Origin of the sequence: Streptomyces sp. NPDC006193, from assembly GCF_040613915.1 — a bacterium.
Taxonomy (GTDB): domain Bacteria; phylum Actinomycetota; class Actinomycetes; order Streptomycetales; family Streptomycetaceae; genus Streptomyces.
The window spans coordinates 1-55,139 of sequence record NZ_JBEXTB010000034.1 but is presented as its reverse complement, the minus strand read 5'-3'; the positions used below and the strand labels follow the sequence as shown (position 1 = coordinate 55,139).

The 55,139-nt window shown below is 74.2% G+C and carries 55 protein-coding genes and 1 riboswitch (1 of these 56 running past the window's edge); of the genes, 28 read left to right on the top strand and 27 right to left on the bottom strand.

Translation table 11 applies throughout. The features are described from left to right. On the top strand, positions 1 to 90 hold the end of the coding sequence (locus ABZ261_RS25375; RefSeq protein ID WP_356862907.1) for a 1,4-dihydroxy-6-naphthoate synthase. It extends 789 nt beyond the left edge of the window; only the last 90 of its 879 coding nucleotides appear in the window; the start codon falls outside the window, past its left edge; it ends in the stop codon at positions 88 to 90. 90 nt (positions 91 to 180) lie between these two features. Here the strand turns inward: ABZ261_RS25375 and ABZ261_RS25370 are convergent, their stop codons facing one another. After that, complete coding sequence (locus ABZ261_RS25370) at positions 181 to 564, bottom strand: cold-shock protein (RefSeq protein WP_356862905.1); 384 nt, start codon at positions 562 to 564, stop codon at positions 181 to 183. Between the two features lie 164 nt (positions 565 to 728). Here ABZ261_RS25370 and ABZ261_RS25365 point away from each other — a divergent pair, with 164 nt between their 5' ends. Further along, positions 729 to 980 carry a hypothetical protein gene (locus tag ABZ261_RS25365; RefSeq protein WP_356862903.1) on the top strand — a complete coding sequence of 84 codons (252 nt, stop codon included), beginning with the start codon at positions 729 to 731 and terminating at the stop codon, positions 978 to 980. Here ABZ261_RS25365 and ABZ261_RS25360 read toward each other — a convergent pair. Beyond that, on the bottom strand, positions 956 to 1,588 hold the full coding sequence (locus tag ABZ261_RS25360; protein ID WP_356862901.1) for a haloacid dehalogenase-like hydrolase: 633 nt from the start codon (positions 1,586 to 1,588) through the stop codon (positions 956 to 958). The genes ABZ261_RS25365 and ABZ261_RS25360 overlap by 25 nt on opposite strands. Before the next feature lie 752 nt (positions 1,589 to 2,340). Next, the gene (locus tag ABZ261_RS25355; protein ID WP_356862899.1) at positions 2,341 to 3,381 is read right to left on the bottom strand and encodes a hypothetical protein; all 1,041 of its coding nucleotides are present in this window, start codon (positions 3,379 to 3,381) and stop codon (positions 2,341 to 2,343) included. Between the two features lie 141 nt (positions 3,382 to 3,522). On the opposite strand from ABZ261_RS25355, the gene ABZ261_RS25350 reads away from it, so the two are divergent. The 4 genes from ABZ261_RS25350 (at position 3,523) to ABZ261_RS25335 (ending at position 10,132) form a co-directional block, all read left to right on the top strand. After that, a complete protein-coding gene (locus ABZ261_RS25350) occupies positions 3,523 to 6,066 on the top strand; it encodes a helicase C-terminal domain-containing protein (RefSeq protein ID WP_356862897.1) in 2,544 nt (847 codons plus the stop codon). A 381-nt stretch (positions 6,067 to 6,447) separates the two neighbouring features. Continuing rightward, positions 6,448 to 7,200, top strand: a complete 753-nt coding sequence (locus ABZ261_RS25345; protein ID WP_356862895.1) for a CHAP domain-containing protein — start codon at positions 6,448 to 6,450, stop codon at positions 7,198 to 7,200. Between the two features lie 97 nt (positions 7,201 to 7,297). Then, positions 7,298 to 8,359: an XRE family transcriptional regulator gene (locus ABZ261_RS25340; protein WP_356862893.1), complete on the top strand. Its 1,062-nt coding sequence runs from the start codon at positions 7,298 to 7,300 to the stop codon at positions 8,357 to 8,359. A gap of 129 nt (positions 8,360 to 8,488) precedes the next feature. After that, complete coding sequence (locus tag ABZ261_RS25335; RefSeq protein WP_356862891.1) at positions 8,489 to 10,132, top strand: DNA repair helicase XPB; 1,644 nt, start codon at positions 8,489 to 8,491, stop codon at positions 10,130 to 10,132. Here the strand turns inward: ABZ261_RS25335 and ABZ261_RS25330 are convergent. Both ABZ261_RS25330 and ABZ261_RS25325 read right to left on the bottom strand, forming a co-directional pair. Then, positions 10,129 to 11,241 carry a glycosyltransferase 87 family protein gene (locus ABZ261_RS25330; protein ID WP_356862943.1) on the bottom strand — a complete coding sequence of 371 codons (1,113 nt, stop codon included), beginning with the start codon at positions 11,239 to 11,241 and terminating at the stop codon, positions 10,129 to 10,131. The two genes, ABZ261_RS25335 and ABZ261_RS25330, sit on opposite strands and share 4 nt — an antisense overlap. A 180-nt stretch (positions 11,242 to 11,421) precedes the next feature. Beyond that, positions 11,422 to 11,601 (bottom strand): hypothetical protein, encoded by a 180-nt coding sequence (locus ABZ261_RS25325; RefSeq protein WP_356862889.1) that lies wholly within the window; start codon positions 11,599 to 11,601, stop codon positions 11,422 to 11,424. 270 nt (positions 11,602 to 11,871) lie between these two features. On the opposite strand from ABZ261_RS25325, the gene ABZ261_RS25320 reads away from it, so the two are divergent. Together ABZ261_RS25320 and ABZ261_RS25315 are read left to right on the top strand one after the other, a co-directional pair. After that, positions 11,872 to 13,839, top strand: a complete 1,968-nt coding sequence (locus ABZ261_RS25320; protein WP_356862941.1) for a UvrD-helicase domain-containing protein — start codon at positions 11,872 to 11,874, stop codon at positions 13,837 to 13,839. Between the two features lie 41 nt (positions 13,840 to 13,880). Then, positions 13,881 to 14,780, top strand: a complete 900-nt coding sequence (locus ABZ261_RS25315; protein ID WP_356862887.1) for a hypothetical protein — start codon at positions 13,881 to 13,883, stop codon at positions 14,778 to 14,780. Here the strand turns inward: ABZ261_RS25315 and ABZ261_RS25310 are convergent. Further along, positions 14,777 to 15,496, bottom strand: coding sequence for a copper homeostasis protein CutC (locus ABZ261_RS25310; RefSeq protein ID WP_356862885.1), 720 nt, complete (start codon positions 15,494 to 15,496; stop codon positions 14,777 to 14,779). The two genes, ABZ261_RS25315 and ABZ261_RS25310, sit on opposite strands and share 4 nt — an antisense overlap. 80 nt (positions 15,497 to 15,576) lie before the next feature. After that, complete coding sequence (locus ABZ261_RS25305) at positions 15,577 to 16,245, bottom strand: maleylpyruvate isomerase family mycothiol-dependent enzyme (RefSeq protein ID WP_356862883.1); 669 nt, start codon at positions 16,243 to 16,245, stop codon at positions 15,577 to 15,579. A gap of 51 nt (positions 16,246 to 16,296) precedes the next feature. Here ABZ261_RS25305 and ABZ261_RS25300 point away from each other — a divergent pair, with 51 nt between their 5' ends. Both ABZ261_RS25300 and ABZ261_RS25295 read left to right on the top strand, forming a co-directional pair. Beyond that, positions 16,297 to 16,941 carry a hypothetical protein gene (locus tag ABZ261_RS25300; protein WP_356862881.1) on the top strand — a complete coding sequence of 215 codons (645 nt, stop codon included), beginning with the start codon at positions 16,297 to 16,299 and terminating at the stop codon, positions 16,939 to 16,941. Positions 16,942 to 16,966: 25 nt separating this feature from the next. Then, the gene (locus ABZ261_RS25295; protein ID WP_356862880.1) at positions 16,967 to 18,070 is read left to right on the top strand and encodes a GNAT family N-acetyltransferase; all 1,104 of its coding nucleotides are present in this window, start codon (positions 16,967 to 16,969) and stop codon (positions 18,068 to 18,070) included. Here the strand turns inward: ABZ261_RS25295 and ABZ261_RS25290 are convergent. Beyond that, positions 18,052 to 18,327: a DUF4031 domain-containing protein gene (locus tag ABZ261_RS25290; protein ID WP_356862878.1), complete on the bottom strand. Its 276-nt coding sequence runs from the start codon at positions 18,325 to 18,327 to the stop codon at positions 18,052 to 18,054. The genes ABZ261_RS25295 and ABZ261_RS25290 overlap by 19 nt on opposite strands. 7 nt (positions 18,328 to 18,334) lie before the next feature. Further along, positions 18,335 to 18,718, bottom strand: a complete 384-nt coding sequence (locus tag ABZ261_RS25285) for a hypothetical protein (RefSeq protein ID WP_356862876.1) — start codon at positions 18,716 to 18,718, stop codon at positions 18,335 to 18,337. A 56-nt stretch (positions 18,719 to 18,774) separates the two neighbouring features. Between ABZ261_RS25285 and ABZ261_RS25280 the strand changes: the two genes are divergently transcribed. The 4 genes from ABZ261_RS25280 (at position 18,775) to ABZ261_RS25265 (ending at position 22,858) form a co-directional block, all read left to right on the top strand. Continuing rightward, positions 18,775 to 19,680, top strand: a complete 906-nt coding sequence (locus ABZ261_RS25280) for a MurR/RpiR family transcriptional regulator (protein WP_356862874.1) — start codon at positions 18,775 to 18,777, stop codon at positions 19,678 to 19,680. A 132-nt stretch (positions 19,681 to 19,812) separates the two neighbouring features. Continuing rightward, entirely contained in the window at positions 19,813 to 20,736 is a 924-nt protein-coding gene (gene murQ / locus ABZ261_RS25275; protein ID WP_356862872.1) for an N-acetylmuramic acid 6-phosphate etherase, read from the top strand. 16 nt (positions 20,737 to 20,752) lie between these two features. After that, positions 20,753 to 22,171, top strand: coding sequence for a PTS transporter subunit EIIC (locus ABZ261_RS25270; RefSeq protein ID WP_356862870.1), 1,419 nt, complete (start codon positions 20,753 to 20,755; stop codon positions 22,169 to 22,171). 114 nt (positions 22,172 to 22,285) lie between these two features. Further along, entirely contained in the window at positions 22,286 to 22,858 is a 573-nt protein-coding gene (locus ABZ261_RS25265) for a hypothetical protein (protein WP_356862868.1), read from the top strand. A gap of 7 nt (positions 22,859 to 22,865) precedes the next feature. Here the strand turns inward: ABZ261_RS25265 and ABZ261_RS25260 are convergent, their stop codons facing one another. The 3 genes from ABZ261_RS25260 to ABZ261_RS25250 form a co-directional block, all read right to left on the bottom strand. Beyond that, positions 22,866 to 23,993: an NADH:flavin oxidoreductase gene (locus tag ABZ261_RS25260; protein ID WP_356862866.1), complete on the bottom strand. Its 1,128-nt coding sequence runs from the start codon at positions 23,991 to 23,993 to the stop codon at positions 22,866 to 22,868. A 153-nt stretch (positions 23,994 to 24,146) separates the two neighbouring features. After that, positions 24,147 to 24,380 carry a hypothetical protein gene (locus tag ABZ261_RS25255; RefSeq protein WP_356862864.1) on the bottom strand — a complete coding sequence of 78 codons (234 nt, stop codon included), beginning with the start codon at positions 24,378 to 24,380 and terminating at the stop codon, positions 24,147 to 24,149. Further along, a complete protein-coding gene (locus tag ABZ261_RS25250) occupies positions 24,377 to 24,607 on the bottom strand; it encodes a hypothetical protein (protein ID WP_356862862.1) in 231 nt (76 codons plus the stop codon). Before ABZ261_RS25250 ends, ABZ261_RS25255 begins: the two co-directional genes overlap by 4 nt. Positions 24,608 to 24,718: 111 nt before the next feature. On the opposite strand from ABZ261_RS25250, the gene ABZ261_RS25245 reads away from it, so the two are divergent. Further along, on the top strand, positions 24,719 to 25,558 hold the full coding sequence (locus ABZ261_RS25245) for a helix-turn-helix transcriptional regulator (protein WP_356862860.1): 840 nt from the start codon (positions 24,719 to 24,721) through the stop codon (positions 25,556 to 25,558). Then, on the top strand, positions 25,542 to 25,799 hold the full coding sequence (locus ABZ261_RS25240) for a DUF397 domain-containing protein (RefSeq protein ID WP_356862858.1): 258 nt from the start codon (positions 25,542 to 25,544) through the stop codon (positions 25,797 to 25,799). Before ABZ261_RS25245 ends, ABZ261_RS25240 begins: the two co-directional genes overlap by 17 nt. Before the next feature lie 101 nt (positions 25,800 to 25,900). Here the strand turns inward: ABZ261_RS25240 and groL are convergent, their stop codons facing one another. The 4 genes from groL to thrC form a co-directional block, all read right to left on the bottom strand. Further along, positions 25,901 to 27,523, bottom strand: a complete 1,623-nt coding sequence (gene groL / locus ABZ261_RS25235) for a chaperonin GroEL (RefSeq protein WP_014673417.1) — start codon at positions 27,521 to 27,523, stop codon at positions 25,901 to 25,903. 300 nt (positions 27,524 to 27,823) lie between these two features. Continuing rightward, positions 27,824 to 28,027, bottom strand: coding sequence for a cold-shock protein (locus ABZ261_RS25230; RefSeq protein ID WP_004986573.1), 204 nt, complete (start codon positions 28,025 to 28,027; stop codon positions 27,824 to 27,826). A 441-nt stretch (positions 28,028 to 28,468) separates the two neighbouring features. Further along, complete coding sequence (locus ABZ261_RS25225; RefSeq protein WP_356862856.1) at positions 28,469 to 28,744, bottom strand: MoaD/ThiS family protein; 276 nt, start codon at positions 28,742 to 28,744, stop codon at positions 28,469 to 28,471. After that, positions 28,741 to 30,024, bottom strand: a complete 1,284-nt coding sequence (gene thrC / locus ABZ261_RS25220; protein WP_356862854.1) for a threonine synthase — start codon at positions 30,022 to 30,024, stop codon at positions 28,741 to 28,743. Before thrC ends, ABZ261_RS25225 begins: the two co-directional genes overlap by 4 nt. Before the next feature lie 17 nt (positions 30,025 to 30,041). Then, a riboswitch (SAM riboswitch) is annotated at positions 30,042 to 30,185 on the bottom strand. A 155-nt stretch (positions 30,186 to 30,340) separates the two neighbouring features. Between thrC and ABZ261_RS25215 the strand changes: the two genes are divergently transcribed. Together ABZ261_RS25215 and ABZ261_RS25210 are read left to right on the top strand one after the other, a co-directional pair. Then, positions 30,341 to 31,285: a glucosyl-3-phosphoglycerate synthase gene (locus ABZ261_RS25215; RefSeq protein WP_356862852.1), complete on the top strand. Its 945-nt coding sequence runs from the start codon at positions 30,341 to 30,343 to the stop codon at positions 31,283 to 31,285. A 65-nt stretch (positions 31,286 to 31,350) separates the two neighbouring features. Next, entirely contained in the window at positions 31,351 to 32,805 is a 1,455-nt protein-coding gene (locus ABZ261_RS25210; RefSeq protein WP_356862850.1) for a trehalose-6-phosphate synthase, read from the top strand. On the opposite strand, the gene otsB is transcribed toward ABZ261_RS25210, so the two are convergent. The 3 genes from otsB to ABZ261_RS25195 form a co-directional block, all read right to left on the bottom strand. After that, positions 32,793 to 33,626 (bottom strand): trehalose-phosphatase, encoded by an 834-nt coding sequence (otsB, locus tag ABZ261_RS25205; protein ID WP_356862848.1) that lies wholly within the window; start codon positions 33,624 to 33,626, stop codon positions 32,793 to 32,795. The genes ABZ261_RS25210 and otsB overlap by 13 nt on opposite strands. Before the next feature lie 237 nt (positions 33,627 to 33,863). Continuing rightward, entirely contained in the window at positions 33,864 to 34,088 is a 225-nt protein-coding gene (locus ABZ261_RS25200) for a DUF3263 domain-containing protein (protein WP_356862847.1), read from the bottom strand. A gap of 47 nt (positions 34,089 to 34,135) precedes the next feature. After that, a complete protein-coding gene (locus tag ABZ261_RS25195) occupies positions 34,136 to 35,380 on the bottom strand; it encodes an extracellular solute-binding protein (protein WP_356862845.1) in 1,245 nt (414 codons plus the stop codon). Positions 35,381 to 35,521: 141 nt separating this feature from the next. Between ABZ261_RS25195 and ABZ261_RS25190 the strand changes: the two genes are divergently transcribed. From ABZ261_RS25190 to ABZ261_RS25180, 3 genes are all read left to right on the top strand, one after another. Beyond that, entirely contained in the window at positions 35,522 to 36,466 is a 945-nt protein-coding gene (locus tag ABZ261_RS25190) for an ROK family protein (RefSeq protein WP_356862939.1), read from the top strand. Positions 36,467 to 36,552: 86 nt separating this feature from the next. Further along, positions 36,553 to 37,680 carry an N-acetylglucosamine-6-phosphate deacetylase gene (nagA, locus tag ABZ261_RS25185; protein ID WP_356862937.1) on the top strand — a complete coding sequence of 376 codons (1,128 nt, stop codon included), beginning with the start codon at positions 36,553 to 36,555 and terminating at the stop codon, positions 37,678 to 37,680. Between the two features lie 120 nt (positions 37,681 to 37,800). Next, entirely contained in the window at positions 37,801 to 38,718 is a 918-nt protein-coding gene (locus ABZ261_RS25180) for a 1-phosphofructokinase family hexose kinase (protein WP_356862843.1), read from the top strand. Positions 38,719 to 38,783: 65 nt separating this feature from the next. Here the strand turns inward: ABZ261_RS25180 and ABZ261_RS25175 are convergent, their stop codons facing one another. Then, positions 38,784 to 39,716, bottom strand: coding sequence for a CBM35 domain-containing protein (locus tag ABZ261_RS25175; RefSeq protein WP_356862841.1), 933 nt, complete (start codon positions 39,714 to 39,716; stop codon positions 38,784 to 38,786). Positions 39,717 to 39,835: 119 nt separating this feature from the next. Continuing rightward, positions 39,836 to 41,497 carry a diguanylate cyclase CdgB gene (cdgB, locus tag ABZ261_RS25170; protein ID WP_356862839.1) on the bottom strand — a complete coding sequence of 554 codons (1,662 nt, stop codon included), beginning with the start codon at positions 41,495 to 41,497 and terminating at the stop codon, positions 39,836 to 39,838. A gap of 353 nt (positions 41,498 to 41,850) precedes the next feature. Here cdgB and ABZ261_RS25165 point away from each other — a divergent pair, with 353 nt between their 5' ends. Then, positions 41,851 to 42,420, top strand: a complete 570-nt coding sequence (locus tag ABZ261_RS25165) for a flavin reductase family protein (RefSeq protein WP_356862935.1) — start codon at positions 41,851 to 41,853, stop codon at positions 42,418 to 42,420. A gap of 201 nt (positions 42,421 to 42,621) precedes the next feature. Here the strand turns inward: ABZ261_RS25165 and arfB are convergent, their stop codons facing one another. Beyond that, positions 42,622 to 43,059: an alternative ribosome rescue aminoacyl-tRNA hydrolase ArfB gene (gene arfB, locus ABZ261_RS25160; protein ID WP_356862837.1), complete on the bottom strand. Its 438-nt coding sequence runs from the start codon at positions 43,057 to 43,059 to the stop codon at positions 42,622 to 42,624. Between the two features lie 204 nt (positions 43,060 to 43,263). On the opposite strand from arfB, the gene ABZ261_RS25155 reads away from it, so the two are divergent. After that, positions 43,264 to 43,839 carry a TerD family protein gene (locus ABZ261_RS25155; protein WP_356862835.1) on the top strand — a complete coding sequence of 192 codons (576 nt, stop codon included), beginning with the start codon at positions 43,264 to 43,266 and terminating at the stop codon, positions 43,837 to 43,839. A 494-nt stretch (positions 43,840 to 44,333) separates the two neighbouring features. On the opposite strand, the gene ABZ261_RS25150 is transcribed toward ABZ261_RS25155, so the two are convergent. Continuing rightward, entirely contained in the window at positions 44,334 to 45,722 is a 1,389-nt protein-coding gene (locus tag ABZ261_RS25150; protein WP_356862833.1) for a M1 family metallopeptidase, read from the bottom strand. A 542-nt stretch (positions 45,723 to 46,264) separates the two neighbouring features. Here ABZ261_RS25150 and ABZ261_RS25145 point away from each other — a divergent pair. After that, a complete protein-coding gene (locus ABZ261_RS25145) occupies positions 46,265 to 46,765 on the top strand; it encodes a hypothetical protein (protein WP_356862832.1) in 501 nt (166 codons plus the stop codon). Positions 46,766 to 46,778: 13 nt separating this feature from the next. On the opposite strand, the gene ABZ261_RS25140 is transcribed toward ABZ261_RS25145, so the two are convergent. After that, positions 46,779 to 47,471, bottom strand: coding sequence for a pentapeptide repeat-containing protein (locus tag ABZ261_RS25140; RefSeq protein WP_356862830.1), 693 nt, complete (start codon positions 47,469 to 47,471; stop codon positions 46,779 to 46,781). A gap of 175 nt (positions 47,472 to 47,646) precedes the next feature. Between ABZ261_RS25140 and ABZ261_RS25135 the strand changes: the two genes are divergently transcribed. Together ABZ261_RS25135 and ABZ261_RS25130 are read left to right on the top strand one after the other, a co-directional pair. After that, positions 47,647 to 48,807 (top strand): FAD-dependent oxidoreductase, encoded by a 1,161-nt coding sequence (locus ABZ261_RS25135; protein ID WP_356862828.1) that lies wholly within the window; start codon positions 47,647 to 47,649, stop codon positions 48,805 to 48,807. A gap of 56 nt (positions 48,808 to 48,863) precedes the next feature. Then, positions 48,864 to 49,835: a zinc-binding dehydrogenase gene (locus ABZ261_RS25130; RefSeq protein ID WP_356862827.1), complete on the top strand. Its 972-nt coding sequence runs from the start codon at positions 48,864 to 48,866 to the stop codon at positions 49,833 to 49,835. Positions 49,836 to 50,210: 375 nt separating this feature from the next. Here ABZ261_RS25130 and ABZ261_RS25125 read toward each other — a convergent pair whose 3' ends face one another. The 3 genes from ABZ261_RS25125 to ABZ261_RS25115 form a co-directional block, all read right to left on the bottom strand. Next, on the bottom strand, positions 50,211 to 51,617 hold the full coding sequence (locus ABZ261_RS25125) for an FAD-dependent oxidoreductase (RefSeq protein WP_356862825.1): 1,407 nt from the start codon (positions 51,615 to 51,617) through the stop codon (positions 50,211 to 50,213). Positions 51,618 to 51,627: 10 nt separating this feature from the next. Then, a complete protein-coding gene (locus tag ABZ261_RS25120) occupies positions 51,628 to 52,281 on the bottom strand; it encodes a rhomboid-like protein (protein ID WP_356862823.1) in 654 nt (217 codons plus the stop codon). A gap of 120 nt (positions 52,282 to 52,401) precedes the next feature. Beyond that, positions 52,402 to 52,704: a hypothetical protein gene (locus ABZ261_RS25115; RefSeq protein ID WP_356862822.1), complete on the bottom strand. Its 303-nt coding sequence runs from the start codon at positions 52,702 to 52,704 to the stop codon at positions 52,402 to 52,404. A 536-nt stretch (positions 52,705 to 53,240) separates the two neighbouring features. Here ABZ261_RS25115 and ABZ261_RS25110 point away from each other — a divergent pair. Continuing rightward, positions 53,241 to 53,510 carry a barstar family protein gene (locus ABZ261_RS25110; protein WP_356862820.1) on the top strand — a complete coding sequence of 90 codons (270 nt, stop codon included), beginning with the start codon at positions 53,241 to 53,243 and terminating at the stop codon, positions 53,508 to 53,510. Between the two features lie 246 nt (positions 53,511 to 53,756). Continuing rightward, positions 53,757 to 54,998 (top strand): ATP-binding protein, encoded by a 1,242-nt coding sequence (locus ABZ261_RS25105; protein ID WP_356862819.1) that lies wholly within the window; start codon positions 53,757 to 53,759, stop codon positions 54,996 to 54,998. The last annotated feature ends 141 nt before the right edge of the window (positions 54,999 to 55,139 follow it).

Here is a 55,139-nt window from a genome sequence, read left to right as displayed (position 1 = left end):
GGCTACGCGGCGGTCCGCGGACTGCTCACGCGCGCCGCGGCCGAGGGGCTGGTGCCGCCCCTCGCACCGGACGCGCTCGCGTTCCCCTGACACCGGCTGCGCGCGCCGGCACGCAGCCGGCGCGCGTCCGGCGCGGGAACGGCGGATGAGGCGGTGCGGCGGCGCAGCGCCGCGGCGGCGTCAGACGTCGAGCTGGTCGGCGACCGCGCGGAGCAGGCCGGCGATCTTCTTGCCGGACGCCTTGTCCGGGTAGCGGCCCTTCTCCAGCTGGGGCGTGATGTTCTCCAGCAGCGTCGTCAGGTCCTGCACGATCGAGGCCAGCTCGTCCGGCTTCCTGCGCTGGGCGGCGGCCACCGACGGCGTCGGGTCCAGCACGATCACCGACAGCGCCTGGTCGCCGCGCTGGCCGGCGACCACGCCGAACTCCACGCGCTGTCCCGGCTTGAGCGCATCGACTCCGGCGGGGAGAACCGAGGAATGGACGAAGACGTCACCGCCGTCGTCGCGGGAGAGAAAGCCGAAGCCCTTCTCACTGTTGAACCACTTGACCTTGCCGGTGGGCACGTCCGTCCTCGTCCTCGTACTCGTCGGGAAATTGCTGGGGAAACTGCTCTTGACAGCACTAGAGCGGGTCGACCACGACCCGCCGCTACCAAGGCTAATGGTCTTCGCGCGGGTGACAAGACGTCCCCCGGCTGTTCTTTCGGGCAGGGAACTACCCTGGTCGAGTGCGTGACAAAACCCAAACGAATTCCGCCGCGCCCGGTGACCGACTGATCCGCGCCGGTGCCGTGGTGTTCTTCCTCGGGGCGGTGGCCACCCTGGTCACGGTGACCCCGCTGTTCCTCGGGGCGAAGCCATTTCCGACGTTCATGTTCGGGCTGAGCATGCTCATGGCCGTCGGTTTCCTGCTGGCCGGCGCCGGTGTCCTGCGGTCGGTGGCCGCCGGACGGCGTCAGGCGCGCGGCGCCTCGCGGTAACCGGCGAACCAGGCCGGGAAGGCGGCCAGGCCGTCCAGGACGACGTCCGCCCCGGCCGCGCGCAGCTCCTCGGCCGGGCAGGGGCCGGTGGCCACGGCGACCGAGACCGCCCCCGCGGCGCGGGCCCCGCGCACGTCCCCCACATGGTCGCCGACGTACACCTGCGCGCCGTGCTCGCGCAGCGCCCGCGCCTTCTGCTCCGCCCACAGGTCGCCGACGACCACGTCCGGCTCCATGCCGAGGTGGGCCAGGTGCAGCTTGGCGTTCGGCTCGTACTTCGCCGTCACCACCATCGTCCGGCCGCCGGCCGCCCGCACCGCGTCGATCGCCTCCCGGGCGCCGTCCATGGCGGGCGTCGCGGCGACGGCCGTGGCGGGATACATCTCCCGGTACAGGGCCGCCATCGCCGGCACCTCCTCGGCGGGGAACCAGTGGATCAGCTCCTGCGCGAGCGGCGGCCCCAGCCGGGTCACCGCCAGATCGGCGTCGATGAACGTGCCCGTCCGCTCCGACAGGGCCCGGTAGCAGGCGCGGATGCCGGGCCGGGAGTCGATGAGGGTCATGTCGAGGTCGAAACCGACGGTGAGGGTGGAGGCCATGGGGGACATTCTGCCGGGCCCTTGCCGGGGGCTGAGCGGGTTCACGCCGTGGGGGGTGCTGGGGGGTGCCGGGTGCGGGTGGGGGTGGGTTGGGCGCGCAGTTCCCCGCGCCCCTGGGCGAGCTGCCGGGCCCCGGGCTGGGTGGCGCTCTTGGCCCACTCTGCGCGTGGGGGTCCCGGGGAGCTCCGGGTGCGGGTGCGGGTGGGCTGAGCGCGCAGTTCCCCGCGCCCTTGGGCGAGCTGCCGGGCCCCGGGCTGGGTGGCGCTCTTGGCCCACTCTGCGCGTGGGGGGTCCCGGGAAGTTCAAGGTGCGGGTGGGGGTGGGCTGGGCGCGCAGTTCCCCGCGCCCCTGGGCGAGCTGCCGGGCCCCGGGCTGGGTGGCGCTCTTGGCCCACTCTGCGCGTGGGGGTCCCGGGGAGTCCAAGGTGCGGGTGGGGGTGGGCTGGGCGCGCAGTTCCCCGCGCCCCTGGGCGGAGCGGGCCCGTGCCGGGGGCTGAGCGGGTTCACGCCGTGGGGGGGCCTGGGGGGTGCCGGGTGCGGGTGCGGGTGGGCTGAGCGCGCAGTTCCCCGCGCCCCTGGGCGAGCTGACGGGCCCGGAGCCGGGTGGCGCTCTTGGCCCACTCTGCGCGTGGGGGTCCCGGGGAGTTCAAGGTGCGGGTGCGGGTGGGCTGAGCGCGCAGTTCCCCGCGCCCCTGGGCGAGCTGCCGGGCCCCGGGCTGGGTGGCACCCCTGGGCGAGCTGACGGGCCGGGGCTGGGGGGTGTCAGGCTTTTCGTCGGGAGCGCCAGGTGAGGTACAGGGCCGAGGCCACCGCCGCGCCCCGGACGACCCACGGCCACGTCGCGCCGACGGCGTCGCCCATGTGCCCCTCGGGGATCGGCTCCCCCCACCGCCCGTCGGTCCGCCCCCACAGCCACAGCGCCCCCGCCGCGACCGCGGCGCCCGGCAGCACCGTCACCGCCCACTTCGTCTCCGCGGGCGTCAGCCGCCGGGAACCGTAGGCGATCGCCCAGCCCAGCAGCAGGGCGAACCAGTTGCCGAGCACGGCGCCGGCGAGCAGCGCGGCGGCGGCCAGCAGCAGGAGGGGGTTGGACCAGCCGGGGAGGCGACGGCGGGCGGGGGCCTCCGGGGCGGCGGGGACTTCCGCCGGGGCGGCCTTCCGGGGCGGGAGCAGGCCGAGGAGGCGGCGGCGCGGGGCGGGCGCGGGGGCCGTACCGGCGGGGGCCGCCGGGGCGCCGGCCTGCTCGGCGGGGGCCGCGGGCGGACGCCGGAGCAGCTCCGGGATCTCCACCCCGCCGACGAACCCCGGCACCGGGTCGGCGTCGCCCGGCAGGCCGCCGGCGCCCACCCGCCACCAGTCGGGCGGCGCCGCGCCGTCCCCGAGTTCGTGCGCGGGGGCGAGGTGCGGCGGGGACGCCGCGTCCCGCGGGGCGGCCGGCGCCGGCTCGGCGGGGCGCGGGCCGGGCACGGCCCGGCGCAGCCCCTTCGGCCGCTGCCGCCGGTCCGGTTCCGGCGCCCGCTCCGGGGAGGAGGGCTGCGCCGGCACGGCGGCGGGGGGCGGCTGCGGGACGCCGGCGCCGCCGTCGGCCGCCGCGACCACCTCGTCCGGGCTGCCCAGGCGGTCCAGGATGCGGCGGACGGCGGCGGGCGAGTCCACCGTCGTCCTGGCCCGGTGCCGGTCGATCTCGTTCCGCAGCTGGGACACGAGCCGCATGCGGGTGGCCGACGGCAGCTGGCGCTGCTGGGCGATGTCTCCGACGCGGCTCAGATACTCGTAGACGACCTGGTCGCTCTCAATCCCCACGAAGTCCCCTCCGGGGCCGGTGCGTTGCGTTGGTCCGCGGGGACGAAGGTAGCGCAGGCCCGCGCGGAGCCGCCCGGCCGCCGCCCCCGGGGACCGCTCCTTCGGCTGAACCGCCGGAGGCGACCCGCTACCGTTGACCGGATGAGCCCCGAGGCCCACTCAGCCCCGCGGTCCCTCGCGGAAGCGCTCCGCGCCAGGGACGACGCCTCCCTGGCCGCGCTGCTGCGCAGCCGCCCGGACCTCATCACCCCCGTCCCCACCGACCTCACCCAGCTCGCCACCCGGGCCGCCACCCGGGCCTCGGTGCTGCGCGCCCTGGAGCGGCTGGACCGGTTCGCGCTGCAGACGGCGGAGGCGCTGGCCGTGGCCCCGGACCCGGCGCCGTACGGCACGCTGCTCGGGCTGATGGCCGGGGACGCCGGGGACGAGACGGTGGCCGCCGCGCTGCCGCGGGCCCTCGGCACGCTGCGCGAGCAGGCGCTGGTGTGGGGCGACGACGACCGGCTGCGGCTGGTGCGGACCGCCCGGGAGCTGCTGGCGCCGTCCCCGCAGCACCCCTCCCCGACCGGGCTGGGACCCACCGTGCAGGAGGCCGCCTCCGGCATGTCCCCGGGCCGCATCCAGGAGATCGTGACGGCGGCGGGACTGCCGTCGACCCACGACTCGGTGTCGGCGCTGGCCGCGCTGACCGCGCTGTTCACCGACCGGAAGAAGATGGCGAAGCTGCTCGCCGGGGCCCCGGAGGCCGCCCGCGAGGTGCTGTCCCGGCTGGTGTGGGGGCCGCCGTACGGGCAGGTCACCGCCCATCCGGCGGCGCACGTGCGCTGGCTGCTGGACCGCGGTCTGCTGCTGCCCACCGCTCCCGGCACCGTCGTGCTGCCCCGCGAGGTGGCCCTGCACCTGCGGCAGGGCCGCGCCCACCGCAGCCCTCAGCCGCTGCCGCCGGCGGTGGCCGCGGCAGCGGCGCACAGCCCGCAGGGGGTGGACGCGACGGCCGCCGGGCAGGCGCACACCGCGCTGGCCACCGTCGAGGAGCTGCTGAAGGACTGGGACGAGGGCGGACCGGCCGTGCTGCGGGCGGGCGGGCTGAGCGTCCGCGACCTGAAGCGGACCGCGGTCGCCCTGGACGTGTCCGAGCCGGTCGCCGCGTTCTGGGTGGAGCTGGCCCACGCGGCCGGACTGATCGCCTCCGACGGCGAGGCCGACGAGCGGTACGCGGCCACGCCCGCCTACGACGAGTGGCGGGAGGCGCCCGCCGCCGAGCGCTGGGCCCGGCTGGCCCAGGCGTGGCTGGCGGCCACCCGCACCGCGGGGCTGGTCGGCGACCGCGACGCGAAGGACCGGACGCTGTCGGCGCTCGGACCGGGCCTCGACCGGTCGGCCGCGCCGGAGGTGCGGCACCGGGTGCTGACCCTGCTGGCCGCGCTGCCGCAGGGCACGGCCCCGGACGCCGAGTCGCTGCTGGCCCGGCTGCGCTGGGAACGCCCGCTGCGCGGGCCCCGGCAGGACGGCGAGGACGACCTGCGTTCCCGGCTCGCCCGCTGGACCCTGTCGGAGGCGGAGCTGCTGGGCGTGACCGGCCGGGGCGCGCTGTCGGCCCACGGGCGGGCCCTGCTCGGCGCGCCGGCGCCCGCGTCCGCCGCCGACTCCCCCGCCCCGGAGCCCTCCGGGCCCGGCGACAAGCTCCCGGTGCACCACCACCGGCCGCCGGCCCGGCGCGCGCCGCTGCCCCCCGGCGAGCGGGCCGCGGCGGCCGCGGCGGCGGCCCGGCTGCTCGCCCCGCTGCTGCCGGAGCCCCTGGACCATGTGCTGCTCCAGGCCGACCTGACGGCGGTCGCCCCCGGCCCGCTGCGGCGGCCGCTCGCGGACATGCTGGGCGTGCTGGCGGACGTGGAGTCCAAGGGCGGCGCGACCGTGTACCGGTTCACCCCGGCGTCGGTGCGCCGTGCCCTGGACGCCGGCCGGACCGCGGCCGACCTGCACGCCTTCCTCGCCGAACACTCCCGCACCCCCGTCCCGCAGCCGCTGGCCTACCTGATCGACGACGTGGCCCGCCGGCACGGCCACCTGCGGGTCGGCGCGGCGTCGGCGTACGTCCGCTGCGACGACGACGCCCTGCTGAACGAGATCCTCGCCGACAGGCGCGCCGCCGCCCTGCGCCTGCGCCGCCTCGCCCCGACCGTGCTGGCCGCCCAGTGCGACCCGGCGGCGCTGCTGGAGGGGCTGCGCGCGATGGGCTACGCGCCCGCCGCCGAGTCCGCCGAGGGCGACGTCCTGATCGCCCGGGCCCACTCCCACCGCACCCCGCCGCGCACCGCGCCCGAGCCGGTGCCGGACGGGCCGCCGCCGCCCGACGACACGCTGCTCACGGCTGCGATCCGCGCCATTCGGGCCGGTGACCTGGCCGCCACCGCGCCGCGCAAGCCGGCCGGCGGGCCGCCGGCGGGCGGCGAGCTGCCCCGCACCTCGTCCGCGGAGACCCTGGCGACCGTGCAGGCCGCCGTTCTGACCGGCGACTCCCTGTGGATCGGCTACGTCAACGCCGAGGGCGCCGCCAGCCAGCGCGTCATCGCCCCGATCCGGGTCGAGGGCGGCTTCGTCACGGCCTACGACCACACGGCCGACGAGGTCCGCACGTTCCCGCTGCACCGGATCACGGGAGTCGCCGAACTCGCGGACGACTGACCCCGCCGCAGTCCCGCCCCGCCACACCCCGCCGTCCCCGGCCGCCGCCCGGCCCGCCGCGCGGAGCACCACCGCCCGCGGCACCGGGTGACCCGCCGTCCGCGGCACCGCGGGGGCCGGGCGGTGCGGCGCCGGCCCCGTGCCCCGTACGCGCGCGGCGGCGCCCCCGCCCCGTCGCCCCCGCCCCGTCGCCGCGGCCCCCGCCCACCGGCGGCGGAGCCGGTCCCGGACAGGGCTGTGACCGGCCCGGACAGGGGCCGGCTGTCCCGGACATGTCCTGGACACCGCATCCTCTTGTCCGCCCTCCACGGCCCCGGCCAGCCTTTCGGTCCATCGACCGGACCCCCTCGGGCCCGGCGATCCGACGGAGGGAAGCACGGGATGTCTGTCATCGACGCGGCGAAGACCACGGCCGTCGCGGGGGCGGCCCTGGCACTGTCGCTGGGCTGTCTCGCCACGGCCGGCCCGGCCCACGCGGCGGCCGGACCGGGACCGCTGATCGCCCGGCAGGCGATGGGCCAGTTCGACAGCGACAACCCCGAGGTGCGCAAGCGCATGTACGAGGGTGACGCCGAGGGCGCCGGCAGCGAGCGGAACAACTGCAACTACTACACCGGGTTCTGGACGGCGCGGGAGAACCTCCGCTGGGACCGCACCAGCGCCCCCCGCACCGGGACGATCACCAACCACCGGGCGTGCGGCACGAGCAAGGGCCAGATGTACGTCAAGGACCACGGCGTCTGGACGAAGAAGAAGGTCGACGTCAAGTGGACCTCGCGGGCCTGGTGCGCCGACTTCGCCAAGTACACCTGGTACTGGGGCAGGGCCGGCGTCAGCGGCCTGAACGCGGCCGCGGACTCCTTCCGCGCCTACGGCCGGTCCCACGGGACCTGGCACACCAGGGCGCAGGTCGCGGCCGGCCGCTACCGGCCGAGGCCCGGCGACGTCGTGTCCTACGACAACAACGGCGACGGCCGGGCCGATCACGTGGGCGTCCTGACCTCGTACGGCAGCGCCGGGAAGGTCTACCACTCGATCGAGGGCAACACCTCGCTGGAGCGGCTCACCTACAAGAAGCGCCAGTCCGCGACCGCGGGCAGGGTCCTCGGCTACACCTCGCCGAAGACCCGCTAGGCGCCGGGGCGGGGGCCGGCGCAGGCCCGGAACGGCGGACGACGTTGTCCGGAAAGGGTTCTGTCCCGTGGCGGACCCGCACCAGATATTGGGTCGCATGGACGACCGAAGGCTCGCGTTGCAGGAGGTGCGGACCGCGGCCGGCCTCACCGCGGAACTGCGCGAGCTGAAGGCGCGCTCCCGGCTGACCTACCGGCAGCTCGAGGAGCGCGCCGCCGGGAACGGCGAACCGCTGCCCCGCAGCACGCTGGCCGACGTGCTGCGCAACGGCTCACTGCCCCGGCAGGAACTGCTGGCGGCGTTCGTCCGCGCCTGCGGGGAGGGCGCGTACGTGGACGAGTGGCTGGCCGCCCGGCGGCGCGCGGCCGAGGACCCGGATCCGGTACCCGCCCCAGGGGGGCCGAACGGGCCAGGGGGGCCAGGGGGACCGGGCGGGTCGCGGGGCTCCGGCGGGCCGGGCGGCCGGGTGCCCGGGCGCGCCGGCCGGGACCCGCGGGCGGGCGCGCTGCGGCGGCTCGCGGGGTCCCGGCGCGTCCTCGCCGGCGCCGGCGTCCTCCTCGCCGCCGCGCTGATCACGGCCGGCGCCCGGGCCCTGTGGGACGGCGACGGCGCGCACCCGGGCAAGGGCCCGGCCGGGCACCCGGCCGCCTCCCGGCCGGGTCTCGGGGCGACGGCGCCGCTGCCGCGCGGGCGGGTGCAGCTGCGGCCGCTCGGCTCCCCCGGCCTGTGCGTGACGGACGGCACGGTCGCGGACGGGCGGTACGGCTCCCTCGTCGCCGTGCAGCGCCCCTGCGCCGAGACGGCGCCGCAGACCACGACCCTGGACCCGGCGGGCGGCGGCGCCTACCGGATCTCCTGGTACCGCCCCAGCATGGGGAAAGGCTGTCTGCGGATGCTCGCCGACGGGTCCGGGGAGGGGCTGCTGGAACCGCGGGGGGACTGCGGGCAGGGCACCGTCTTCCGCTTCGTGCCCGCCGAGCCGCGCACGGCGAGGGCCGGCGCGGCGCAGGGGTCGCGCGGCCGGACCTACCTGATCAAGATCAGCGACGGGACGTGCGTCGGCATCAGGGACGGCAGCACCGCCGAGGGGACGGAGGCCGTCGCGGAAGCCTGCACGGGCGCGGACGCCCAGCTGTTCGTGGTGAGAGCCGCGCCGTGAGCCCGTTCCCGCAGGCCGGCCGGCCGGCGCCCGCGCAGTCCGCGGACGTCCCCGTCGTACAGTCCGCGGACATCCCCGTCGTATGAGGCACACTGGACGTTTGGTTGTTGTCGAAGGGGTGTGCCGCGCGTGAATGGTCCACTGATCGTCCAGTCCGACAAGACCCTGCTCCTGGAGGTCGACCACGAGCGGGCCGACGACTGCCGGCGGGCCGTCGCGCCGTTCGCCGAGCTGGAGCGGGCGCCCGAGCACATCCACACCTACCGGGTCACGCCGCTCGGCCTGTGGAACGCGCGCGCCGCCGGGCACGACGCCGAGCAGGTCGTGGACGCCCTGGTGCAGTACAGCCGCTACCCCGTGCCGCACGCGCTGCTCGTGGACATCGCCGAGACGATGGACCGCTACGGCCGCCTCACCCTCACCAAGCACCCCGCGCACGGGCTCGTGCTGACCACCACCGACCGCCCGGTGCTGGAGGAGGTGCTGAAGTCCAAGCGGATCGCCCCGCTGGTCGGCGCCCGCATCGATCCGGACACCGTGGCCGTGCACCCCTCCGAGCGCGGCCAGATCAAGCAGACGCTGCTGAAGCTGGGCTGGCCGGCCGAGGACCTCGCCGGGTACGTCGACGGCGAGGCGCACCCGATCGAGCTGCGGGAGGACGGCTGGGCGCTGCGCCCGTACCAGAAGCAGGCCGTGGAGAACTTCTGGCACGGCGGCAGCGGAGTCGTCGTGCTGCCCTGCGGCGCCGGGAAGACGCTGGTCGGGGCCGGGGCCATGGCCCGGGCCAAGTCGACCACCCTGATCCTCGTCACCAACACCGTCTCCGCCCGGCAGTGGAAGCACGAGCTGGTGAAGCGGACCTCGCTGACCGAGGACGAGATCGGCGAGTACAGCGGGACGAAGAAGGAGATCCGGCCCGTCACCATCGCCACCTACCAGGTGCTGACGACGCGGCGCAAGGGCGTCTACCCGCACCTGGAGCTGTTCGACTCCCGGGACTGGGGGCTGATCGTCTACGACGAGGTGCATCTGCTGCCGGCGCCCGTCTTCAAGTTCACCGCCGACCTGCAGGCGCGGCGGCGGCTCGGGCTCACGGCCACCCTGGTCCGCGAGGACGGCCGGGAGTCGGACGTGTTCTCGCTGATCGGGCCGAAGCGGTTCGACGCGCCGTGGAAGGAGATCGAGGCGCAGGGCTATATCGCGCCCGCCGACTGCGTCGAGGTCCGCGTCAACCTCACCGACTCCGAGCGGCTGGCGTACGCCACCGCGGAGACCGAGGAGAAGTACCGCTTCTGCGCCACCACGGCCACCAAGCGGAAGGTGACCGAGGCGATCGTCCGCCGGTTCGCCGGGCAGCAGATCCTGGTCATCGGCCAGTACATCGACCAGCTCGACGAGCTGGGCGAGCACCTGAACGCGCCCGTGATCAAGGGGGAGACGTCCAACGCCGAGCGCGAGCGGCTCTTCGACGCCTTCCGCGAGGGCGAGATCAGCGTGCTCGTGGTGTCGAAGGTCGCCAACTTCTCCATCGACCTGCCCGAGGCCACGGTCGCCGTCCAGGTGTCGGGCACCTTCGGCTCCCGCCAGGAGGAGGCCCAGCGCCTCGGCCGGGTGCTGCGTCCCAAGGCCGACGGGCACCGGGCCCACTTCTACTCGGTCGTCGCCCGCGACACCATCGACCAGGACTTCGCCGCCCACCGCCAGCGCTTCCTCGCGGAGCAGGGGTACGCGTACCGGATCGTGGACGCGGACGAGATCCTGGCGGAGAGCTAGGAACCCGGAGGGCACTCGCCCGGACGGCGGGTGCCCGATCGGCGGGTGTCCGGACGGCGGGTGTCCTGGCGCCCTTCCCGGCCGGCCCGCCGGGAAGCGCCGGGCCCGGCCCCGTACGGCAGGAGCAGGACGAGCGCCAGCAGCGGGTAGGCGGACGCGAACGGCTGCAGCCACCACGGCAGCGCGAGGTCCAGGTCGCCCTCGTGCGGGACCAGCCACATGGGGCGCGCGGCGAAGACGAGGGCCACCAGGGCGGCCGTGCGGGTGCGGCCCTCCGCCAGCAGCACCGCGAGCAGCGGGACGCACCACACCCAGTGGTGGGTCCAGCTGATCGGGCAGACCAGCAGCGCCGTGAACGCGGTCAGCAGGACGCCGTGCCCGTCCTGCCGGGCGCGGGCCGCCAGGACGAGGCCCGCCGCCGCGAGGGCCGCCGCCGGGAGCGCCCAGGCCGGGCCCGGCGCGGGATCGTGCAGCACCCGCGCGACCAGCCCCTGCAGCGACTGGTTGTCCACGATCCACGCCTTGCCCACCCGGGCGGTCTCGTACAGGCGCCGGGTCCAGAAGTCGGCGCTGGCCGCGGGGAGCAGCAGGGCGCCGAGCAGCACCGTGGCGGCGAGGGCGGCCGCCGCCGTGGCCGCCTGCCGTCCGCGTCCGCGCAGCAGCAGGTAGACCACGAACACGGCGGGGGTGAGCTTGATCCCCGCCGCCAGGCCGAGGGCCAGGCCCCCGCCGCGGGCGCCGGCCGGCCGGGTCAGGTCCCACAGCACCAGGCAGGCGACGGCGAGGTTGATCTGGCCGAACAGCACGGTCTGGAACACCGGTTCCAGCCAGAGCGCCGCGGCGGTGGCCGTGCAGAGCCGGGACCGGGGCAGCGGCCGGGACGCCAGGCGCGCGGAGAGGGCGACGAGGCAGGCCAGCAGCAGGGCGTTGCCCGTCAGCGCGACCGCCTTCAGGGCGGGCACGGGGAGCAGGGCGGCCGGGACGAACAGGATCGCCGCGAACGGCGGGTAGGTCGCCGGGAGCCGCCACTCGGTGACCGTGATGCCGTACAGGTCGCCGCCGCGGGAGGCGGCGGCGCCCTCGGCCCGGTAGACCAGCAGGTCGGCCATCGGGGCGTGCCGCGCCAGGCACAGGGCGGCGAAGGAGCCGAGGGACAGCGCGAGGAGCAGGACGGGGAGGACCGTGAGGACCGGGGCGAGGGAAGGGAACCGGGCCGGGAGCCGGGCCGGCGGCAGGGCAGGGGGGAGGGGCGTCACCGTCCGTTTCCGCACGGAGGTGACCCTATGCCGCTACCTGCGGCGCATCCCCGTCTCCTCGCCGTACTCGCCGAGGACGACGACGCCGAAGGCGGCCTCCAGGAAGACCTTCACGGCCCGCAGGGCGTCGCCCAGCAGGTGGCGGTGGCTGCCCCCGACGGCCGTGGCGCCGGACGGGGGCCGGACGTGGACGGGTGTGGCGGCTGCGCTCATGTCTCCATGGTGGAACGCCGGGCGGCGGACACGCACCGGTTCCGGGGACCCGGCCGGCGGAAATGCACTGGCCCGCGCCGACCGCGCTGCCTACAATCTCCGCTCTTGCCCGCCTCCCTCACGGAGTGCCGCCGTCCGGCCGGAAACCGGACGGCATCGTCGTAGCCCACGCAGCAGGCCCACCCGGAGGCACCCGTGTCCACGTCCGCCGACGACCCCCTCGCCCGAGAGCGCGCCCACCTCGCCGCCTCCCGCGCCGCCCTGCGCGCCATGCGGGAGGACGTGGAGGCCCTGGACATCAGCGACGTCACCGCCAACTGGGTCAACGCCGAGGTGCTGGCGCGGCAGATCGACGAGCGCATCAAGGCGCTGGCCGACCTCAGCGGCACCCCGCTGTTCTTCGGCCGGCTCGACTACCTGCGCGCCCCCGGCGCGGACCGGGCCGAGGGCGCGGCGGGCGAGCGCTTCTACATCGGGCGGCGGCACGTGCACGACGCCCACGGCGACCCCATGGTCATCGACTGGCGGGCGCCGGTCTCGCAGCCGTTCTACCGGGCGTCCCGCAAGGACCCCCTGGACGTCGGGCTGCGCCGCCGGTTCGGCTACACCGGCGGGGACCTGACCGCCTACGAGGACGAGCACCTGTCCGACCCGGCCGAGGCGGACACCACCAGCAAGCTGCTCCAGCAGGAGATCGAACGGCCGCGCGTCGGCCCGATGCGGGACATCGTGGCCACCATCCAGCCCGAGCAGGACGAGATCGTCCGCAGCGGCCTCGGCGGCACGGTGTGCGTGCAGGGAGGCCCGGGGACCGGCAAGACGGCCGTCGGTCTGCACCGGGTGGCCTACCTGCTCTACGCCCACCGGGAGCGGCTGGCCCGCACCGGCACCCTGGTGATCGGGCCGAACCGGTCCTTCCTGCACTACATCGAACAGGTCCTGCCCGCGCTGGGCGAGCTGAGCGTGCGGCAGGCCACGGTGGACGACCTCGTCGCCCACGTCGAGGTGCGCGGCACGGACGACGCCGCCGCGGCGGTCGTCAAGGGCGACGCCCGGATGGCCGCGGTGCTGCGCCGGGCCCTGTACGCGCACGTGACCATGCCCGCGGAGGCGGTCGTGGTCGTCCGCGGCTCGCGGCGCTGGCGGGTGCCGGCGTACGAGCTGGAGGAGATCGTCCGTGAGCTGCTGGAGCGGGACATCCGCTACGGCGCCGCCCGCGATGCCCTGCCGCAGCGCATCGCGCACGCCGTGCTGGTGCGGATGGAGCGGGCCGGGGAGGCGCCGGACGACCGGGTGCAGGACGCGGTCGCCCGCAGCGGTCCGGTGAAGGCGGCCGTGAAGGCGATCTGGCCGGCCGTGGACCCGGTGAAGCTGGTGCTGCGGCTGCTGACCGACGCCGAGTTCCTCGCCGAGCACGCCCGCGGCCTCCTGGACGAGGACGAGCAGAAGACGATCCTGTGGGACCGGCCGGTGCGCGGGGTGAAGTCGGCCAGGTGGTCGGCGGCGGACGCGGTGCTGATCGACGAGGCGGCCGACCTGATCCGGCGCACCCAGGGGCTCGGCCACGTCGTCCTGGACGAGGCGCAGGACCTGTCGCCGATGCAGTACCGGGCCGTCGGCCGCCGCTGCACCACCGGCAGCGCGACCGTGCTGGGCGACCTCGCGCAGGGCACGACCCCCTGGGCGACCCGGAGCTGGGCGGAGGCGCTGGCGCACCTCGGCAAGCCGGACGGCGTGGTCGAGGAGCTGACGGCGGGTTTCCGCGTGCCGGGGGAGGTGATCGCGTACGCGTCCCGGCTGCTGCCGCACATCGCGCCCGGTCTCACCCCGGTCGCCTCCGTCCGGGAGAACCCGGGTCTGTTCGAGGTCCGCCCGGTGGCGGGGGCGGCCGACGTGGTCGCCGCCTGCGCCGAACTGCTGCGCCACGAGGGCTCGACCGGTCTGATCGCCGCCGACGCCCGCGTCCCCGTGCTGGCCGAGGCGCTGGCCGCGGCCGGGATGCCGTACCTCGCCCCGGGCGAGGAGACGACGCGGGAGACCCGGCTGACCCTCGTGCCGGCCTCGCTGGCCAAGGGCCTGGAGTACGACTACGTGGTCCTGGACGAGCCGCGTGCGGTGGTGGACGGCGAACCGGACGAACGGACGGGCCTGCGGCGGCTGTACGTGGCGCTGACGCGAGCGGTGTCGGGGCTGATCGTGGCGCATTCCGCGCCGTTGCCGCCGCAGTTGGCCGGATAGGGTGCTGTGCCGTTCCCGCAGGTCCCCCGGAAAGGCCCCAGTTGAGCACCCCGCCGCCCCACCGCCCCGCGCACCCGCAGCTGCCGGGCCCGTACGCCCAGCCCTCCGGGCCGTACCCGCAGCCGCCGGGCCCCTACGCGCAGGCCCCCGGGCCGTACCCGCAGCCGCCGGGCCCCTACGCCCAGTCCCCCGGGCCGTACCCCCAGCCCCCGGGCCCGTACGCGCAGGCCCCCCATCAGCCGTACCCGCCCGCTCACGCCTTCCCGCAGCCCCAGCAGTACAGCGGCGGCGGCGCGGCGCCGGCGGCGGCCTGCCAGCTGTGCGGGGCGTCGCCGGCCGCGTATGTGACGGTCCGCGGGCACCAGGGCATGCTGGTGATCATGCGGTTCCTGCGGCGCCAGGGCTGGATGTGCCGCACCTGCGCGCTGGCGACCTTCCGCGAAATGCAGTCGGACACCCTGGTGCAGGGGTGGTGGGGTGCGCTGTCGGCGTTCATCACCCCGGTCACCCTGCTGACCAACCTCGGCGCCCTGTCCGCGATACGGCGCATGCCCGCCCCGGTCACGCCGGGGACGCGGCCGCCGCTCGACCCGGGCAAGCCCGTGTTCAAGCGGCCGGCCGGGATGCTGGCCGCGATCCCGCTGGGCCTCTTCTGCCTGGCGGTGCTCGTCGTTCCGGCGGTCATCCTCATCAGCCTGCTGGTGGACTCCGGCGGGAGTGAGCAGCCGGCCCTGAAGGCCGGCTCGTGCGCGCACAACGACGCCGCCTGGCCCGAGCAGAAGCTGAGGCCCGTGGACTGCGGCTCCCCCGACGCCGCGTTCCGCGTCCTGGACCCGGACAGCGCGTCCTGCGCGCCGGGGGACTACACGACCTACCCGCTGTACGGCGCGGACGGCAGCCGGTCGCTGTGCCTGCACCCCCTGAAGAGCGCCGGGGCCTAGGAAGCCGCCTCCTGGGCGGCGCCGGCGCCGCCGTCCAGGACTGTGCGCCACCGGGCGACCGCCTCCGCGCAGACCGGTCCCCGCCAGCCGTCCGGGCGGGCCGCCCCGCCGATGTGGAAGGCGTCGATCCCGCCGGCCCGCAGCCGCGGCACATGGTCGAGCCGGAGGCCGCCGCCCACCAGGATCCGCTGCTCGTACCCGGGTTCGCCGCGGTGTGCGGCCTCGGCGAGCAGGGTGGGCAGGCCGTCGTCCACGCCGGCGGCGGAGCCGGCGGTGAGGTAGGTGTCCAGGCCGGGCAGGTCGGCGAGCTGCTTGCGCAGGGCGTCGCGGTCGGCGGCCCGGTCGATGGCCCGGTGGAAGGTCCACGGGCAGCCGTCCAGCTCGCCGACGACCCGCTCCACGGCCGCCAGGTCCACACCGCCGTCCGCGTCCAGGAAGCCGAGCACGAACTGGTCGGCGCCGGCCGCCCGCAGCTCGCCCGCCACCCCGGCGAGCCGCGCCACGTCACCGGCCGCGAACCCGTCCGCCAGGCGGAGCATCACGCGCAGGTCGATGTCGACGGCGGCGCGGATCGCGGCCACGGTGCCGGGCGAGGGGGTGAGCCCGTCGGCCGCCATCTCGGTGACCAGTTCCAGCCGGTCCGCGCCCCCCGCCTGGGCGGCGACCGCGTCCTCGACGTCGAGGGCGATCACCTCCAGGACCGCACGCTCGCTCATGGCACCCCATCCCTCCACGCCTACAGGTCTAGTCCAATCCAAGACTAGCCTGCGCGGGCCGGCCCGCACGGGGCCGCCGCTCACCCGAAGATGTTCAGCTCCGCCTCCGTCACCCCCGCCAGCTCGTAACCGGCGTCCTTCACCGGCCGGCCGGCGTACAGCCGGACGAGGGTGGCCGCGTCGCCGATGTACCGGGCGGGCGGGCCGTCCCCGGCCACGGCGCCCAGCCGCAGCGGCTCGTCCACGCCGTCCAGGTCCGCGTGCAGCGGAACGTGCCCGCTCTCGCGGGTGCTCCGGGCGAGCAGCGCCAGCGCGTCCGGCAGCCCCGCCCCGGCGTACGCCCCCGGCACCCCGAGCGCCTCGCGCACGTCCCCCGCGTGCAGCCACTCCCCCACGGCGAGCAGGTCCAGCACCCCGCCCGCCCGGGCGATCACCGGCCCGGCCTCGGTCATCCCGCGCTCCAGCTCGTCCACGATCCGCGCGTTCGTCCAGTCCGCGCGCTCGGCGATGTCCCGCTCGTTCGACTCGGGCGAGAACACGCCCTTCTCCAGCCGGCCCTGCACCACCCGCGTCAGCGCGGCGGAGCAGTGCGCCAGCACGTCCCGTACCGTCCAGCCCGGACACGCGGCCGTGGGCAGCGCGAAGTCGGCGTCGGGACGGGCCCGCAGCAGCGGCACCAGGGCGTCCCGTTCGAGGGCCAGCAGCCGTCCGGGCGCTTCGGGGTCGCGTGCACCGTGAAGATCGCTCATGGTGGCCACGCTAGGGGGCCGCGGGGCGGTCGTCACGGAAGAATGGGGATCATGGCCGACCTCGACGCCCTGCGCCTCACTTTCGTCCGCGCGCTGGAAGCAGCCCGCGCCCCCGGCGGCGGCCCCGACCCCGCGCCCTACGCCGACGACCTGCTCGCCCGCTGGCAGGAGCCGCAGCGCCGGTACCACACGCTCACCCACCTCACGGCGGTGCTCGACCACATCGACGTGCTGGAGCGGTACGCCGCCGACCCGGACGTGGTCCGCCTCGCCGCCTGGTTCCACGACGCCGTGTACCTGCCCGAGCGGTCCGAGAACGAGGAGCGGTCGGCGCGGCTGGCCGAGCGCGCCCTGCCCGAGGCGGGCGTGCCGGACGCGAAGACCGCCGAGGTGGCCCGGCTGGTCCGGCTCACCGTCACGCACGACCCGGCCGACGACGACCCCGACGGCCAGGTGCTGTGCGACGCCGACCTGGCGGTCCTGGCCGCGCCCCCGTCGGCGTACGCCGCCTACGCCGCCGAGATCCGCGCGGAGTACCACTTCGTCCCCGACGATGCCTTCCGCGCGGGCCGTTCGGACGTGCTGCGGCAGCTGCTCGGCCTGCCGCGGCTGTTCCGCACGCCGTACGGGCGGGAGCACTGGGAGGCCACCGCCCGCTACAACCTCGCGGCCGAGCTGGACATGCTGTCGCTCTGAGCGGGCCCACCCGTACTGTGCGCCTATGCGGACGATGAGCGGGGACCAGGTGGAAGCGGCCGTGGCGGGCTGCACGGCGGCACTGCGGCCGGCCGTGGACCGGGACTGGGGCGCGGTGGACGCGGGCGGCCTGGAGTGGAGTTGCCGGGAGACGGCCGAGCACGTGGCGAGCGATCTGCTCGCCTACGCCGGCCAGCTCGCCGGGCGCGCGCGGGACGCCTACGTGCCCTTCGAGATCACCCTGGACGAGGGCACCGGCAACGCGGGCGTCCTGCACGTCGTCGAGACGACCGGCGCGCTGTTCGCCGCGACCGTCCGCACCACCCCGCCCGGTGTGCGGGCCTTCCATCCGTACCCCTTCGGCAGCGCCGACCGCGAGGGCTTCGCCGCGATGGGCGTCGCCGAAGTGCTGCTGCACACCCATGACATCGCCCGCGGGCTCGGCATCCCGTACGAGCCCTCCCCGGACCTCGCCGCGGCCGTCCTGGCCTGGCTGTTCCCGCACGTGCGGCCGGACACCGAGCCCTGGCCGACCCTGCTGTGGGCGACCGGCCGCGGCGAGCTGCCCGGCCGCGCCCCGGTCACCGGGTGGCGGTGGTGCAACAACCTGGTGCTGCCCGCCGGGCGCGTCACCCTCACCGGCATCCGCCCCGCCGTCGCCGACGACATCCGCCTGGGCGGCACGGGCGGCCTGGACTGGCTCGGCGGCGCCCCGCACGAGGGCACCCGCCAGGCCTGCGCCGCCCTGATGTCGGCGTACGAACGGGGCGTGCTGCGGCCGGAGTTCGGGGTGTTCGCCCTCGTGCGGCGCGACGACGGCCGCGCGGTCGGCAGCGTCAGCTTCCACGGCGCCCCGGACGAGGAGGGCCGGGTGGAGATCGGCTACGACCTGGTCGAAGCGGCCCGCGGCCAGGGCTGTGCGACCGAGGCGGTGCGCAGCCTGACGGAGTGGGCGCTGGCCCGGGACGACGTCGACACCGTCGTCGCGGCGATCGCGGCGGACAACCTGCCCTCGCAGAGCGTGGCGTCCCGGGCCGGGTTCGTCCGGGCGGCCGTCGAGGAGGAGCGGACCGCGCGCGAGGCGCACGGCATGGCGGACGGGCTGCGCCTCTACCTGCGCCGCGCCTGACGCCCCTTCGGGCGGCGCAGCCCGGCACGGCGCAGCAGGCGCACCACCTCCCGGCTGCTGACCTGCACCGCGCCGGCGGCCACCGCGTCGGCGTACCGGTGCGACGGCAGGTCGTAGTGGTCGCGTTCGAAGGCCCGCCGGGGCACACCCAGGTCCGCGGCGAACCGGTGCAGTTCGTCGTACGACACGTCGCTCACCAGGTGCGACCACATGCGCCCGTGTCCGGGCCAGGTCGGCGGGTCGATGTAGACGGTCACCGGCGCCTCACGAGGACGCCGCCCGGCCGGTGGCCGAGCCCAGCGAGCCCACCGACGCGACCTTCACCCCCGCCTTGTGGCACACCCAGTGCGGGTCGGGGCCCAGTTCGGGCTCCACGTCGAGGGCGTGCGGGTCGCCCGAGCCGCACACCGGGCACAGCGGCCAGCGGCCGTGCCGCTCCAGCAGCGCGTCCTGCACGTCCTGGGCGACCAGGCCGGCGACGTAGCCGACGCCCTCCGGCCACTGCTCGACCCACCAGCGCCGCTGGGCGACGGACTCCTCCACCAGTGAGACCACGTCCGCCTCGGCGACCCGGCCCGCGACGAGATCCGCGAGCACCAGGGCGCGGGCAGCGTGCAACGCCTGTTCCAGGGGGCTGATGGGGTCCATGCACCCCATTGTGCGCACTCTTGACCACGACACCGAACCGAAAATATCTTTCATGAGTGACCCATGACGTGAAGGAAAGTTTCGCAGGTCCGGGCGGCTCGCTCGCCGCGAAGGTGCGCACGCTGGCGCCGTCCATGACCCGGTCCATGCAGCGCGTCGCCGAGGCCGTCGCGAGCGATCCGGCCGGCTGCGCCGCGCTCACGATCACCGGTCTGGCCGAACGCACCGGCACCAGCGAGGCCACGGTGGTGCGCACCGCCCGGCTGCTCGGCTATCCGGGCTACCGCGATCTGCGCCTCGCCCTCGCCGGGCTCGCCGCCCAGCAGCAGTCCGGCCGCGCACCCGCGATCACCACCGGCATCGCGGTGGACGACCCCCTCGCCGACGTGGTCGCCAAGCTGGCCTACGAGGAGCAGCAGACCCTCGCCGACACCGCCGCCGGACTCGACACCGCCCAGCTCGACGCGGCCGTCACCGCGCTCGCCGGCGCCCGCCGCACCGACGTGTACGGCATCGGCGCGTCCGGGCTCGTCGCCCTGGACCTCACCCAGAAGCTGCTGCGGATAGGGCTCATAGCCCACGCGCACAGCGACCCGCACCTCGCGGTGACCAACGCGGTGCAGCTCCGCCCGGGTGACGTGGCGATCGCCATCACGCACTCGGGGTCGACCGGGGACGTCATCGAACCGCTGCGGGCCGCCTTCGAGCGCGGGGCGACGACGGTGGCCGTCACCGGGCGGCCGGACTCCCCGGTCACCCAGTACGCCGACCACGTGCTGACCACGGCCACCTCGCGGGAGACCGAGCTGCGGCCGGCCGCGATGTCCTCCCGGACGAGTCAGCTGCTCGTGGTGGACTGCCTGTTCGTGGGGGTCGCCCAGCGGACGTACGAGACCGCGGCGCCGGCGCTGGCCGCGTCCTACGAGGCGTTGGCGCACCGGCACCGCAGTGGGGTCCGATAGACCGTAGGACCGGCCGTCCGCGCACCCGCCCGTCGCGCACCCGCCCGTCGCGCACCCGCCCGTCGCGCGCCTGCCCGCGCCTCCGGCCGGTCACCGCCCCTGCCGACACGCCACCCAAGAGAGCCACCCCCCATGACCTCTCACGACCTGCGCCGCCAGCTGGCGTCGCTGACCACCGAGGCCTTCCGGCCCGAACTCGCCGACATCGACCGGCTGCCCACCCTCGACATCGCCCGCCTGATGAACGCCGAGGACGCGGGCGTGCCCGCCGCCGTCGCCGCCCAGCTGCCGCGGATCGCCGCCGCCGTCGACGCCGTGGCCGCCCGGATGGCCCGCGGCGGACGGCTCGTCTACGCCGGGGCGGGAACCGCCGGACGGCTCGGTGTGCTGGACGCCTCCGAGTGCCCGCCCACCTTCAACACCGACCCCGCCCAGGTCGTCGGCCTCATCGCGGGCGGACCCGAGGCCCTGGTGACCTCCGTGGAGGGCGCCGAGGACTCCGGGGAGCTGGCCCGCAAGGACCTCGACTCCCTCGCGCTGACGCCCGAGGACACGGTGGTCGGGGTCTCCGCCTCCGGCCGCACCCCCTACGCCGTCGCGGCGGTCGAGCACGCCCGTGCCCTCGGCGCGCTGACCGTCGGCGTCGCCTGCAACGCGCACAGCGTGCTCGGGGCCGCCGCCGAGCACGCCGTCGAGGTCGTCGTGGGGCCCGAGCTGATCGCCGGTTCCACGCGCCTGAAGGCGGGCACGGCGCAGAAGCTCGTGCTGAACATGCTGTCGACGATCACGATGATCCGGCTGGGCAAGACGTACGGGAACCTGATGGTCGACGTGCGCGCGTCCAACGACAAGCTCCGGGCCCGGTCCCACCGGATCGTGGCCCAGGCCACCGGAGCGGGCGACGAGGAGATCGAGAAGGCGCTGGCCGAGACCGGCGGCGAGGTGAAGCCCGCCATCCTGACCCTGCTGGCCGGGGTGGACGGCCGCACGGCCGCCCGCCTTCTGGAGGAGTCCGGCGGCCGTCTGCGCGCCGCGCTGGCGCACGCCCCCCGCTGACCCGCACGCTCGGGGCGTGCGCAACGACCCCGCCTCCACCGCGACCGCCGTCCTCGCCCGGGTCGGCGGCCCGGCCAACGTCACCTCCGCGGCCCACTGCATGACCCGCCTGCGGCTGACCCTCGCCGACCCCGCCGCCGCGGACCGGGAGGGCCTGCGGGCCGTGCCCGGGGTGCTCGGGGTGGTGGACGGCGGGCACCTCTGGCAGATCGTGCTCGGCCCCGGGGTGGCCGACGCGGTCGCGGCGCAGGTGCGCACCCGGATCACCGCCCGCCCCGCCGCCGGCGCGCCCGAGGCAGCCCCCGGACGGCCGGCGGACGCCGGGGCCCGCACCGGGGAGGCGGTCGGGCGCCGGCACGACACGCCCGTCAGGACCGCGCTGCGCCGCGTCGCGAACGTCTTCGTCCCGCTGATCCCCGCCCTCGTCGGCTGCGGCGTCCTCGCCGGGCTCGACGGGCTGCTGGTGAACGCCGGCCTGCTGCCCGCGCTCACCCCCGCCCTGTCCTCGGTCGCCTCCGCCTTCATGGCGCTGATCGCGGTGTTCGTCGGCCACAACACGGCGAAGGAGTTCGGCGGCACGCCCGTGCTCGGCGGGGCGGTCGCGGCGGTGGTCGTGTATCCGGGCGTGGCGAAGGTGACGGCGTTCGGCGTGCACCTGGCGCCCGGGCAGGGCGGGGTGCTCGGGGCGCTCGCGGCGGCGTTCCTGGCCACCAGGGTGGAGAAGTGGTGCCGGGGCCGGGTCCCGGGCGCCCTGGACGTCCTGCTGACGCCGACGCTGACGGTCCTGGTCCCCGGACTGGTGACGCTGTACGGCCTGATGTACGCGGCCGGCACGGTGGCGACGGCGATCGGCGCCGCCGCGAACTGGCTCCTGGCGACCGCCGGGGCCCTGGCCGGGCTGGTCCTCGGCGGCCTCTTCCTGCCCCTGGTCATGCTGGGCCTGCACCAGGCCCTGATCCCGCTGCACGCCACCCTGATCGACCAGCAGGGCTTCACGGTGCTGCTCCCGCTGCTCGCGACGGCGGGCGCAGGCCAGGTGGGCGCGGCCCTCGCGGTGTACGTCCGGCTGCGCCACGACGTCCCGCTGCGGACGACGATCCGCTCGGCCCTCCCGGCGGGCCTGCTCGGCGTCGGCGAACCCCTGATCTACGGCGTCTCGCTGCCCCTCGGCCGGCCGTTCCTGACCGCCTGCGCGGGCGGGGCGGCGGGCGGGGCGTTCATCGGCTTCTTCGCGATGCTGGGCGCCGAGGTGGGCGCCACGGCGATCGGCCCCTCCGGCTGGGCCCTGTTCCCGCTGCTGGCGGGGAACAGGAGCCCCGGCACGCTGGCCGCGATCTACGCGGGCGGCCTGCTCACCGGCTACCTCGCGGGCTTCCTGGCCACCTACGCCTTCGGCCTCCCCCGCCCCCCGCGCACCCCGGCCGCGGCCGACTAGCCGCAGGGGGCGGCTCGCGGGGGTGCGCTTCTATTCTTGGGAGGCCGGCCGGGGTGCCCGAAGTCCTCGGGGTCATCCTCGGCGCCGGGAACCGAAGGACTACGCGGGACGACCATGAACCACGCCCAGACCGCCGCCCTCGGCCGAGCCCTGCGACTGCTCGGGGAGCACGGGGAGGCCCTCACCGCCGACACCCCGGACTCCCGGCTGCACGAGATCAGGGACGACCTGCGCAGGGCGCTCGACCTGCTGGACGAGAGCGTCACCTCCGCCGCGCCCGCCACCCGCTGCCCCGAGCATCCGCAGGGCCCCGTGGACGAGAGCGCGCCCGATCTGTGCCTGCTGTGCGAGACCCGGCGCCGGGCCGCCCGGCGGGCGGAGTACCAGGGCGGCCGGTCGCCCGCCGCGCCCGTCGCCACCGCCCCCTCCCGGTACGGCGTGCGCGGCGACCGGCCCCAGCCCCAGCAGCGGTGGCTGCCGGAGCTGTGGAACGGCCAGGAGTGGCAGCTGTGCGGGACGCCCCGGCGCGACCGCCGGGAGGCCGAGGCCTACCTCGCCGCCCAGCGGCGCGGATCCCGGCCGGCCATGGCCTACCGGCTCGTGCACGAGTTCACCGACTACGAGGTGCTGCGGGTGTGGGGGACGCCGGTGCGGGTCGACATCGAGCCGTTGAACGGCAACCTGTAGGCGCGCCTCAGCTCAGCGTCTTCACCGCGGCCGCGTCGTACGGCTTCAGCTCGTCGGAGCGGCCGGAGAGCACCTTGGCCGCCCACTGGGGGTCCTGCAGCAGCGCCCGGCCGACCGCGACCAGGTCGAACTCGTCCGCCTCCAGCCGGTCCAGCAGGTTGTCCAGGCTGCCGACCGGCGCGCCCTCGCCCTGGAACGCCTTGACGAAGTCGCCGTCGAGACCGACCGAGCCCACGGTGATGGCGGGCTTGCCGGTGAGCTTCTTCGTCCAGCCGGCCAGGTTGAGGTCCGAGCCGTCGAACTCGGGGACCCAGTAGCGGCGGGTGGAGGCGTGGAAGACGTCGACGCCGGCCGCCGCCAGCGGGGTGAGGACGGCCTCCAGCTCCTCGGGGGTCTCCGCGAGGCGGGCGGTGTAGTCCTGCTGCTTCCACTGCGAGTACCGGAAGATGACCGGGAACTCGGGGGAGACCTGCTCCCGGACCGCGGCGACGATCTCCGCCGCGAACTTGGTCCGGGCCACCGGGTCGCCGCCGTAGGCGTCGGTGCGGCGGTTGGTGCCCGCCCACAGGAACTGGTCGATGAGGTAGCCGTGGGCGCCGTGCAGCTCCACGCCGTCGAAGCCGATGCGTTCGGCGTCGGCGGCGGCCCGGGCGAACGCGGCGATGACGTCGTCCAGGTCCTTCTGCGTCATCACCTTGCCGGTGGGCTCGGCGCCCGCGTCGACCAGGCCGGACGGGCCCACCGCGGGGGCGTCCGCGAACGGCGGGTCGCCCTGCTTGCGGACCATGCCGATGTGCCACAGCTGCGGGACGATCGTGCCGCCGGCCGCGTGCACCTCCTCGGCGACCTTCGCCCAGCCCGCGAGCTGCTCCTCGCCGTGGAAGCGCGGGACGCGGTCGCTCTGCCCGGCCGACTCGTGACCCACGTAGGTGCCCTCGGTGACGATGAGACCGACCCCGGCGGCGGCACGGCGCGCGTAGTACGAGCGCACGTCCTCGCCGGGGATGCCGCCCGGGCTGAACATGCGGGTCATCGGCGCCATCACGATCCGGTTCGGCACGGTGAGGCCGTTGAGGGTGATCGGCCGGGACAGGACCTGGGCCGCGCGGGAGGCGGCGGGCGTGGTGACGGTCACGTGGACTCCTCGGGGGTGTGCGGTCACGGCCGGCGTGGACCGGCCGGTATGTGCGCGCGCATTGTTGCAGCTGCTGAAAAAACAGCGCGGGCGCGGCCCCGCATTCCGCCCCGCCCGGCATCCGGCCTGTGACCCCGGCCACACCCGCGCCCCTCACGGCGGCCCGCCCGGCACCCGCAGCCGCGCCTCCCGGTTCATCCGCCGCACCCGCTCCCGCAGCACCTCCCCCGGCGGCGCCGGCTCCACCTCCCCCGGCGGACAGTCCCACTCGCGCCCGCCGCCCACCGGCCGCAGCTGCACGTACCCGCCCACGTGTCCCCTCACCTCGCCGATCCGCCCGGTCCGCACATCGACGGCGTACGAGCCGACCGCCGGAACGCCGCTCATCCCTCGCCCCCGTGCGCCGCCGCGCGCAGGGCCGCCGCCAGCCGCGAGGCCACGCCCAGGTTGCAGCGGCCCAGGTCGACCAGCGCGTACGGTTCGCCGTTCGCGGCCGACACGGGGTCGACCCGGAGCGACGGCAGCACGATGCCGAGGCCCTGCAGGGCCGTGCGCAGGTGCTCCACGGCCTCCTCCGTCGTCCGCGGCCGGTGGCTCTCCGCCGTCTCTTTCACGTTCCTACCTCCACGCTGAGTTTCCGGTTCACCACACAGAGTGGCCGTTGCGCCTCTAGCCTTGCCAGATACGACGCCTCAACAACCTCGGATGTGGGACAGGGAGCCGCCGTGCCCGGACCGAAAGACCTCGACCCGTCGTCGTCACCGCGCGCGCTCCTGGGCGCGGAGCTGCGCCACGCCCGCGAGAAGGCCGGCCTGAGCCAGGAGGAACTGGGCCGGCGGCTGTTCGTCAGCGGCTCGTTCATCGGCCAGCTGGAGGCGGGCACGCGGCGGATGCAGGCGGAGTACGCCCGGATGCTGGACGAGGTCCTGGGGACGGAGGACTTCTTCACCCGCAACTGCGCGGCGGCGGCCAGGTCGAAGTATCCGGAGCACTTCGCGCAGGCCGCGGAGGCGGAAGAGGTCGCCACAGCGATCAGGCAGTACGCGCCCCTGCTGATCCCGGGACTGCTCCAGACGCCCGCGTACGCGCGAGCCGTGTGCCGGGCGTATCAGCCGACGGCGCCCAAGGAGGAGATCGACCGGCTGGTCACCGCCCGCACGGAGCGCGCCCGGATCCTCGACGACCCAACAGAGCCGTTGTTGTGGGCGGTGATCGACGAGGCGGCACTGCGCCGGGTGACGGGCGGCCGCGCGGTGATGGCGGAGGCGCTGCACCATCTCGCCGGTCTGGCCGGCAGCGGGCGGGCCATCGTGCAGGTGCTGCCGTTCGACGCGGGAGCGCACGCGGCGATGCAGGGCGCGATCAAGCTGATGGACTTCGAGGACGCCCCGCCGCTGGTGTACTTCGAGGGGGTCGGCACGGGACGGCTGGAGGACGACCCGGCCGTCGTCCGGCACCAGCGGTTCACCTACGAACTGCTCACGGCCTGCGCACTCTCGCCGGAGAAGTCCCTGGCCCTCATCGAGGCGATGGCGCAGGATTACGCCTATGAGGAGCATCCCTGAGCACCTGCTGGACACGGCCGTCTGGCACAAGTCCAGCTACAGCGGCGGCGACGGCGGCGACTGCCTGGAGGTTGCCCGCTGGCGCAGGTCGACGTACAGCGGCGGCGACGGCGGCAACTGCCTGGAGGTGGCCGATGGCCACCCCGCCCTCGTCCCCGTGCGCGACTCCAAGAATCCGCACGGCCCGAAGCTCGTCTTCCGGGCGGAGGCCTGGGCCGCGTTCACCTCTTCCCTCAAATGACCCGGCCGAGAAGCTAGGACACGCCCGAGGGCGGCGCCCCCAGCCGGAAGCTGGAGGCGCCGCCCTCGGTCCGTAGGACAGGCGATCGATCGTGAGACCGATCAGAAGTCCATGTCACCGCCCGGCATGCCGCCGCCGGCCGGCGCGGCGGCCTTCTCCGGCTTGTCGGCGATGACGGCCTCGGTGGTGAGGAACAGCGCGGCGATGGAGGCGGCGTTCTGCAGCGCGGAACGGGTCACCTTCGCCGGGTCGATGATGCCCTCGGCGACCAGGTCGACGTACTCGCCGGTCGCGGCGTTCAGGCCGTGGCCCGGGGTGAGGTTGCGGACCTTCTCCACCACGACGCCGCCCTCGAGGCCGGCGTTGACGGCGATCTGCTTCAGCGGGGCCTCGAGCGCGATGCGCACGGCGTTGGCGCCGGTCGCCTCGTCACCCTCGAGCTCCAGCTTCTCGAAGACCTGGGAGGCCTGCAGCAGGGCCACGCCACCACCGGCGACGATGCCCTCCTCGACGGCGGCCTTCGCGTTGCGGACGGCGTCCTCGATGCGGTGCTTGCGCTCCTTGAGCTCCACCTCGGTGGCGGCGCCGGCCTTGATGACCGCGACACCGCCGGCGAGCTTCGCCAGGCGCTCCTGCAGCTTCTCGCGGTCGTAGTCGGAGTCGCTGTTCTCGATCTCGGCGCGGATCTGGTTGACGCGGCCGTTGACCTGCTCGGAGGAGCCGGCGCCGTCGACGATGGTGGTCTCGTCCTTGGTGATGACGACCTTGCGGGCGCGGCCCAGGAGGTCCAGGGTCGCGTTCTCCAGCTTGAGGCCGACCTCCTCGGAGATGACCTCGCCGCCCGTGAGGATGGCGATGTCGCCGAGCATGGCCTTGCGGCGGTCGCCGAAGCCCGGGGCCTTGACGGCGACGGACTTGAAGGTGCCGCGGATCTTGTTGACGACCAGGGTCGACAGGGCCTCGCCCTCGACGTCCTCGGCGATGATCAGCAGCGGCTTGCCCGACTGCATGACCTTCTCCAGCAGCGGGAGCAGGTCCTTGACCGAGGAGATCTTGGAGTTGGCGATGAGGATGTACGGGTCCTCGAGCACCGCCTCCATGCGCTCCATGTCGGTCGCGAAGTAGGCGGAGATGTAGCCCTTGTCGAAGCGCATGCCCTCGGTGAGCTCGAGCTCCAGGCCGAAGGTGTTGCTCTCCTCGACGGTGATGACGCCTTCCTTGCCGACCTTGTCCATCGCCTCGGCGATCAGCTCGCCGATCTGGGTGTCGGCGGCGGAGATGGACGCGGTGGAGGCGATCTGCTCCTTGGTCTCGACGTCCTTCGCCTGCTCCAGCAGGGCGGCGGAGACGGCCTCGACGGCCTTCTCGATACCGCGCTTCAGAGCCATCGGGTTGGCGCCGGCGGCGACGTTGCGCAGACCCTCCTTGACCAGGGCCTGGGCGAGCACGGTCGCGGTGGTCGTACCGTCACCGGCGACGTCGTCCGTCTTCTTGGCGACTTCCTTGACCAGCTCGGCGCCGATCTTCTCGTACGGGTCCTCGAGCTCGATCTCCTTGGCGATGGAGACACCGTCGTTGGTGATCGTGGGCGCGCCCCACTTCTTCTCGAGGACGACGTTGCGGCCCTTGGGGCCGAGCGTCACCTTCACGGCGTCCGCGAGCTGGTTCATGCCGCGCTCGAGGCCGCGCCGCGCCTCCTCGTCGAACGCGATGATCTTGGCCATGTGAAGTGGTCCCTCCAGGACTGGGGGTGATTCCTTCGGACCGCGCCCGCGCCCGCGACGGACGGCTCGCCGGCCGCGTGGTTCCTTGCCCCACTTGGCCTGCGGGCCTCACCGACCCGGTCCTTCACTGTCACTCTCACCTTCAGAGTGCTAACGCCAATGATTAGCACTCGGCATGGTCGAGTGCAAGCGCCCCGGGTCATGCGGCAGGCCCGTCAGCCGCCCGCGAACACCGGCGCGCCGGGCACGGCGAAGGGCCCGCACCCGGTGCTGGTGCGGGCCCTTCGTCACAAGAAACGTTCAGGCGGTGACGCGAACCATGTCGGCCTGCGGACCCTTCTGGCCCTGCGAGATCTCGAACTCGACTCGCTGACCCTCTTCCAGGGTGCGGTAGCCGTCCATCTGGATCGCGCTGTAGTGGACGAAGACGTCCGCACCACCGTCGACCGCGATGAAGCCGTACCCCTTCTCCGCGTTGAACCACTTGACGGTGCCCTGAGCCATGCCTAACTCCCCTATTACTGGCCCTTGCACAGATCCACACTTCGCGGACCCGGGTCAGACCTCACCCCCCAACTGGTCGGGGGCGTGCGCCGGAACGCGTCGACCGCGGCTGAATGTATCTGTCCCACTGCCGTCTGCAACAGGTCAATCGGACGAGAAATCTGGACGCGAGCGGTCCGCACGGTAGGGGAAATTCACCCGATCACAGGGCAAGTCGGGCCCCATAAAAGCCGCAAAGGCCGCGGAAAGCCCTTGCACTTTGGCTGCTTCTTGTCGGGCCCTCGGCGGGAAATCCGGGGCCCGCGACCCGAAGGCCGCGACCGTGTTCCCCAACTCTACCGCGCTCAATCAAACTGAATTGCCCCTTCCGCTTCTCTTGCGGAGGGGGCAATCAGATGAACATCGCGTCACCGGCATTACCGAGGGTAATGCCGGGGCCGGTCAGCCGCCGGCGACGGCCGGGATGATCGACACGCCGGCGCCGTCGGGGGTCGCCGTCTCCAGGCCCTGCTCGAAGCGGACGTCGTCGTCGTTGACGTACACGTTGACGAAGCGGCGCAGCTTCCCCTGGTCGTCAAGCACCCGGGCGGCGATCCCGGTGTGGTTCTTCTCCAGGTCGGCGATGACCTCGGCGAGGGTGGCGCCCTCGGCGCTGACCTCCGCCCGGCCGCCGGTGTAGGTGCGCAGGATGGTGGGGATGCGAACGGTCACGCTCATGCGAGGCCAGCCTCTCGGAAGGAGTCCAGGGTCGGGCGGATGGTGGCGGTCAGGCCGGTCCCGGCCACCGCGTCCAGGGTCTTCAGGCCGTCACCGGTGTTGAGGACGACGGTGGTCTTCGCCGGGTCCAGCACACCGTCCTCGATCAGCTTGCGGGTCACGCCCACGGTCACCCCGCCGGCGGTCTCCGCGAAGATGCCCTCGGTCCGGGCGAGCAGCTTGATGGCGTCCACGATCTCCTCGTCCGTCACGTCCTCCACGGCGCCGCCGGTACGGCGCGCGATGTCCAGGACGTACGGTCCGTCGGCCGGGTTGCCGATGGCGAGGGACTTGGCGATGGTGTCCGGCTTCTGCGGCCGCACGACGTCGTGCCCGGCCTTGAAGGCGGCCGACACCGGCGAGCAGCCCGCCGCCTGGGCGCCGAAGATCCGGTACGGCCGGTCCTCGACGAGTCCCAGCGCGATCAGCTCCCGCAGCCCCTTGTCGATCTTCGTGAGCTGCGATCCGGACGCGATCGGGACGACGATCTGGTCGGGCAGCCGCCAGCCGAGCTGCTCGCAGATCTCGTACGCCAGGGTCTTGGAGCCCTCCGCGTAGTACGGCCGCAGGTTGACGTTGACGAAGCCCCAGCCCTCGCCGGCCGGATCGCCGATCAGCTCGGAGCAGAAGCGGTTCACGTCGTCGTAGGTGCCCTCGATGCCGACCAGCTCGCCGCCGTAGACCGCGGCCATGACGACCTTGCCCTGCTCCAGGTCGTGCGGGATGAACACGCAGGAGCGCAGGCCCGCCCGGGCGGCGGCGGCGCCCACGGCGCCGGCCAGGTTGCCCGTCGAGGAGCAGGAGAGCGTGGTGAAGCCGAAGGCGCGGGCGGCCTCCAGCGCCTGCGCGACGACCCGGTCCTTGAAGGAGTGGGTCGGGTTGCCGGAGTCGTCCTTCACGTACAGACCGCCGGTGACGCCCAGTTCGCGGGCCAGGTTGTCGGCCTGGACGAGCTTGGTCCAGCCCGGGTTCAGGTTGGGCTTGCCGGCGACGTCCGCCGGAACCGGCAGCAGCGGCGCGTACCGCCAGATGTTCGCGGGGCCCGCCTCGATGCGGCGGCGCAGCTCCTCGGCGTCGTAGCCGGAGAAGTCGTAGGCGATCTCCAGCGGGCCGAAGCACTCCTCGCAGGCGAAGACCGGGCCGAGCGGCACCCGGTGGCCGCACTCGCGACAGCTCAGGGCGGCGGCGGGACCGAGGTCGACGGTGGGGACGCTGGTGCTTGCAACTGTCTGCACAGCCATGGAGGCGAGGCCCTTTCTCCTCATCTTCCTCACGGCGCATCTCGCCGCGAGACGGATTTGGCACCTTCCCTAGCCGGGAGCCTCGCTGCGAAAGACGAGTACCGACTGGAGGGTTGCCGGGGCTTCACCGGGCCGTGTCCCTCTGCCCCTCTGGATGAGCTGTATGCGGTTGTGGGCGCCGCGGACCCCCGGCATGCGATGGTCATCGGCGTTGTTCAAGACTGTAACCGAAGGCCAGGACGGTCGAGGGAGTCGTCCGAACCGCGAGATGGATCACACGGCGGCGTGTGGTCGTGACAGTGAGGAGCCGCAGAGCGTGCTGGAAGAAGTCGAGCGCTGGCTGGCCGACCGCTCCTGGTCCGTGGGCGACCGCCCGCTCCAGCGGATCCTGGCCGCCAAACAGCGCACGGGGCAGACGGTCAGCGTCGTGCTGCCCGCGCTCGACGAGGAGGAGACCGTCGGCGACATCGTCGCCGTCATCCGGCAGGACCTCGTGGAGCGGGTCCCGCTCGTCGACGAGATCGTCGTCGTCGACTCCGGATCCACCGACCGCACCTCCGAGGTCGCCGCGCGCGCCGGCGCCCGGGTCGTGCACCGCGACGAGATACTGCCCCGCATCCCGGCCGTGCCCGGCAAGGGCGAGGTGCTGTGGCGTTCGCTGCTGGTGACCGGCGGGGACATCGTCTGCTTCGTCGACGCGGACCTCAGGGAGTTCTCCTCCGACTTCGTCCGCGGCATCGTCGGCCCGCTGCTCACCGACCCGGAGGTCCACCTCGTCAAGGCCATGTACGACCGTCCGCTCGGCGCCGCCGCCGGCCAGGGCGGCCGGGTCACCGAGCTGATGGCCCGCCCGCTGCTGAACATGCACTGGCCGCGGCTGGCCGGCTTCGTGCAGCCGCTCGGCGGGGAGTACGCGGCCCGCCGCTCCCTGCTGGAGCGGCTGCCGTTCCCCGTCGGGTACGGCGTGGAGCTGGGCATGCTGGTCGACGCGCTGCACCTGGTCGGCCTGGACGCGCTGGCCCAGGTCGACGTGGGGGTGCGCAGGCACCGGCACCAGGACGGGCAGGCCCTCGGCCGGATGGCCGCCGCGATCTACCGCACCGCGCAGCTCCGGCTGGCCCGCGGCCATCTGGTGCGGCCCGCGCTGACCCAGTTCGAGCGGGGCCCGGACGGGTTCGAGCCGCGCACCTACGCCGTGGACACCGAGGAGCGGCCGCCCATGCTGGAGATCGCCGAGTACGCCGAGCGGAGAGTGGCGTGAACAGGGCCTCCCTTCCCGGCGGACCGTACGTTTGAGCGTTTCCGGGCCGGGCTAGGTTGAGGCGTATGGCTTTCACGCACGGTGCTGCCGACAAGGCTCAGGTGCTGGTCGCGTCCAACCGCGGCCCGGTTTCGTATCAGGTGGGCGAGGACGGCTCGCTGCGCGCCAGACGGGGCGGCGGCGGGCTGGTCTCGGGACTGTCGGCCATCGGGTCGGACGCCGACTCCGTGTGGGTGTGCGCCGCGCTGGGCGACGGCGACCGGGAGGCCGTACGGCGCGCGGAGGGCGGGCTGCTGCCGGCCGAGGACACCGGCGGGCAGCGGGTGCGGATGCTGGACGTCGACGCGGCCGTGCACGCCGAGGCGTACAACGGCATCGCCAACTCGGTGCTCTGGTTCGTGCACCACATGCTGTACCAGACGCCGCTGGAACCGGTCTTCGACGCGGAGTTCCGGCGGCAGTGGGCGTCCTACGAGGCGTACAACCGGGCCTTCGCCGAGGCGCTGGCCGAGGAGGCCGCCGACGGCGCGGCCGTGCTGATCCAGGACTACCACCTGGCCCTCGCCCCGCGGATGCTCCGCCAGCTCCGCCCCGACCTGCGCATCGGCCACTTCTCGCACACGCCGTGGGCCCCGCCGGACTACTTCCGCCTCCTCCCCGACGACATCGCCGCCGAACTGCTGACCGGCATCCTGGGCGCCGACCGGGCCGCGTTCCTCACCCGGCGGTGGGCCGACGCGTTCACCGACTGCTGCCACGCGGTGCTGGGACCCGGCATCCCCTCCGGCACCCGGATCGGGGTGCACGGGCTGGGTGCGGACGCCGACTTCCTGCGCAAACGGGCCCACGAACCGGACGTGGACGAGCGGATGGCCGCCCTGCGCGAGGAGATCGGCACGGGCCCCGACGGGGCGCCGCGCAAGGCGGTCGTCCGGGTCGACCGCACCGAGCTGTCCAAGAACATCGTCCGCGGACTGCTGGCGTACCGGCAGCTGCTGGAGGACCGCCCCGAGTGGCGGGAGAAGGTCGTCCACGTGGCCTTCGCCTATCCGTCCCGGCAGGACCTTCCCGTCTACCGCGAGTACACCGCCGAGGTGCAGCGGGTCGCGGACGCGATCAACGAGCGGTTCGGCACGGCGGGCTGGACCCCGGTCGTGCTGCATGTGAAGGACGACTTCGCCCGCTCCCTGGCCGCGTACCGGCTGGCCGACGTGGCCCTGGTGAACCCCATCCGGGACGGCATGAACCTGGTCGCCAAGGAGGTGCCCGTCGTCTCCGACGAGGGCTGCGCGCTGGTGCTGTCGCGGGAGGCCGGGGCGCACGAGGAGCTGGGCGGGGACGCGATCACCGTGAACCCGTACGACATCACGGGCACGGCCGCGGCGCTGGCCGAGGCGCTGGCGATGCCGGCGCGGGAGCGGGCCGAGCGGTCGGAGCGGCTGGCCGCCGCCGCGACCGCGCTGCCGCCGGCCCGCTGGTTCCTGGACCAGCTGGAGGCGCTCGGCCCTCAGCCGAGCTGAGCGGCCAGCGCGCGCAGGAACGCCACCACTCCCTGCGGGCCGTCCACCACCAGGTCGGCCCGCTCCGCGAGTTCCGGGACCTCCGCGCTGCCGCTGCAGACCAGCAGGCCGGGGGTCCCGTCGGCGCGCAGCTTGTCGACCGCGGCGAAGGCGGGCAGGTCGCCCAGGTCGTCGCCGGCGTAGACGACGCATCCGGCGTGGACGGCGCGGGCGTGGTCCAGGAGGGCCACGCCCTTGTCCATGCCCGGCGGGCGCAGCTCCAGCACCAGGCGGCCGGGCTCGACGATCAGGCCGTGCCGGGCGGCGAGGTCGGTGAGGGGCCCGACGAGGGCCTCGAAGGCGCCTTGCGGGTCGGTGGCGCGGCGGGTGTGGACCGCGACCGCGCGGCCCTTCTCCTCGATCCGCGTGCCCGGCCCGGCGGCGGCGCGCTCCAGCAGGCGCGGCAGCTCCGCGCGGGCGGCGGCGACGCCGGGGTGCGGCGGGGGCGCGGTGACCGTGCCGGTGACCGCGTCCCAGCGTTCGGCGCCGTAGTGGCCGAGGACGGTGAGGCGCTCCAGGCCGGGGACGCCGGCGAAGCCGCCGTACCGGACCGCCACCTCGGGCGGGCGGCCGGTGATCACGGCGATCGAGGCGACCTCGGGGGCGAGCGCGGCCAGTGCGGGCACGGCCTCGGGGTGGGCGCGGGCCTGCTCGGGGTCGGCGACGATCGGGGCCAGGGTGCCGTCGAAGTCCAGGCCGATCACGGCGGAACCGGGGCGGGCCAGGAGCGCGGCCAGTCCGTCCCGGCCGGCTCGGGTGCTCGGAAGCGGCAGAGGGTCCATACCGCGACCCTATCCAGCGCGCGCCGACTCACGCCTCGCCGGACGGCCTCGGCGCCTTCGCGCGGATCACCCCGGGGCCGCGGCGTCCGGCACGGCGCCTCGCCGCGCTGCCGGACCACCCGGGCGCGCCCGGTGCGCGGGGGCCCCCCGCCTCACGGCGCGCCGCGCCGGACGTCGCGGCCCGGTTCCGGCCCGGTCCGAGCGGCGCCCTGTGCGCCGCGGCGCCCTCGGCGCGGCTCAGCGGTCCGCCCGGCGGGCCTCCCGGACGCGGCGCAGGCGGTTGACCGTGACCGGGTCGTGGGCCAGGGCGCGCTCGTCGTCCAGGAGGGCGTTGAGCAGCTGGTAGTAGCGGACGGGGGCCAGGCCCAGCTCCTCGCGTATCGCGCGCTCCTTCGCGCCGGGGCCGGGAAAGCCCCGGCGCTCCAGCGCGAGCACGGCCTTCTCGCGGCTGCCCAGTTCCATGGCAGCCACCGTAGCGCCGGGCACCGACAGCCGGTGGCCGGCGGGTCCTAGCCGACGCTGCGGCTGTCCGCCGCCGTGGCCGCCGACTGCAGGCGGGTCAGCACGCCCGCGGGGCTGCCGGCGGGGGAGACGGCCTGGCCGATCTGCTCCTTCACGGCCGCGCTGACCGCCGCCCAGGAGGTCTTGCCGACGGGGTACAGCTCGGAGGTGGGCAGCTGCTCCAGGAACGGGTGCAGGGCCTTGTCGGTGGCCGCGTCCGACGCGCTCATGGCGTTGGAGGCGGAGCCGGTGACCGGCAGCAGCCCGTACTCGCGGGAGAAGGCGAGGACGTTCTTCTCGTCGTAGACGAAGTCGAGGAACTCGCCGATCTGCTCGGCGTGCCCGTTCTGCTTGAAGCCCATCATCCAGTCGGCGACGCCCATCGAGGCGCGGGCCTTGCCGGTGCGGCCCGGCATCGGCACCATGCCGAACTTCACGCCCTTCCTGGCGGCCTGCTGGATGAGCGTGGGGTGCCCGTTGAGCATGCCGACCTGGCCGTCGGCGAAGGCGGCGAAGGCGTCCGCGCGGTTGAGCTTGCCGGGGGCGACCGGGCCGGTCAGCTCCTTGGCGACGAGCTCGTCCTTGAGCCAGGTGAAGGTCGCGACGTTCTGCGCGGAGTCGAGGGTGTAGGTGCCGACGTCGTCGGTGTAGCCGCTGCCGCCGCTGAGCAGCCACTGCATCGTCTCGGCCTGGGCCTCCTCGGGGCCGAGCGGCAGGGCGTAGGGGTACTTCACGCCCCTGGCCTTGAGCGCCTCGGCGTCGGCGGCCAGCTCGTCCCAGGTGGTGGGCGGGGTGATGCCGGCCTTGGCGAACAGGGTCTTGTTGTAGAAGAGCACCCGGGTGGAGGCGGCGAAGGGGATGCCGTACTGGGTGTGCTTCCACTCGCCGGCGTCGGAGAGCTGGGAGAGGAAGTCCGCCTGGGTGCGGATGGAGAGCAGTTCCGAGGCCGGGTAGAGCTTGCCGCTTGCCGCGTAGTCGGCGTAGGCGCCGATCTGGGCCATGTCGGGGGCGTGCCCGGCGTCCACCATCTCCTTGACCTTGCGGTCGACGTCGTTCCAGGAGTAGACGCTGACCTCGATCTTCACATCGGGGTGCCGGGACTCGTACTCCTCGGCCAGGGCGTCCCAGTACTTCTTGGAGCTGTTGGCGGCCGAGTCGCCGTAGTCGGCGGCGACCAGTTTCAGAGTCACGTCGGACGAGCCCGTGCTCCCGCAGCCGCCGAGGACCGCTGTCATGCCCAGTGCGGACACCACCGCGATCGTTCCTGCCGTACGCCGACCCACCGTCACTATCCCAACCCTGCTGTCTGACCGTTCAACAATTGGACCCATAAGGTCTACACCACGTGAGTGGACTAGACCTCTCCTGGGTAGGCGGGTCACACTAGGCCCGTGGTGAGACATGTCATCGCCCTGGACGTGGGCGGTACCGGGATCAAGGCCGCCCTCGTCGGCGACGACGGCGCGCTGCTGCACCGCGCCCGGCGCGCCACCGGGCGCGAGCGCGGCCCCGAGGCGGTGATCGAGGGCATCCTCGACTTCGCCGCCGAGCTGCGCGCGTACGGCGTCGAGCACTGCGGCGAGCCGGCCGCCGCGGCCGGCGTCGCGGTCCCCGGCATCGTCGACGAGGAGCGGGGCACCGCCGTCTACGCCGCCAACCTCGGCTGGAAGGACGTGCCCCTGCGGGCGCTGCTGGGCGACCGGCTGGGGACGCCCGTCGCCCTCGGCCACGACGTGCGCACCGGCGGGCTCGCCGAAGGCCGCATCGGCGCCGGCCGGGGCGCCGACCGGTTCCTGTTCGTGCCGCTGGGCACCGGGATCGCCGGCGCCATCGGCATCGACGGCCGGGTGGAGGCCGGCGCGCACGGCTTCGCGGGCGAGATCGGGCACATCGTCGTACGCCCTTCAGGCGCCCCGTGCCCCTGCGGGCAGCGCGGCTGCCTGGAGCGGTACGCCTCCGCGTCCGCCGTCGGCGCGGCCTGGGCGGCGGCCTGCGGGGACCCGGAGGCCGGCGCGGCCGACTGCGCGCGGGCCGTCGCGGCCGGCGACCCGGACGCCGTCCGCGTCTGGCAGGAGGCGGTCGACGCCCTCGCCGACGGCCTGGTCACCGCACTCACCCTGCTGGACCCCCGCACCCTGATCATCGGTGGCGGGCTCGCCGAGGCGGGGGAAGTGTTGTTCCCGCCGCTGCGGGACGCGGTCCGGCGACGGGTCACCTTCCAGCGGACGCCGGACATCGTCCCCGCCGCCCTCGGCGACAGCGCGGGCTGCCTGGGCGCCGCCCTGCTCGCCCGGGACCTGCTGACGACCACTTCATCGAACCCGGAGGTAAGCACCTGATGGCCACAGAGCGGGAAACCCCGGCCCCGGACGGCGCGCCGGAGGCCGCGCGGGGAACTGCGCGATCCGCCACGACGGGCCCGCAGGTGCTCACCGGCGCACACGTGGTGCTCCCCACCGGCACGGTGCCGAACGGGCGGCTGGCCGTCGACGGCGGGCGCATCACCGACGCCGCCCCGGCCGGCGCCCGGGTCGTCGACGTCACCGGCCACTGGCTGGTGCCCGGCTTCGTCGACATCCACAACCACGGCGGCGGCGGAGCCTCCTTCTCCGGCGGCGCCGACGAGATCCTCACCGCCGTCCGCACCCACCGCCGGCACGGCACCACCACCCTCGTCGCCTCCCTCGTCACCGACGAGATGGACCTGCTGGTCCGCCGGGCCGGCCTGCTGAGCGAGCTGGCCGAACAGGGCGAGATCGCGGGCATCCACTTCGAGGGGCCGTTCATCTCCCCGTGCCGCAAGGGCGCCCACTCCGAGGAACTGCTGCGCGACCCGGACCCGGCCGAGGTCCGCAAGCTGATCGACGCGGCGCGCGGCACGGCCAAGATGGTCACCCTCGCGGCCGAACTGCCCGGCGGCATCGACTCCGTGCGGCTGCTCGCCGAGCACGGCGTCATCGCCGCGATCGGGCACACGGACGCCGGCTACGAGCAGACCGTCGAGGCGATCGACGCGGGCGCCACCGTCGCCACCCACCTCTTCAACGCCATGCCCGCCCTGAACCACCGCGCCCCCGGCCCGATCGCCGCCCTGCTGGAGGACGAGCGGGTCACGGTGGAGCTGATCGACGACGGCACCCACCTGCACCCCGCCGCGCTGCAGCTCGCCTTCCACCACGCGGGCGCGGACCGGGTCGCCTTCATCACCGACGCGATGGACGCGGCCGGCATCGGCGACGGCCGCTATCTGCTCGGCCCGCTGGAGGTCGAGGTCAGCGAGGGCGTGGCCCGGCTGGTGGACGGCGGCTCCATCGCCGGCTCCACCCTCACCCTGGACCGGGCCTTCCAGCGGGCGGTGACCGTCGACAAGCTGTCCGTGGAGGACGCCGTGAAGGCCCTCTCCGCCAACCCGGCCCGGCTGCTCGGCCTGGACGACCGCATCGGCTCCCTGGAACCCGGCAAGGACGCCGACCTCGTCCTGCTGGACGCGGACTTCCGGCTGAAGGGCGTGATGCGCCGGGGCGAATGGGTGGTCGCACCCCAACTGCCCTGATCCGTACCGGTGTCGGGAGACGGGGGCCGGGGCGCGCACTGGGCCGGCCGCCGTCTCTTTGGCATGATCGAGGCCCCGGACACCGATGGCATGTGCACGGACCAAGGGAGGTCGGCCCGGGTGATCCTCACGGTCACGCTGAACACCGCTCTCGACCTCACCTACCGCGTGCGGTCGCTGCGCCCGCACACCTCGCACCGGGTGTCGGAGGTGGCCGAGCGGCCCGGCGGCAAGGGCGTGAACGTGGCCCGGGTGCTGGCCGCGCTCGGGCACGAGGCGACGGTCACCGGGTTCGCGGGCGGCGCGACCGGCCAGGTGCTGCGCGAGGGGCTCGCGGGCACGCCCGGCCTGACGGACGCACTGGTGCCGGTGTCCGGGGCGACCCGGCGCACGGTCGCGGTCGTGGACGGCCTCTCGGGCGACACCACCCAGTTCAACGAGCCGGGCCCGCACATCGCCCCGGCCGAGTGGGGCGCCTTCCTGGACCGGTACGAGGAACTGCTGCCCGGCGCGCGGGCCGTGGCCCTGTGCGGCAGCCTGCCGCCGGGGGTGCCGGTGGGCGCGTACGCCAACCTGGTGCGGGCCGCGCGGGCCGCGGGCGTCCCCGTCCTCCTCGACACCAGCGGCGAACCGCTGCGCCGCGGGGTCGCCGCCCGGCCCGACGTCATCAAGCCGAACGCCGACGAACTGGCCGAACTCACCGGCTCGCACGAGCCGTCGCGCGCCACCCAGGACGCCCGCCGGCGCGGCGCCCGGGCGGTCGTCGCCTCCCTGGGCGCGCGGGGCCTGCTGGCGCTCACCCCGGAAGGGCGCTGGCGCGCGGTCCCGCCCGCCGCCGAGCACGGCAACCCCACCGGCGCCGGCGACGCGGCCGTCGCCGGCCTGCTGACCGGGCTGCTGGACGGGCTCTCCTGGCCGGACCGCCTCGCCCGCGCGGTCGCCCTGTCGGCGGCCACCGTGCGGTCACCGGCGGCGGGCGACTTCGACCGCGCGGCCTACGAGAAACTCCTGGCGTCAGTGACGGTGACGGCGGCCTGACAGCGCCGCGCAGCCGTCGGCCCACGGCCCCGGCGGACGCCGGGGCCGCATGGCCGCCCGGTGGCTCAGCCGGCGCCGACCCAGCCCTTCACCAGCCACATCTGGTCGATGAGGGCGTCGCACTGGTTGCCCTGCTCGCAGGAGAGCTTGATGGTGTTCGTGCCCTTGTCGAGCTGGACGTAGTTGTACGTCTTCGTCCAGCCCTTGGCGTAGTCGCCCGCCGGGGCACCCGTCCAGTTCCTCAGGTCGGCGGCCCTGGCGGAGGCCGTGCCGTTGACCGTGAGGGTGGCGGTGGCGTCCTTGCCGGGCACGCTGTACCCGACGTAGACGCTGTACTTGCCGGCCTCGGGGATGTTGTTGACGGTCCAGGTGATCGAGGCTCCGGGCTGGTTGAAGCCCGTCACGTAGACGCCGCCGCTCGCCCTGGCGCCCTTGACGTCCGACGCCGTCGTCGCCCCGGCCCCGAGGGTCAGGTCCTTCGCGTCGGTCTTCGGCAGCTCGCCCGCGGACGCCGAGGCGCTGCCCGACGGCTTCGGGGCCTGGCTCTGGGACTGGATCGGGCCCGGGCCGGCCCGGTCGCCGCCCTTGTCGTCGTCCGTGTTGCCGTTGATCATCGCCACGCCGATGCCGATGACGACCGCGGCGACCACCGCGATCGCGCCGATCAGCAGGCCCTTGGTGTTCGGGCCGCGGCGGCCGGGCGCGGAAGGCGCGGCACGGCGGCCCCCGGCCGGGGCGCCGCCGGGCAGCGTCTCCGGGGCCTGGTAGTGGGCGTTCGGCTGGCCGTAGGCACCCTGCTGCTGCCCGCCCTGGCCGTAGGCGGCCTGCGGCTGGCCGTACTGGCGCTCACCGACCGCGCGCACCCTGCTGACCGAGTTCGGGTAGCCGTAACCGCCGCCGGACGGCGGCTGGGCTCCCCGGGCCTGGCCGTCTGCGTACAGGTAGCCGAACGGGTCGTCGTCCTCGGGCGTGCTCGCGCCGTTGTCGCCGGGCGTCATCCCTGGTACTCCTCAGCAGGTGCGGGCGGATGCGTGAAGGGGTGTTGGAGTAGCGAGCCTACCCGCTTCAACTCCCCCGATCGGGTGACCCGAACCGCTTCAGCGAACTGACCTGCGGCTCATCCGGCGCGACGATGCTGTTTGGGACGAGATCGTTTCTCTACGTACATCCGCTCGTCGGCGGACTTCAGCACCTCGTCCGCCGTCATGCCGCAGTGCGCCCAGCCGATGCCGAAGCTCGCGCCCACCCGGACGGCCCGTCCCTCGGCGCGGATCGGCTGGATGATCTCGTTGCGCAGCCGCACGGCGAGGTCCTGGGCGTCGGCCCGGCCGAGGCCGTCGGCGAGGATGACGAACTCGTCGCCGCCGAGCCGGGCGACCGTGTCGCCGTCGCGGACGCCGTTGCTCAGCCGCCGGGCGACCTCGATGAGGACCGCGTCGCCCGCGTTGTGCCCGAAGCGGTCGTTGATCGACTTGAAGCCGTCGAGGTCGCAGAAGAGGACGGCGAGGCCCTTGGCGCCGTCGTCGCGGGCGTCCTCGGGGGCGACGGTGTGCACATGGTGGTCGTAGCCGTCGTACGCCTCCGCGCCCGGCGCGAAGTCGAAGCCGTGGCCGGCCGGCGGGTCGAAGGCCGTCTGGGGCAGGCCGTAGGCGGCGTCCAGGGAGTCCGCGGCGCCGGCGTGGGCCGGCCGCTGGCAGAGCCGGGCCGACAGGCGCGAGCGGAGTTCGGCGGAGTTCGGCAGGCCGGTCAGCGAGTCGTGGGAGGCGCGGTGGGCGAGCTGCAGCTCCCGGCGCTTGCGCTCCTCTATGTCCTCGACGTGGGTGAGCAGGAAGCGGGGGCCGTCGGCGGCGTCCGCGACGACGCTGTTGCGCAGGGACACCCACACATAGGTGCCGTCGCGGCGGGCGAGCCGCAGCTCCGCGCGGCCCCCTTCCGCGGAGGTGCGCAGCAGGGTGCCTATGTCCTCGGGGTGGACGAGGTCGGCGAAGGAGTAGCGGCGCATCGCGGAGGCGGGGCGGCCGAGCAGCCGGCACAGGGCGTCGTTGGTGCGCAGGATGCGGCCGTGCTGGTCGCCGCCCATCTCGGCGATGGCCATGCCGGAGGGTGCGTACTCGAACGCCTGACGGAAGGATTCCTCACTGGCCCGCAACGCCTGTTGCTCACGCTCCAGGCGGACCAGGGCGCGCTGCATGTTGGCCCGCAGACGGGCGTTGCTGATCGCGATGGCGGCCTGGAAGGCGTACATCTGCAGGGCCTCGCGGCCCCAGGCGCCGGGGCGGCGGCCGTTGCGCGGGCGGTCGACGGATATGACGCCGAGCAGTTCGCCGGAGGAGCCGCCCGGCACGCCGGGGGTGTACATGGGCGCGAAGAGCCGGTCGGCGGGGTGCCACTCGTCCTCGAAGCGCGGTGCGGGCCCGTCCGTGTACCACTGGGGCACGTCGTCGTCGTCGAGGACCCAGCCCTCGGTGTGCGGTATGAAGACGAGGTCGCCCCAGCGTTCGCCCATGGCGAGCCGCTTGTCCCAGGACTCCCGGGAGCCGACGCGGCCGGTGATCAGGGCCTCGGCGGCGGCGTTTCCGGAGAACGCGGCGACGACGAGGTCGCCGTCGGGGCGGACGAGGTTGACGGCCGCCATCTCGTACCCGAGGGCGTCCACGGCCCCGTCGGCGACGGTCTGCAGTGTGTCCGCCAGGCTGCGCGCCGTGTTGATGTCGGCCATGACCTGGTGCAGCTGCCGCAGGGACGCAAGGCGGACGTACGGCTCCGACTCGGTCTCCATGCTCGCCCTCCCCCCGAGACCTCGCAGCGAATCAAGGGTTGTCTTCGGCGCTTCTCTACGGTGGCTCTTACGGTGTTTCGACGGCGCTCTCACGACGTACCGCCACTGAATCACAGCGCGCTGCCCACTCGGTACACAGGGTCAACAATTATTGCCCCTTGTGACTCAAGTCACACAGAAACGTGAACAATTGAGTGGAGTTTCTGCGTTTGGCTGTGCGTTTACTGAACGCAAGGTTTGTGCGCGTGTTCACATGATGCACACATGCGGTGCTCCGCTGCTGGACCTAGGACCCGGCTCGGGCGGAGGGCCGATGCGGCCCGCGCGGCCCGGAGACTAGCGTTTGACCTGTGCTGAAGACTGTCTCGCCCATCATCCCCCTGCCCCACGGGCATGCTGAGGGGGTGAGCAACGACGAGTTCCGGGCCGCGATGTCCCGGCTGGCCTCCGGCGTGGTCCTGGTCACCGCGCAGGAGCCGTCCCTGGACCCGGACGACCCCGGCGCACCGGACGCCGAGGACGTCGGCATGACCGCCACCGCCTTCATGTCGGTCTCCCTCGACCCGCCGCTGGTCCTGGTCAGCCTCCGCGCCGGCTCGCGCATGGACGACCTGCTCGCCGAGCAGCCGCTGTGGGCGGTGTCCGTCCTCGCCGAGAGCCAGCGGCACATCGCCGGCCGCTTCGCGATGAGGGGCCGCATCAGCGACCGCCTGCTCTTCGAGGACATCCCCTACGTCCGCGGCAAGGCCACCGGCGCCCCGCTGGCCGGGGGCGCGCTGGCCACCCTGGAGTGCCGTACCGAGCAGCGGGTGCCTGCCGGCGACCACACGCTCGTCATCGGCCGCGTCCTGACCGCCGACGTGCCCAGCGCGGAGGGCGGTCCGCTGATGTACTTCCGCAGCAGGTACCGGCAGTTGCGGTGAGCCGCCCCCGGCAATCCGCCGGCCGTGCCGGAACGGAACCCGCGAGATGCACTCGCCCGGCATCCGGGGCCGGACGGCCCCGAGGAGTCCTGCCTGCGGCTGGGCTTCCGCCGAGACCGTGAGACGAGCGGGGGCAGACGGCGGCCGTGCCGCCCCCGCGACGCGGGGACGCCGGGGTGATCCGGGCGACGGGGCCTCGGCCTAACCCCAGTCCCGCCCCGAGCGGCCGCGCTTCGTCTCGGCCCGCTGCTTCTTCTCCCGCAGCCGGCGTTCATCGATGCCCCGCGGGACACGGGTCGGCCTGCGGGGCTTCGGCGGCGGCGCGGTGGCCTCCGCCAGGAGCGCGGCGAGGCGCACGGCGGCGGCCTCGCGGTTGCGCCACTGGGAGCGGTGCTCGGAGGCCCGTACGGTCACCACGCCGTCGGCGAGCCGGCCGGCCAGCCGCTCCAGCGCCCGCTCCTTCCACACCGCGGGCAGCGCCTCGGTGCGGGCCAGGTCGAAGCGCAGCTCCACCTGTGTGTCGCTGGTGTTGACGTGCTGTCCGCCGGGCCCGGACGACCTGGAGAAACGCCACGTCAGCTCGGCCTCGGGGAGCGAGACCGAGCCGCGGATGAAGTAGGGCCCGGACATGCGTCCCATGTTCCCGGTCCGGCCCGCCCCACGTCACCCGGATTTCCGGCACGGATCCCGGCACGGATTCCGGCATGCGGGTAAAAAAGGTAAAGGGATCCGGAACCACCGGGAGCCCCCTCGACGTTCTTCCCGGTGACGGTAGCTTCGTCGGCACAGACGTGCACGCACGTGCACGGACAACGCACGGGTATCTAGGAAGGGACTCCCAACATGGCTGTAAGCCTGTCCAAGGGTGGCAACGTCTCGCTCACCAAGGAGGCTCCGGGCCTGACCGCCGTCACCGTGGGCCTCGGCTGGGACGTCCGCACCACCACCGGCACGGATTTCGACCTGGACGCCTCCGCCATCGCGGTCAACCCGCAGGGCAGGGTCTACTCGGACGCCCACTTCGTCTTCTTCAACAACAAGCAGACCCCGGACAGCTCCATCGTCCACACGGGCGACAACCGCACGGGCGAGGGCGCCGGCGACGACGAGGCGATCAACATCAACCTGGCCGCGCTCCCGGCCGACGTCGAGAAGGTCGTCTTCCCGGTCTCCATCTACGACGCCGAGAACCGCGGCCAGAACTTCGGCCAGGTCCGCAACGCCTACATCCGCATCGTCAACCAGGCCGGCGGCGCCGAGATCGCGCGCTACGACCTGTCCGAGGACGCGGCCACCGAGACGGCCATGATCTTCGGTGAGCTGTACCGCAACGGGGCGGAGTGGAAGTTCCGCGCCGTGGGCCAGGGTTACGCCTCGGGCCTGGTGGGCATCGCCCAGGACTTCGGCGTCAACGTCTGACGGCTTCCGCACGGCGGAGCCCCCGGATCCCGGCGTCCGTGCCGGGAGCCGGGGCTCCGGCGCCGCTGCCGGATACGGCGGCGCACACCGGAAAGCCGGGACTCCAGCGCCGCTGCCGGATACGGCGGCGCACACCGGGAAGCCGGGGCTCCAGCGCGGCTGCCGGATACGGCGGCGCACACCGGAGAGCGGGGCTCCAGCGCGGCTGCCGGATACGGCGGCGCACACCGGGAAGCCGGGGCTCCAGCGCGGCTGCCGGAACGGCGTCGCGCACCCGGGGCGCCGGACACCCTGAGGCCGGCCCGGCACCGCGTCAGGTCGCCCGGGTGCTCCTCGGACCCGCGTCCCGGCCGTGCCGGGCGCCGGGGTGCGCACGGCCCGCGCCGAGGACGGTGGGACCGCCCTCGGCCGCGAGGTGACCGGCCACCGCCGCGACCGATCCCCGGCCCGCCGCCGCGCGAGCCGCCGCGCCGGGTGCGGTGTCCCGCGCCGCGTCACGGGCGGTGCGGCTTGCCGTCGCCGTACAGCCAGTCCTTCCAGATCCCGGTGAAGTCCTCGTCCGGGGCCTGCCTCTCCACGAACGCGGTGAAGTCCGCGGTGCTCGCGGTGCCGTGGCGGTGCGCGGCGGCCCAGCCCTGGACGATGTCGTAGAAGGCGTCGTCGCCGACCGTCTGCCGGATCCGGTGCAGCACCATCGCGCCGCGCTGGTAGACGGGGCTGTCAGAGATGTGCGCGGCCCCGGACGGCTTCGCCGGCGGGAAGGCCCAGAGCGCCTCGTGGTCGCCCTCGTACAGGCGGGTGAAGGTCTCCTCGGCGCTTCGGCCGCCGTGGTCCTCCTCGTAGAGCCACTCCGCGTAGGTGGCGAAGCTCTCGTTGAGCCACATGTCCCGCCAGGAGGCCGGGGTGACCGAGTCGCCGAACCACTGGTGGGCGAGTTCGTGCACCAGGGTCGCGGTGTCGAGCTGGTCGGCGGGGACGACGGGCCGGGTCTGGGTCTCCAGGGCGTAGCCGGCGTCGCCCGGGCGGTCGACGACGACCCCGGCGGAGGAGAACGGGTACGGCCCGAAGTTGTACTCCTCCCAGTCGAGGATTGCGGGGATCTTCGCCAGCACCGCGGCGCTCGCCTTCGCCTGGGTGGGGTCGACGGCGGTGACGACGGGCAGGCCGTGCGGGCCGCTGGCGCGGGTGACGGTGTAGTGGCCCACGGCGACGGTGGCGAGGTAGCTCGCCATGGGCTGGGCGCTGTGCCAGTGGTAGGCCGTCCGGCCGCCCTCGGTGGTCCGGTCCACCAACTCGCCGTTGGAGACGGCCTGCAGGCCCTCCGGGACGGTGACGGTGATGTCGTAGGCCGCCTTGTCGGAGGGGTGGTGGTTGCCGGGGAACCAGGCCATCGAGCCGACCGGTTCGCCGAGCGCGAGGGCGCCGTCGGCGGTGGGCAGCCAGCCCTCCTCGGCGCCGTCGGGGTCGGTGAGGGTGCGCGGGACGCCCGAGTAGCGGACGGTCGTGCGGAAGGTCTCGCCCTTGCCGAGGTGGTCGGCCGGGCGGACGGTGAGTTCCCGGCCGCTGCGGCTCCAGCGGGCGTCCTCGCCCTCGACGGTGACGGAGTCGACGTGCAGCCCGGCGAGGTCGAGGTCGAACGCGGACAGGTCCTGGGTGGCCCGGGCGGTGAGGACGGCCGTGCCGGTGAGGCGGCGGGAGGCCGGGGTGTAGTCGAGGGCGAGGGCGTAATGGCCGACGTCGTAGCCGCCGTTGCCGGCCTTCGGGAAGTACGGGTCGCGTACGCCCGGTCCGCCCGGTGTGCCCCGCACCCCGCCGCCGCAGCCGGCGCCGGCGAGGGCGAGCAGGGCGACGACGGCCGGGACAAGGCGCACGGATCTGGACATGTCAGTGATCTTAGGCACGCGGACCGCACCGCAGGGGGCTTCGTGCCGGCGGAACCGCCGTCGGGCCGGTGCGCACCGCGAGTTCGGCGAGCGGACCGGTGCGGGCCTGACCACCGGGCGTCCGGCCCGTATCGCGCGGGCAGCGGCGCCGGCTGGGCCGGATTCGGCGCTGACGGCGGGGAGTTCAGCGGTCGCGCCCGCACGATGGCCGACGGCCGACCGCACGGGCGAACCGCGCACCGCGCACCGCGCAACGGATGGGCACCCCCCGGCAGAGACACCGGTAGGCCGGGCGGACCGCGAAAGGGCCGGCGGACCGCCACGGCGGACCCGCACACCGCAGGACGGGCCCGAGGCACCGCCCGAGGAGCGGACGGGCCGCCCGAGGAGCGGACGGGCCGCCCCGGCGAACCCGCACACCGCGCGGCGGATCGGGCGCACCGCCGAAGAGACCGGGCGGCACCCGAGAGGAGATCGGGCAGCCCCCGGGGGACCGTGTACCGGCGGAGGGGGCGGTGGGGCGGCGTGACACCATCTGCTGCGTGCTCGACATCGGCTACGCCCTCTCCAACCGGTTCCCGGACCCGCCGCAGACCGACTACCGCCGTGCGGACGTCCACGCGCTGCGGCACGACCTGTTCTGCGGGGACGTCTACCTCGCGGACACCGAGACCGACCGGGAACTGTCCACAGCCTGGGGATGGGTGCCGGTGCTGGACTTCGCCTGGGCGCTGTGCGACATCGTGGAGCGGCTGGACCGGGACCCCCTGGGCTCCCGCGCCGCCCGGCCGCAACGGGCGGAGCTGGACTTCACCGAGTCCACCGACCGCATGCTCTTCGAGCGCCGCTTCGGCTGGGTCGACATCACCTCCGACTGGACCCCCGCCGAGGAGCCCCCGCTCACCTTCTCCCACACCGAACTGCGGCGGGAGGCCCGCGACTTCCTGCACGACCTGATCGCGGACCTCACCGACCTCCACGAGGACCTGGCCGAGAACCCGGCCGTGTGGACCCTGCAGGCCCGCTTCCCGCGGATGCCCTAGGGCCCGTCGACGGTCACCCCTCCACCCGCAGTCCCAGCTCGGCCGCCAGCACCGGGGCCAGGTCCAGGAGCTGGCCCGTCGTGACGACCGCTCCGGACAGGCGGTCCAGACCGCGGGCGATCTCCAGGGGAGCGGCGCCCCGCATATCCACGTCCCTCAGGGTCGCCCTGCCGAAGTCGGCGCCTCTCAGGGCGCAGTCGGCGAACTCCACCCGCTCCAGGCTCGCGCCCGCGAAGTCCGGCTCGACCAGGACGCACGACTCGAAGACGACGTCCCTGAGCCGGGCCCCGCGCAGATTCAGGTAGTCGATTTTGCCGCCCCGGACGACGACCCGCTCCAGCACGGCGCCGTGCATCTGCGTGCCGCCCAGCCGCGGGTCGACCAGTTCGACGTCGCGGAACGTGGACCCGGCGAGCTCGGTGCCGACCCCCCGCAGCCCGGTCAGCACCGAGTCCAGCACCCGGGCCCGGCCCAGCGCCGTCTCGTCCACCGCGCACCCCGTCAGCGCGCAGTCCATGAACCGGGCGCCGGCGCCGTCCTGTCCGGCCAGGTCCCGCTCCCGGAACTCCAGCCCGTCGTAGTCCCCGTCCGGCTCCAGCTCCCGCTCCGCCCACGGCCGCAGCGGCGGCAGCCGCACCTGAGGCCGCCGCGCGCCCGTCACCGCTGCCCGGCCCGCCGGCCGGCTTCCCGTCGCTCGCCTCACCATGCGCCCATGCTGCACCCCGCCACCGACAAACCCCGCCCCGGGCCGGAGGGCGTGGCGGCTCCGGCCCGGTGCGGAGGGCGTGGCGGCGCCGGCCCGCGCGTGCCCGGCGATGTCACGTTCGCGGCGGCCGGACCGTCGTAACGACGGAGCAGGCGCGACGACCCAGGGAGACCCCATGCACCGCATCACCGTCATCGGCGGAGGCCTCGCCGGACTGACCGCAGCGATCACCGCCGCCGAGGCGGGCGCCAGGGTCACCGTGCACGAGGCCCACCACAGCCTGGGCGGCCGCGCCCGGACGGCCGGGGGACCGTACCGGACCAACGAGGGCCCGCACGCCTTCTACGCGGGCGGCCCCCACTGGACCTGGCTCCGCCGGCGCGACCTGATCGGCCCGCTCGCTCCCCTGCCGCCGCTGGAGGCCGCCCGGCTGCGGCTGCACCACCGCGGCGCCCTGCGCCGCACCCCGCCCTTCGCGCTGCTGAGACTGCTGCGGCCGAGGACCGGCCCGGCCCCCGTCGACACCGACTTCCGCACCTGGGCGACCGGAATCGCCGGCGAGGAAGGCGCCCGGGCCGCCGCCGCGTACACCGCCGTGGCCCTCTTCCACCACGACCCCGGCAGCCTGTCCGCCGCCTTCGTGCAGGAACGGCTGCGCCGGGCCACCGCGCTGCCGCCGGAGGCGCACTACCCGCGCGGCGGCTGGGGCGCGGTCATCGACCGGATGGCCGCCCGGGCGTGGAACATGGGCGTGCGGATCGAGACGGAGTCCCGGGTGGACGAGCTGCCGGGCGACCGTCCGGTCGTCGTCGCCACCTCCCTGCCCGCCGCCCGGCGGCTGCTGCGCGACGACACCCTGGCCTGGCCGAGCGGCCGTACCGTCCTGCTCGACCTCGCCGTGCGCACCCGGCGCGGGGACCCCTTCGCCGTCTCCGACCTGGACGCGCCCGGCTGGATCGAGCGGTTCACCGCTCAGGACCCCTCCCTCGCCCCGGCCGGCGAGCAACTGCTGCAGGGCCAGTTCCCGATCGGGCCCGGCGAGAGCCGGGCCGACGGTCTCGCCCGCGCCGCGCACCTGCTCGACCTGGGGTTCCGGGGCTGGCGGGAGCGGGTGACCTGGCGGCGGGAGGCCGTGGCGGACGGCCGCACGGGCGCCGTGGACCCGCCGGGCAGCAGCTGGCGGGACCGGCCGGCCGTGGACCGCGGCGACGGCGTCTACCTCGCGGGCGACCAGGTGGCGGCGCCGGGCGTGCTCTCGGAGGTGTCCTTCAACAGCGCGATCACCGCGGTGTCCCTGATCCTCGGCCGGCCCGCCCTTGACCTCAAGCGCGCTTGAGGTCGGAGGGTGGGGCGCGCGAACCGTCGCACCACCGCCTCACCCGGGGGAGTCCCATGCACGCCGTCCGCCTGTACGCCTTCGGTCCGGCCGAGAACCTGATCTACGAGGAGACCGCCGACCCCGTCCCGGCCCCCGGCCAGGTGCGCGTCGCCGTCGCCGCCGCCGGTGTGCACCTGCTGGACACCGCCCTGCGCGAGGGGCACCGGGGCCCCCTGCCCGCGCTTCCCGAACTGCCGACCGTGCCCGGCCGGGAGGTCGCGGGCGTCGTCGACGCGGTCGGCGACGGCGTGGACGCGGCGTGGCTCGGCAAGCGGGTGGTGGCCCATCTGGGCTTCGCGCCCGGCGGGTACGCCGAACTCGCCGTCACCGACGCCGAACGCCTGCACGAACTGCCGGAGAGCCTGGACTTCGCCGCGGCCGTCGCCATGATCGGCACCGGTCGCACCGCGCTCGGCATCGTGCAGTTCGCCGAACCGGGACCGGACGACGTGGTCGTCGTGCCGGCCGCCGCGGGCGGCATCGGCACGCTGCTCGTGCAGTACTCCCGGAACGCCGGCGCGACCGTGATCGGCCTGGCGGGCGGCCCGGAGAAGACCGCCCGCGTCCGGGCCGAGGGCGCCGACCTCGCCGTCGACTACACCCGCCCGGACTGGCCCGCCGAGGTCCGCGCCCACCTCGGGGGCAGGCCCGCCACCCTCGTCTACGACGGCGTCGGCGCGGACGTCGCCCGGGAGGCCGTCGCCCTGCTCGGCCCCGGCGGCCGGCACCTGGTGTTCGGCTGGTCGGCGGAGGGCATCGCGGCGGGCGGGGGGCACTTCGTCGAGGGCGTCTCGCAGTCGGTGCTCGGCCCGGCGATGCTGGAGAGGGCCGGCGGCCTGCGCGCCCTGGAACTGCGCGCCCTCGCCGAGGCCGCCGCGGGCCGGCTCCGCCCGGCCGTCACCCGCTTCCCGCTGGCCCGGGCAGCCGCCGCCCACCGCGCCCTGGAGAGCCGCGGCACGGTCGGCAAGGTCGTCCTGGAGCCCTGACCGGCGCGCCGGCCGCCCGCCGGCCCGGTGCCGGACGTCGGCGGCCCGGCCCCCCGAGCCGGGCCGGCGCCCCGCCGGTGAGCCGGTGCACCGTCCACTCGTCCTGCGGCCGGGCACCCAGCGCCTCGCCTCGTAGAAGCCGCTCACCGGCCGGTTCCCGTTCGGCACCGCCCCCTCCGGCCCGCTCGTGGCCCCGCTGGCGCAGATCCGCGCCGGCTCGGCCGGTAGCGCCCGCCCGTGGAACGCCTTTCCCCGGGCGGCCGGTTCACGGACCAGCGCGTGGACGAGACGGACGTCGGCGGGGGCGGCGGCACGGATCAGGCCGCGCGGGTGACCGGCCGGGCGGGCGGCTGCGCGGGGCGCGGCGGCGGGAGGTCAGTGCCGCCCCGCGACCCGGTCCGCCGCCCTCGCCAGCCGGGAGGAGCGCGCGCCGGGGCGGAGGCGCTCGCGCCGGTCGGCGGCCCGGTAGGCGGCGTACAGGCCGTGCACGCCGAGCCAGCGGAAGGGCTCCGGCTCCCACTTGCGGACCTTGTGGTTCACCCAGGGCAGCTCGGTCAGCGTGGTGCGGCCGCCCTGTCCGGAGTCCTGCACGACCAGGTCGCGCAGCGTACGGGCGGCCAGGTTGGCGGTGGCGACACCGGACCCGACGTAGCCGCCCGCCCAGCCGAGGCCGGTGGCGCGGTCGAGGGTCACCGTCGCACACCAGTCACGGGGGACGCCGAGCACCCCGGACCAGGCGTGCGCGACCCGCACGCCCGCCAGGGACGGGAAGAAACGCGTGAGGATCTCCCGCAGGGCCGCCACGGTCGCCGCCTGGGTACGGCCGTCGTTGTCGGTGCGGGACCCGAAGCGGTACGGAACGCCGCGCCCCCCGAGCGCGATCCGGCCGTCGGCCGTGCGCTGGGCGTACATGTACGCGTGCGCCATGTCGCCGAGGGTCTCCCGGCCGTCCCAGCCGATCGCCGCCCACTGCTCCCCGGTCAGCGGCTCGGTGACGATCATCGAGGAGTTCATCGGCAGCCAGGTGCGCCGCTGGCCCTTGAGGGACGCGGTGAAGCCCTCGGTGCAGCGCAGGACGTAGGGGGCGCGGACGGTGCCGTACGGGGTGACGGCGTGCTTGGGGCGGACCTCCGTCACCGGCGTCGACTCGTGGACCGTCACGCCGAGCGCCTCCACCACGGCCGCGAGCCCCTTCACCAGCTTCACCGGATGCAGCCGGGCCCCGTGCGGGGTCCACGCCGAGCCGACCGCGCCCGCGACCCGGATCCGCCCGGCGGTCTCCCGGGCGCCGTACAGCTCGCGGTCCTGCTCGCCGTACGACAGCTCCCGCTCGTGGAACGCCTTCAGCCGCGCGAGCTGGGCCGGCGTGGTGGCCACCTCCAGGACGCCGCCCCGGTGCACGTCGGCGTCGATGCCCTCCGCCGCGGCGACCGCGACCACCTCGGCGACGGTGTCGTTCATCGCCCGCTGCAACCGGACGGCGGCGTCCCGGCCGTGCAGCCGTGCGTACCGGTCCCGGCCGGCGACCCCGTTGTAGAGCCAGCCGCCGTTGCGGCCGGACGCCCCGTACCCGCAGAACGCCTGCTCCAGCACGGTGATCCGCAGGAAGGGGGCCGCCTTCTTCAGGTAGTACGCCGTCCACAGGCCCGTGTATCCGCCGCCGACGATCACGACGTCGGCCGACGCGTCCCCCGGCAGCGGCTCCCGCACCGCGGGCAGACCGTCGTCCGCGTACCAGAAGGAGATCCCGCCGTTGACGACACCGCTCGCCGAGCTGTCCATGGCCGGGACGTTAACCCCTCCGACCGGCCAGTGTCTCCCTCGGATCCCATGCTGCTGCGCGGCCGGCGGCCAGCGGACGGCAGGCCAGCCCGATCAGCACCGACACGAAGTGGCCGAAGTCGGTGAAGGTCGGCCCGGCGGCCAGCGGAAGCCCGAACACCACCAGCACCGCCGCCAGGTACGCGTACCGCCAGGGCGCCGCGATCCGGTAGGTGAGCACCGCGATGACCCCGGCCAGCGCGTAGCTCACCCCGATGTCCAGCGTGTCGACCGCCGTGGGCGGCGCCGCGCCGTCCCGGATCGCCTCCGCCAGCACCGCCTCGCCGATCAGCGAGGCCAGCACGTGCGCCGACGCGCACACCGCCAGCCAGCGGGCCGTGCCCAGCCAGCGCTCCGCCGGCGCGTGGAACACCGTGTACAGGAAGGCGTACGGCGCCCAGTGCCCGCTCTCGATCCACATCGCGCTGGCCACCAGCACCCGCACCGGCGCGCGCGACAGCTCATGGAGGTTGGTCGACCGCTGCCGCAGGAAGTGCAGCTCGAACTCCGGCGGCATGTGGTGCAGGGCCACCGTGGTGACGAACAGGATGCCCAGCCACACGTACGTGCCGGGAGCGCTCCGGACGTACGCCGTCACCCCGCTCAGCCCCCGGCGCAGACCCATGAGCCGATTCACGCACGCCACCGCCGTCCGGCGCGTGACCGACATCCCGGCGAGACCCCGCCACGGTCAGCGTTGGTCGCCCTTATGCGCCCTCGGACGGCCCGGAAACGGCCCCGGGACCTAGGGCAGGGCGCCCCTTGCTGCCGCCCATGCCTGCTCGAACTCCTCGGCCGGGATGACAGCGGCGGTGAACTCGTCCTGCTCGTTGATCTCCTCGAGCGGAGGCACAGGCGCCTCTCCCAGCATGGTGCTCGGGCTCCACCGCGACTCGTCCGCCCAATCGAGCCGGCCATCACGGAAGACCTCGGCCTTGCGGACCTCGTACCGGTCCTCGCCGACCTCGCTGAAGATCTCCACCGGCTCATCGGGGAAGTCGTGATGCCAGATGACCTTGAGGTACCACACGATGTTGCCTGCCTCCACGTGTTTGCAGGTGGCTTGCGCGCTCTCCCCGTCGTTCCCTGCTGCTCGCCGCCTGACCCGGCATGCGGGGGGCGTCAGCAAGCAGGTGCAGCGGGTCGGCGGGGAGCTGTACGAAGACAGCCCCTGCCCCCGATCTGCCCGGCGGCGCTCCGCCGGCACCGGATGCGGCAGGCGGAGGCCGGTCGGCTCAAGGGGGTCGAGCTGTCCCCGTCCTCGTACGTAGGCCATCAGCCACAGGGACCGGCTGCTCAGGCGCCGTCTCGACCGTGAGTGACCGCCCCGGTCGGTGTCGGCCGTCGATGCCGGTACGCCCCGGACCGATCACCGGCCGGGGCGTTCTCGCTGTTCAGCGACAGAGCCCCCTGTCGGATTCGAACCGACGACCTTCGCTTTACAAGTTCGTTCTCCACCCGGTTGGGCTAGGGCCCACCTCGTGCACCGGTGCCGCACGCGGCTGCTGGTTGTCGCCGCCGTCCGCTGCCGTTGATGTCAGTCGTGGATGTCAGAACGCTGCGACCGCATGCAAGCATGTCGCCGTGATCACCATTGACGTCAGCGAGGTGACCGACGAGCGCGCCCTGCACCTGCTTCTGAAGCGGGAGCTGCGCTTCCCGGACTTCTACGGCATGAACTGGGCTGCCTTCTGGGACGCAATCACTGGCCTGGTCAGGATCCCGGACCATGTGCGCTTCCTTGGGTGGGAGCACCTGGCGGCCGGCGTTCCCCGCGGGGCCGCGATGCTTCGGCGGGCGCTCGGCAACTATCAAGCCACGTACCGCCCGGAGTTCGTCGCTGAGTATGCCTAGCATGAGCAATCTCCGGGCTTAGGCATGGCGTTACCAGTGTCGCAGATCATCTCCGGGCCCAGGCCAGAGCGGGGTGGGGGTGGTCACCCGCGGGTGCCGGCTGTCAGCGTTGGTCGGCCTCGGTCGGCCCAGGGACGGCCCACGAGGCTGCGCCGCCGATCGAGCCCGCTGCCCGCGGCACGCGATCGGTGCACATTTTGATCAGTTCATGGGACTAGCCGTTCAACAGCGATTAGTCTCACGGCCATGGCGACACCCGAAGAGATCGAAGCCCTCCTGCGCCAACCCGAGGGAGTAGATCTTGAGTTCAAGAATGCCAGAGTGCAGCCTCGCGTACTAGGCAGAATTATCGCCGCATTCGCCAATACGCGCGGTGGCACGATCATTGTTGGCATTGACGATCGACCTAATCCACCAGCGGGCAGGCTGACCGGCGTCGATCCGCGCGCATTTGAACGCCTCGTAGATTACACGCGCAGGCGGCTGGATCCCCAGCCAGAGATACGAGCCTTTTGCGTTACAGCTCAGGGTAAACAGTTCGGCATAATCCGCGTAGAAGCGTCCCAAAACGCGCCTGTATCCAGTGATGGCCAAGTGGCTATACGAGTGGGATCGAGCATTACGACGATACCCGCATCGAATCTTTCTCCTCATTCATCCAGCACCCCTGATTCGAATCGAATAGATCCCGAAGTTCGAGTGGCTTTGCGAAATCGACGCCGAGCGTTCCGGCGTCGCAACGTCCTGATTGTAGCGATCGCGGCCCTCGTCCTGCCTGGCGCGCTTTTTCTAGTCCGGTTCCTACAAGGAAAAGATCCTGCATCTATCACGCCTGGAGCAGCCCTACTAGGCTTTTCAATTCTTTTCGCCGGGCTAATGGTGGAACTCGTAGGGTGGAGGCCTGAGGACGAGGACGTCGCCCAAACGCGAGAGCGGGTGCGGCAGGCTGAAGTCGAACTGGAAGAGGAACTACGTTCCCCCCATGCCGATGCTTCGCAGTCACAAGCGGAGGATGAGGAGCAGGCACGCCTGACGCTTTCTGCCCTCTGGACAGTGACCCATCGCCGATTGGACCACTACCATGGCATTGCACTAGAACAAGCAGCCAAATCGTTCCGCAACGCCCAGATCGCCATGACTGTGGGCTTCATCTTGCTAGTTGCGTTCGCCGCAGTGGCCTTCTTCGCCAGCACGACAGCTGGCGCCGTCGTAGCTGGCGCACTCGGCGCAGTCTCCGCCGCTCTCGCCGGATATGTGAGCAGGACCTTCGTTAAATCACAGGAAACTGCTGCCGAGCATTTGCGCGCCTACTTTGATCAGCCACTTGAGTTCTCCCGCTATCTAGCTGCTGAACGTCTGATTTCTGACGCCCGTCTCGAAACACAGCAGCGAGCGGAAATCCTGAGTTCCTTGGTACAAGCGATGATCGCAGAGCCACCTTCGGATCGTGGCGCTCAGGATATTACGCAACCCGGCCAAGGCAGGTAGGCGCTGCAACCTCAGCTCCCCACTCACCTCAGCTCCCATCCCGTCTGCCGTCGACCCACACACCGTGGAGCGGGCGTGGTTCCTGGCGTCCAGGTGGAGCGCGCCACTGTACGAACGACCTGGACGCCAGGGGCCGCGTCT

Coding starts and splice junctions, on each gene's coding strand:
- murQ (WP_356862872.1), top strand. CDS start 19,813: ATGACCTCTCACGACCTGCGCCGCCAGCTGGCGTCGCTGACCACCGAG.
- ABZ261_RS25295 (WP_356862880.1), top strand. CDS start 16,967: ATGCGGACGATGAGCGGGGACCAGGTGGAAGCGGCCGTGGCGGGCTGC.
- ABZ261_RS25210 (WP_356862850.1), top strand. CDS start 31,351: ATGGCTTTCACGCACGGTGCTGCCGACAAGGCTCAGGTGCTGGTCGCG.
- ABZ261_RS25225 (WP_356862856.1), bottom strand. CDS start 28,744: ATGAGCGTGACCGTTCGCATCCCCACCATCCTGCGCACCTACACCGGC.
- ABZ261_RS25265 (WP_356862868.1), top strand. CDS start 22,286: ATGAACCACGCCCAGACCGCCGCCCTCGGCCGAGCCCTGCGACTGCTC.
- ABZ261_RS25155 (WP_356862835.1), top strand. CDS start 43,264: ATGGCTGTAAGCCTGTCCAAGGGTGGCAACGTCTCGCTCACCAAGGAG.
- ABZ261_RS25105 (WP_356862819.1), top strand. CDS start 53,757: ATGGCGACACCCGAAGAGATCGAAGCCCTCCTGCGCCAACCCGAGGGA.
- ABZ261_RS25300 (WP_356862881.1), top strand. CDS start 16,297: ATGGCCGACCTCGACGCCCTGCGCCTCACTTTCGTCCGCGCGCTGGAA.
- ABZ261_RS25230 (WP_004986573.1), bottom strand. CDS start 28,027: ATGGCTCAGGGCACCGTCAAGTGGTTCAACGCGGAGAAGGGGTACGGC.
- ABZ261_RS25285 (WP_356862876.1), bottom strand. CDS start 18,718: ATGGACCCCATCAGCCCCCTGGAACAGGCGTTGCACGCTGCCCGCGCC.
- ABZ261_RS25305 (WP_356862883.1), bottom strand. CDS start 16,245: ATGAGCGATCTTCACGGTGCACGCGACCCCGAAGCGCCCGGACGGCTG.
- groL (WP_014673417.1), bottom strand. CDS start 27,523: ATGGCCAAGATCATCGCGTTCGACGAGGAGGCGCGGCGCGGCCTCGAG.
- ABZ261_RS25135 (WP_356862828.1), top strand. CDS start 47,647: ATGCACCGCATCACCGTCATCGGCGGAGGCCTCGCCGGACTGACCGCA.
- ABZ261_RS25255 (WP_356862864.1), bottom strand. CDS start 24,380: ATGAGCGGCGTTCCGGCGGTCGGCTCGTACGCCGTCGATGTGCGGACC.
- ABZ261_RS25200 (WP_356862847.1), bottom strand. CDS start 34,088: ATGGAACTGGGCAGCCGCGAGAAGGCCGTGCTCGCGCTGGAGCGCCGG.
- ABZ261_RS25345 (WP_356862895.1), top strand. CDS start 6,448: ATGTCTGTCATCGACGCGGCGAAGACCACGGCCGTCGCGGGGGCGGCC.
- ABZ261_RS25310 (WP_356862885.1), bottom strand. CDS start 15,496: ATGAGCGAGCGTGCGGTCCTGGAGGTGATCGCCCTCGACGTCGAGGAC.
- ABZ261_RS25175 (WP_356862841.1), bottom strand. CDS start 39,716: ATGACGCCCGGCGACAACGGCGCGAGCACGCCCGAGGACGACGACCCG.
- ABZ261_RS25125 (WP_356862825.1), bottom strand. CDS start 51,617: ATGGACAGCTCGGCGAGCGGTGTCGTCAACGGCGGGATCTCCTTCTGG.
- ABZ261_RS25360 (WP_356862901.1), bottom strand. CDS start 1,588: ATGTCCCCCATGGCCTCCACCCTCACCGTCGGTTTCGACCTCGACATG.
- cdgB (WP_356862839.1), bottom strand. CDS start 41,497: ATGGAGACCGAGTCGGAGCCGTACGTCCGCCTTGCGTCCCTGCGGCAG.
- ABZ261_RS25325 (WP_356862889.1), bottom strand. CDS start 11,601: ATGAGCGCAGCCGCCACACCCGTCCACGTCCGGCCCCCGTCCGGCGCC.
- arfB (WP_356862837.1), bottom strand. CDS start 43,059: ATGGGACGCATGTCCGGGCCCTACTTCATCCGCGGCTCGGTCTCGCTC.
- ABZ261_RS25320 (WP_356862941.1), top strand. CDS start 11,872: ATGCGGGAGGACGTGGAGGCCCTGGACATCAGCGACGTCACCGCCAAC.
- otsB (WP_356862848.1), bottom strand. CDS start 33,626: ATGGACCCTCTGCCGCTTCCGAGCACCCGAGCCGGCCGGGACGGACTG.
- ABZ261_RS25330 (WP_356862943.1), bottom strand. CDS start 11,241: ATGGCCGACCTGCTGGTCTACCGGGCCGAGGGCGCCGCCGCCTCCCGC.
- ABZ261_RS25240 (WP_356862858.1), top strand. CDS start 25,542: ATGAGGAGCATCCCTGAGCACCTGCTGGACACGGCCGTCTGGCACAAG.
- ABZ261_RS25120 (WP_356862823.1), bottom strand. CDS start 52,281: ATGGGTCTGCGCCGGGGGCTGAGCGGGGTGACGGCGTACGTCCGGAGC.
- ABZ261_RS25150 (WP_356862833.1), bottom strand. CDS start 45,722: ATGTCCAGATCCGTGCGCCTTGTCCCGGCCGTCGTCGCCCTGCTCGCC.
- ABZ261_RS25130 (WP_356862827.1), top strand. CDS start 48,864: ATGCACGCCGTCCGCCTGTACGCCTTCGGTCCGGCCGAGAACCTGATC.
- ABZ261_RS25350 (WP_356862897.1), top strand. CDS start 3,523: ATGAGCCCCGAGGCCCACTCAGCCCCGCGGTCCCTCGCGGAAGCGCTC.
- ABZ261_RS25140 (WP_356862830.1), bottom strand. CDS start 47,471: ATGGTGAGGCGAGCGACGGGAAGCCGGCCGGCGGGCCGGGCAGCGGTG.
- ABZ261_RS25340 (WP_356862893.1), top strand. CDS start 7,298: ATGGACGACCGAAGGCTCGCGTTGCAGGAGGTGCGGACCGCGGCCGGC.
- thrC (WP_356862854.1), bottom strand. CDS start 30,024: ATGGCTGTGCAGACAGTTGCAAGCACCAGCGTCCCCACCGTCGACCTC.